At 51.1% G+C, this 57,671-nt stretch carries 57 protein-coding genes, 1 pseudogene and 1 other annotated feature (2 of these 59 cut by a window edge); of the genes and pseudogenes, 14 read left to right on the top strand and 44 right to left on the bottom strand.

The features are described 5' to 3' along the window. The 3 genes from pepF to MKX50_RS09165 form a co-directional block, all read left to right on the top strand. Window positions 1-1,297 carry the 3' portion of an oligoendopeptidase F gene (pepF, locus tag MKX50_RS09175; protein ID WP_213589456.1) on the top strand. Its footprint begins 494 nt before the window's first position, so the window shows 1,297 of its 1,791 coding nt (coding positions 495-1,791); its start codon lies beyond the left edge, outside the window; the stop codon is at window positions 1,295-1,297. A 76-nt stretch (window positions 1,298-1,373) separates the two neighbouring features. Then, entirely contained in the window at window positions 1,374-1,697 is a 324-nt protein-coding gene (locus MKX50_RS09170; protein ID WP_213588870.1) for a lipopolysaccharide assembly protein LapA domain-containing protein, read from the top strand. Beyond that, window positions 1,678-2,715, top strand: a complete 1,038-nt coding sequence (locus tag MKX50_RS09165; RefSeq protein WP_339159255.1) for a M42 family metallopeptidase — start codon at window positions 1,678-1,680, stop codon at window positions 2,713-2,715. Before MKX50_RS09170 ends, MKX50_RS09165 begins: the two co-directional genes overlap by 20 nt. Window positions 2,716-2,810: 95 nt before the next feature. Here the strand turns inward: MKX50_RS09165 and MKX50_RS09160 are convergent, their stop codons facing one another. From MKX50_RS09160 to hemE, 8 genes are all read right to left on the bottom strand, one after another. Continuing rightward, entirely contained in the window at window positions 2,811-4,787 is a 1,977-nt protein-coding gene (locus MKX50_RS09160) for an ABC-F family ATP-binding cassette domain-containing protein (RefSeq protein ID WP_339159253.1), read from the bottom strand. A gap of 40 nt (window positions 4,788-4,827) precedes the next feature. Continuing rightward, on the bottom strand, window positions 4,828-5,643 hold the full coding sequence (locus MKX50_RS09155; protein ID WP_213589458.1) for a DUF92 domain-containing protein: 816 nt from the start codon (window positions 5,641-5,643) through the stop codon (window positions 4,828-4,830). Between the two features lies 1 nt (window position 5,644). After that, on the bottom strand, window positions 5,645-6,289 hold the full coding sequence (locus tag MKX50_RS09150; protein WP_213588873.1) for a fumarylacetoacetate hydrolase family protein: 645 nt from the start codon (window positions 6,287-6,289) through the stop codon (window positions 5,645-5,647). 38 nt (window positions 6,290-6,327) lie between these two features. Next, window positions 6,328-7,053: a glycerophosphodiester phosphodiesterase family protein gene (locus MKX50_RS09145; RefSeq protein ID WP_213588874.1), complete on the bottom strand. Its 726-nt coding sequence runs from the start codon at window positions 7,051-7,053 to the stop codon at window positions 6,328-6,330. Between the two features lie 25 nt (window positions 7,054-7,078). After that, on the bottom strand, window positions 7,079-8,434 hold the full coding sequence (locus tag MKX50_RS09140; protein WP_213588875.1) for a CapA family protein: 1,356 nt from the start codon (window positions 8,432-8,434) through the stop codon (window positions 7,079-7,081). Between the two features lie 200 nt (window positions 8,435-8,634). Then, on the bottom strand, window positions 8,635-10,056 hold the full coding sequence (gene hemG, locus MKX50_RS09135; protein ID WP_339159250.1) for a protoporphyrinogen oxidase: 1,422 nt from the start codon (window positions 10,054-10,056) through the stop codon (window positions 8,635-8,637). Window positions 10,057-10,063: 7 nt separating this feature from the next. Beyond that, window positions 10,064-11,002 carry a ferrochelatase gene (hemH, locus tag MKX50_RS09130; RefSeq protein WP_213588877.1) on the bottom strand — a complete coding sequence of 313 codons (939 nt, stop codon included), beginning with the start codon at window positions 11,000-11,002 and terminating at the stop codon, window positions 10,064-10,066. A gap of 38 nt (window positions 11,003-11,040) precedes the next feature. Continuing rightward, entirely contained in the window at window positions 11,041-12,102 is a 1,062-nt protein-coding gene (gene hemE, locus MKX50_RS09125) for a uroporphyrinogen decarboxylase (RefSeq protein ID WP_213588878.1), read from the bottom strand. 289 nt (window positions 12,103-12,391) lie between these two features. Between hemE and MKX50_RS09120 the strand changes: the two genes are divergently transcribed. After that, a complete protein-coding gene (locus MKX50_RS09120) occupies window positions 12,392-13,546 on the top strand; it encodes an MFS transporter (RefSeq protein WP_244996344.1) in 1,155 nt (384 codons plus the stop codon). A gap of 158 nt (window positions 13,547-13,704) precedes the next feature. Here the strand turns inward: MKX50_RS09120 and MKX50_RS09115 are convergent, their stop codons facing one another. After that, window positions 13,705-14,334: a class I SAM-dependent methyltransferase gene (locus tag MKX50_RS09115; protein ID WP_213588880.1), complete on the bottom strand. Its 630-nt coding sequence runs from the start codon at window positions 14,332-14,334 to the stop codon at window positions 13,705-13,707. 129 nt (window positions 14,335-14,463) lie between these two features. Here MKX50_RS09115 and MKX50_RS09110 point away from each other — a divergent pair, with 129 nt between their 5' ends. Together MKX50_RS09110 and MKX50_RS09105 are read left to right on the top strand one after the other, a co-directional pair. Beyond that, the gene (locus MKX50_RS09110; protein WP_339159246.1) at window positions 14,464-15,609 is read left to right on the top strand and encodes a class I SAM-dependent RNA methyltransferase; all 1,146 of its coding nucleotides are present in this window, start codon (window positions 14,464-14,466) and stop codon (window positions 15,607-15,609) included. 41 nt (window positions 15,610-15,650) lie between these two features. Beyond that, window positions 15,651-17,645 carry an LTA synthase family protein gene (locus MKX50_RS09105; protein ID WP_339159245.1) on the top strand — a complete coding sequence of 665 codons (1,995 nt, stop codon included), beginning with the start codon at window positions 15,651-15,653 and terminating at the stop codon, window positions 17,643-17,645. A 107-nt stretch (window positions 17,646-17,752) separates the two neighbouring features. Here MKX50_RS09105 and MKX50_RS09100 read toward each other — a convergent pair whose 3' ends face one another. The 9 genes from MKX50_RS09100 to MKX50_RS09060 all read right to left on the bottom strand — a co-directional run bounded on the left by MKX50_RS09100 (window position 17,753) and on the right by MKX50_RS09060 (window position 22,826). Next, window positions 17,753-17,983 carry a DUF1450 domain-containing protein gene (locus MKX50_RS09100; RefSeq protein ID WP_155609139.1) on the bottom strand — a complete coding sequence of 77 codons (231 nt, stop codon included), beginning with the start codon at window positions 17,981-17,983 and terminating at the stop codon, window positions 17,753-17,755. A 26-nt stretch (window positions 17,984-18,009) separates the two neighbouring features. After that, window positions 18,010-18,312: an iron-sulfur cluster assembly accessory protein gene (locus tag MKX50_RS09095; protein WP_213588883.1), complete on the bottom strand. Its 303-nt coding sequence runs from the start codon at window positions 18,310-18,312 to the stop codon at window positions 18,010-18,012. Between the two features lie 89 nt (window positions 18,313-18,401). Further along, the gene (locus MKX50_RS09090) at window positions 18,402-18,641 is read right to left on the bottom strand and encodes a hypothetical protein (protein ID WP_213588884.1); all 240 of its coding nucleotides are present in this window, start codon (window positions 18,639-18,641) and stop codon (window positions 18,402-18,404) included. 109 nt (window positions 18,642-18,750) lie between these two features. Beyond that, complete coding sequence (locus MKX50_RS09085) at window positions 18,751-19,674, bottom strand: M14 family metallocarboxypeptidase (RefSeq protein ID WP_339159242.1); 924 nt, start codon at window positions 19,672-19,674, stop codon at window positions 18,751-18,753. A 41-nt stretch (window positions 19,675-19,715) separates the two neighbouring features. Then, a complete protein-coding gene (locus tag MKX50_RS09080; RefSeq protein ID WP_306422039.1) occupies window positions 19,716-20,351 on the bottom strand; it encodes a TraX family protein in 636 nt (211 codons plus the stop codon). 136 nt (window positions 20,352-20,487) lie between these two features. Then, a complete protein-coding gene (gene racE / locus MKX50_RS09075) occupies window positions 20,488-21,303 on the bottom strand; it encodes a glutamate racemase (RefSeq protein ID WP_213588886.1) in 816 nt (271 codons plus the stop codon). 186 nt (window positions 21,304-21,489) lie between these two features. Further along, the gene (locus tag MKX50_RS09070; protein WP_213588887.1) at window positions 21,490-21,939 is read right to left on the bottom strand and encodes a YtxH domain-containing protein; all 450 of its coding nucleotides are present in this window, start codon (window positions 21,937-21,939) and stop codon (window positions 21,490-21,492) included. Between the two features lie 131 nt (window positions 21,940-22,070). After that, window positions 22,071-22,511, bottom strand: a complete 441-nt coding sequence (locus tag MKX50_RS09065; protein ID WP_213588888.1) for a HepT-like ribonuclease domain-containing protein — start codon at window positions 22,509-22,511, stop codon at window positions 22,071-22,073. A gap of 27 nt (window positions 22,512-22,538) precedes the next feature. After that, window positions 22,539-22,826 carry a Dabb family protein gene (locus MKX50_RS09060; RefSeq protein ID WP_213588889.1) on the bottom strand — a complete coding sequence of 96 codons (288 nt, stop codon included), beginning with the start codon at window positions 22,824-22,826 and terminating at the stop codon, window positions 22,539-22,541. 180 nt (window positions 22,827-23,006) lie between these two features. On the opposite strand from MKX50_RS09060, the gene MKX50_RS09055 reads away from it, so the two are divergent. Beyond that, window positions 23,007-23,321 (top strand): DUF2642 domain-containing protein, encoded by a 315-nt coding sequence (locus tag MKX50_RS09055; RefSeq protein WP_213588890.1) that lies wholly within the window; start codon window positions 23,007-23,009, stop codon window positions 23,319-23,321. 76 nt (window positions 23,322-23,397) lie between these two features. Next, window positions 23,398-24,234: a patatin family protein gene (locus MKX50_RS09050; protein ID WP_213588891.1), complete on the top strand. Its 837-nt coding sequence runs from the start codon at window positions 23,398-23,400 to the stop codon at window positions 24,232-24,234. A gap of 91 nt (window positions 24,235-24,325) precedes the next feature. On the opposite strand, the gene MKX50_RS09045 is transcribed toward MKX50_RS09050, so the two are convergent. Together MKX50_RS09045 and MKX50_RS09040 are read right to left on the bottom strand one after the other, a co-directional pair. After that, a complete protein-coding gene (locus MKX50_RS09045; RefSeq protein ID WP_339159237.1) occupies window positions 24,326-24,937 on the bottom strand; it encodes a DUF1266 domain-containing protein in 612 nt (203 codons plus the stop codon). Between the two features lie 35 nt (window positions 24,938-24,972). After that, window positions 24,973-26,865, bottom strand: a complete 1,893-nt coding sequence (locus MKX50_RS09040; RefSeq protein WP_339159235.1) for a tetratricopeptide repeat protein — start codon at window positions 26,863-26,865, stop codon at window positions 24,973-24,975. Window positions 26,866-27,025: 160 nt separating this feature from the next. On the opposite strand from MKX50_RS09040, the gene MKX50_RS09035 reads away from it, so the two are divergent. After that, on the top strand, window positions 27,026-27,364 hold the full coding sequence (locus tag MKX50_RS09035; RefSeq protein WP_213589462.1) for a helix-turn-helix domain-containing protein: 339 nt from the start codon (window positions 27,026-27,028) through the stop codon (window positions 27,362-27,364). After that, on the top strand, window positions 27,361-28,278 hold the full coding sequence (locus MKX50_RS09030) for a DsbA family protein (protein WP_339159233.1): 918 nt from the start codon (window positions 27,361-27,363) through the stop codon (window positions 28,276-28,278). The genes MKX50_RS09035 and MKX50_RS09030 overlap by 4 nt, the downstream gene beginning before the upstream one ends. Before the next feature lie 98 nt (window positions 28,279-28,376). Here MKX50_RS09030 and MKX50_RS09025 read toward each other — a convergent pair whose 3' ends face one another. The 6 genes from MKX50_RS09025 to MKX50_RS09000 all read right to left on the bottom strand — a co-directional run bounded on the left by MKX50_RS09025 (window position 28,377) and on the right by MKX50_RS09000 (window position 35,538). After that, window positions 28,377-29,171: a Nif3-like dinuclear metal center hexameric protein gene (locus tag MKX50_RS09025; RefSeq protein ID WP_339159231.1), complete on the bottom strand. Its 795-nt coding sequence runs from the start codon at window positions 29,169-29,171 to the stop codon at window positions 28,377-28,379. A 46-nt stretch (window positions 29,172-29,217) separates the two neighbouring features. After that, on the bottom strand, window positions 29,218-30,237 hold the full coding sequence (locus MKX50_RS09020) for a chemotaxis response regulator protein-glutamate methylesterase (RefSeq protein ID WP_213588896.1): 1,020 nt from the start codon (window positions 30,235-30,237) through the stop codon (window positions 29,218-29,220). Between the two features lie 20 nt (window positions 30,238-30,257). Beyond that, entirely contained in the window at window positions 30,258-31,073 is an 816-nt protein-coding gene (locus MKX50_RS09015; protein ID WP_213588897.1) for a protein-glutamate O-methyltransferase CheR, read from the bottom strand. Window positions 31,074-31,088: 15 nt separating this feature from the next. After that, window positions 31,089-32,822 carry a methyl-accepting chemotaxis protein gene (locus tag MKX50_RS09010; RefSeq protein WP_339159229.1) on the bottom strand — a complete coding sequence of 578 codons (1,734 nt, stop codon included), beginning with the start codon at window positions 32,820-32,822 and terminating at the stop codon, window positions 31,089-31,091. Window positions 32,823-32,884: 62 nt separating this feature from the next. Then, complete coding sequence (locus tag MKX50_RS09005; RefSeq protein WP_213588899.1) at window positions 32,885-33,382, bottom strand: chemotaxis protein CheW; 498 nt, start codon at window positions 33,380-33,382, stop codon at window positions 32,885-32,887. A 65-nt stretch (window positions 33,383-33,447) separates the two neighbouring features. Further along, window positions 33,448-35,538, bottom strand: coding sequence for a chemotaxis protein CheA (locus tag MKX50_RS09000; protein ID WP_339159228.1), 2,091 nt, complete (start codon window positions 35,536-35,538; stop codon window positions 33,448-33,450). 272 nt (window positions 35,539-35,810) lie between these two features. On the opposite strand from MKX50_RS09000, the gene MKX50_RS08995 reads away from it, so the two are divergent. Beyond that, complete coding sequence (locus MKX50_RS08995) at window positions 35,811-36,557, top strand: VOC family protein (protein ID WP_213588902.1); 747 nt, start codon at window positions 35,811-35,813, stop codon at window positions 36,555-36,557. Window positions 36,558-36,608: 51 nt separating this feature from the next. Here MKX50_RS08995 and MKX50_RS08990 read toward each other — a convergent pair whose 3' ends face one another. From MKX50_RS08990 to MKX50_RS08970, 5 genes are all read right to left on the bottom strand, one after another. Further along, window positions 36,609-37,697: a Gfo/Idh/MocA family oxidoreductase gene (locus tag MKX50_RS08990; protein ID WP_339159226.1), complete on the bottom strand. Its 1,089-nt coding sequence runs from the start codon at window positions 37,695-37,697 to the stop codon at window positions 36,609-36,611. Window positions 37,698-37,714: 17 nt separating this feature from the next. Beyond that, complete coding sequence (locus tag MKX50_RS08985; protein WP_339160057.1) at window positions 37,715-38,833, bottom strand: Gfo/Idh/MocA family oxidoreductase; 1,119 nt, start codon at window positions 38,831-38,833, stop codon at window positions 37,715-37,717. A gap of 250 nt (window positions 38,834-39,083) precedes the next feature. Next, on the bottom strand, window positions 39,084-39,524 hold the full coding sequence (locus tag MKX50_RS08980) for a nucleoside deaminase (protein WP_213588904.1): 441 nt from the start codon (window positions 39,522-39,524) through the stop codon (window positions 39,084-39,086). 135 nt (window positions 39,525-39,659) lie between these two features. Next, on the bottom strand, window positions 39,660-40,379 hold the full coding sequence (locus MKX50_RS08975; protein WP_213588905.1) for a DUF981 family protein: 720 nt from the start codon (window positions 40,377-40,379) through the stop codon (window positions 39,660-39,662). A 114-nt stretch (window positions 40,380-40,493) separates the two neighbouring features. Next, window positions 40,494-41,828, bottom strand: coding sequence for a hypothetical protein (locus MKX50_RS08970; protein WP_339159224.1), 1,335 nt, complete (start codon window positions 41,826-41,828; stop codon window positions 40,494-40,496). A 304-nt stretch (window positions 41,829-42,132) separates the two neighbouring features. Between MKX50_RS08970 and MKX50_RS08965 the strand changes: the two genes are divergently transcribed. Then, the gene (locus MKX50_RS08965; protein WP_339159223.1) at window positions 42,133-42,780 is read left to right on the top strand and encodes a transcriptional regulator; all 648 of its coding nucleotides are present in this window, start codon (window positions 42,133-42,135) and stop codon (window positions 42,778-42,780) included. 866 nt (window positions 42,781-43,646) lie between these two features. Here the strand turns inward: MKX50_RS08965 and rbsK are convergent. The 5 genes and pseudogenes from rbsK to MKX50_RS08940 all read right to left on the bottom strand — a co-directional run bounded on the left by rbsK (window position 43,647) and on the right by MKX50_RS08940 (window position 49,193). After that, window positions 43,647-44,564 (bottom strand): ribokinase, encoded by a 918-nt coding sequence (gene rbsK / locus MKX50_RS08960; protein ID WP_339159222.1) that lies wholly within the window; start codon window positions 44,562-44,564, stop codon window positions 43,647-43,649. A gap of 421 nt (window positions 44,565-44,985) precedes the next feature. After that, the gene (locus tag MKX50_RS08955; RefSeq protein ID WP_213588909.1) at window positions 44,986-46,518 is read right to left on the bottom strand and encodes a 2-isopropylmalate synthase; all 1,533 of its coding nucleotides are present in this window, start codon (window positions 46,516-46,518) and stop codon (window positions 44,986-44,988) included. A gap of 93 nt (window positions 46,519-46,611) precedes the next feature. Further along, window positions 46,612-46,840: a binding site (T-box leader), on the bottom strand. A 105-nt stretch (window positions 46,841-46,945) separates the two neighbouring features. After that, window positions 46,946-47,461, bottom strand: coding sequence for a hypothetical protein (locus MKX50_RS08950; RefSeq protein ID WP_330163281.1), 516 nt, complete (start codon window positions 47,459-47,461; stop codon window positions 46,946-46,948). Beyond that, window positions 47,438-48,391 (bottom strand): annotated as a pseudogene (locus MKX50_RS08945) (endo-1,4-beta-xylanase); the annotation flags it as partial. The pseudogene MKX50_RS08945 and the gene MKX50_RS08950, both read right to left, overlap by 24 nt. Before the next feature lie 232 nt (window positions 48,392-48,623). Then, the gene (locus MKX50_RS08940) at window positions 48,624-49,193 is read right to left on the bottom strand and encodes a DUF1697 domain-containing protein (protein ID WP_339159221.1); all 570 of its coding nucleotides are present in this window, start codon (window positions 49,191-49,193) and stop codon (window positions 48,624-48,626) included. A gap of 159 nt (window positions 49,194-49,352) precedes the next feature. On the opposite strand from MKX50_RS08940, the gene MKX50_RS08935 reads away from it, so the two are divergent. Next, window positions 49,353-50,546 carry an oxalate decarboxylase family bicupin gene (locus MKX50_RS08935; protein WP_213588911.1) on the top strand — a complete coding sequence of 398 codons (1,194 nt, stop codon included), beginning with the start codon at window positions 49,353-49,355 and terminating at the stop codon, window positions 50,544-50,546. 100 nt (window positions 50,547-50,646) lie between these two features. Here the strand turns inward: MKX50_RS08935 and MKX50_RS08930 are convergent, their stop codons facing one another. The 7 genes from MKX50_RS08930 to MKX50_RS08900 all read right to left on the bottom strand — a co-directional run bounded on the left by MKX50_RS08930 (window position 50,647) and on the right by MKX50_RS08900 (window position 55,222). After that, window positions 50,647-51,258 carry a flavin reductase family protein gene (locus MKX50_RS08930; protein WP_213588912.1) on the bottom strand — a complete coding sequence of 204 codons (612 nt, stop codon included), beginning with the start codon at window positions 51,256-51,258 and terminating at the stop codon, window positions 50,647-50,649. Next, entirely contained in the window at window positions 51,258-51,872 is a 615-nt protein-coding gene (locus MKX50_RS08925; RefSeq protein ID WP_213589466.1) for an alpha/beta hydrolase, read from the bottom strand. Before MKX50_RS08925 ends, MKX50_RS08930 begins: the two co-directional genes overlap by 1 nt. Next, window positions 51,872-52,822: a ring-cleaving dioxygenase gene (locus tag MKX50_RS08920; protein ID WP_339159220.1), complete on the bottom strand. Its 951-nt coding sequence runs from the start codon at window positions 52,820-52,822 to the stop codon at window positions 51,872-51,874. Before MKX50_RS08920 ends, MKX50_RS08925 begins: the two co-directional genes overlap by 1 nt. Before the next feature lie 30 nt (window positions 52,823-52,852). Beyond that, the gene (locus MKX50_RS08915) at window positions 52,853-53,479 is read right to left on the bottom strand and encodes a nitroreductase family protein (protein ID WP_339159218.1); all 627 of its coding nucleotides are present in this window, start codon (window positions 53,477-53,479) and stop codon (window positions 52,853-52,855) included. A 38-nt stretch (window positions 53,480-53,517) separates the two neighbouring features. Next, window positions 53,518-53,913 (bottom strand): DoxX family protein, encoded by a 396-nt coding sequence (locus MKX50_RS08910; protein ID WP_155609170.1) that lies wholly within the window; start codon window positions 53,911-53,913, stop codon window positions 53,518-53,520. A 92-nt stretch (window positions 53,914-54,005) separates the two neighbouring features. Next, the gene (locus MKX50_RS08905) at window positions 54,006-54,446 is read right to left on the bottom strand and encodes a MarR family transcriptional regulator (RefSeq protein ID WP_339159215.1); all 441 of its coding nucleotides are present in this window, start codon (window positions 54,444-54,446) and stop codon (window positions 54,006-54,008) included. 98 nt (window positions 54,447-54,544) lie between these two features. Next, complete coding sequence (locus MKX50_RS08900; protein ID WP_213588917.1) at window positions 54,545-55,222, bottom strand: YdeI/OmpD-associated family protein; 678 nt, start codon at window positions 55,220-55,222, stop codon at window positions 54,545-54,547. A 160-nt stretch (window positions 55,223-55,382) separates the two neighbouring features. Here MKX50_RS08900 and MKX50_RS08895 point away from each other — a divergent pair, with 160 nt between their 5' ends. Next, window positions 55,383-56,039, top strand: coding sequence for an SGNH/GDSL hydrolase family protein (locus MKX50_RS08895; RefSeq protein WP_213588918.1), 657 nt, complete (start codon window positions 55,383-55,385; stop codon window positions 56,037-56,039). Between the two features lie 1,354 nt (window positions 56,040-57,393). Here MKX50_RS08895 and MKX50_RS08890 read toward each other — a convergent pair. After that, on the bottom strand, window positions 57,394-57,671 hold the 3' portion of the coding sequence (locus tag MKX50_RS08890; RefSeq protein WP_213588919.1) for a low molecular weight protein-tyrosine-phosphatase. 196 nt of this gene lie beyond the right edge of the window; the window shows 278 of its 474 coding nt (coding positions 197-474); its start codon lies beyond the right edge, outside the window — the gene reads right to left on this strand; its stop codon occupies window positions 57,394-57,396.

The raw sequence follows: 57,671 nt of genomic DNA, 5'->3' as shown, positions 1-57,671 counted from the left end.
GGCGCCGCAGCAAATTTTCGGAATGATCAACAATGCCGATATGAAGTTCCCAAAAATTAAAGACGAGCACGGCAAAGAAGTGGAATTGACCCATGGCAGCTATATTCAATTTCTCGAAAATCCGAATCGGGAGGTCAGGGAGCGGGCCTTTAAGGCCGTATACGAAACCTACGGCAAACAGAAGAATACGATTGCCGCTACGCTTAGCGCCAACATTAACAAGAACATGTTCTACTCCCGGGTTCGCAAATATCCTTCCGTCTTGGAGATGTCCCTGTACGGCGATAACATTCCAAAAGAGGTTTATACAAATCTGATCGATACGATTCACGAGAGCCTCCCGCTGCTTCACCGTTATTTGCAGCTGCGGAAGAAGCTGCTCGGCGTCGATGAGCTGCATATGTACGACCTCTTCGCGCCGCTTGTGGAGGAATACAAATGGGACATCTCGTATGAAGAAGCCAAGGATATGCTGCTCGAGGGCTTGAAGCCGCTTGGCGAGAATTATCTGAATGTGCTGCGCGAGGGCCTCGACAATCGCTGGATTGACGTGTACGAGAATGAAGGCAAACGTACGGGAGCTTACAGCTGGGGGGCCTACGGCACGCATCCATACGTGCTCCTGAACCATAAGAACAACCTGAACAGCATGTTCACGCTGGCGCATGAAATGGGCCATGCCCTGCACTCCTATTTCTCGGATGAGAATCTGAAATACCGGGATGCCCAATATACGATCTTCCTGGCTGAAGTAGCCTCAACGACAAACGAAGCGCTGCTTATGGATTATTTATTGAAAAAATCGACCGATCCAAAGCAAAAGCTGTACCTGCTCACCTACTATGCCGATCAATTCCGGACCACAGTGTTCCGTCAAACGATGTTTGCGGAATTTGAGAAACTGATTCATGAACGTGCGGAATCCGGCGAGTCCTTGACGCCGCAGGAACTGTCCAAAATCTACTATGATCTCAACGTGAAGTATCATGGCAAAGAGATGGCCGTCGATCAGGACATCGAGATGGAATGGGCGCGGATTCCGCATTTCTACACCAGCTTCTACGTGTACAAATACGCGACCGGCTTCAGCGCGGCGACGAGCTTCTCTAAACAAATTCTGGAGGAAGGCCAGCCTGCCGTTGACCGCTATCTTGGCTTCCTCAAGAGCGGGGGCAGCGACTATTCGATCAACATCCTGAAAAAGGCTGGCGTCGATATGTCTTCGCCTGAGCCGATTCGCGAAGCGATGAGCGTATTCGGTGAGTTGGTCGAGCAAATGGAGAACTTGACGAAATAACCGGTTCATTGATAAATCCCTTGCCCTTTTGGGGTAAGGGATTTTACACTGTATACAAGAAGGAAGGTGCACAAACATGAAGCTACAATGGTCTCTCATTCTTGCTCTCGTCTTCGCACTCATCACGGCGTTATTTGCCGTCATTAACGTGGAGCCGGTTCAAGTCAACCTGCTGTTCAATTCCGTACATATTCCGCTCATTCTACTTATTCTGGGTTCGACCCTGCTCGGCGGAATTATCGTAGGCTCCTTCGGGATCTACCGAGGATACCGGCTGCAGAAGGAAGTCAAAATACTCAGCGCCAAACTGGCGCAAATCCAGGAAGCTACCGGCTACGAATTTCTTGACAACGAAAAATCCGCACCAGAGGAGGCTGATCATGAACATCCACCCCAATGAAACATATATGCTGGACTTGCTGACCAAGCTTCTTAACACACCAAGCCCCAGCGGCTTCACCCATCGCATCATGAAAGTGATTGAAGCCGAAGCTAAAGCGCTTGGCTTTGCCGTTACCCAAAACGAAAAAGGCGGGGCCATCATCACGATGAAAGGAAAGGATTCCTCGCGACGCATTGCCCTCAGCGCGCATGTCGACACTCTGGGAGCTATGGTTCGTTCTATTACCTCCCAGGGAACGCTGGCGATCACCTCCGTCGGCGGGTTCATGATGCAGAGCATTGAGAACGAATACTGCACGATCCATACACGGAGCGGCAAAACGTATACCGGAACGATCCTGACTTCCCGCCCTTCCGTTCATGTCTATAGCGATGCCCGTGATTTCACGCGCGAAGAGAAGCATATGGAAGTTCGCATTGATGAGCTGGTAAACTGCAAGGAAGACGTAATGAAGCTCGGCATCATGCCCGGTGACTTCATATCGTTTGATGCCCGTCCGGTTATTACGCCAAGCGGCTACGTGAAATCCCGCCATCTCGATGATAAGGCTAGCGTTGCGGCGCTGTTCGGACTGCTGGAATCAAGCCGGCGGGAAGGATGGCAGCCGGCGCACGATGTGGTGCTGCTGATCTCCAACTACGAGGAAGTCGGTCACGGCGCCTCATGGATACCTGGCGGCATCCATGAAATGATTGCCGTGGACATGGGGACAATCGGCGATGACCTAAGCTGTAAGGAAACGGATGTGTCGATCTGCGCCAAAGATTCGACCGGGCCCTATGACTACGATATGACGGGCAAACTGATCCAGCTCGCCCAGAACCTCAACATTCCTTTTGCCGTCGACATCTATCCGCACTACGGCTCCGACGCGTCTGCGGCACTGCGCGGGGGCAGCAACATTCGCGCCGCTTTGATTGGTCCGGGAGTCCATGCTTCGCATGCCATGGAACGGACTCATAAGCAAGCGGTCTTGAACACGGCCCGGCTGCTGGCCGCTTATGTGATGAGCTGACGACGCTGAAACATCCGCTAAAAAACCTTAAAAGAGCACCCCGATCAGGAGCCGGTATCTCCTGAACGGGGTGCTCTTAAATTTTGCTTAACTTTTTAACTCTTCTGCTGCTCAATTTTCTCCGCCAGCTCGTTCAAATAAGTCCAGCGGTCCATCAGCCGCTCCAGCTCGGCCTCCGCTTCCTGCTGCTCCTTCATCAGCTCCTGCAGCCTGGAGGCATCGCTGACCGCCTGCTCCATAGCCGAGGCGATGTCGGCAAGCCGCTGCTCCGCTGCTTCAACGAGACCATCGATCGCTTCATACTCCCGCTGCTCATTATAACTGAACTTCACACGCTCGACGCGGGATTGATCTCTTTGACTTCCTGAACCTCCCGTCGTCCCGCCTTCGGAGCTTCCTGCTCCTGAAGCCGCCGTAGAGGCCCTTTTGCCTTTCCCGCCTGCAGAATCGATACCCGGATCAGCGGACTTGCCAAGCTGCTGAACCCGCTCGGCATAATCGCTGTAATCGCCGACATGAACCGCTACAACGCCTTCCCCCTCAAACGCCATAATTTTATCCACAGTACGGTCGAGGAAATAGCGGTCATGGGATACGACGAACACAGCGCCCGGAAACTCGTCCAAATAAGCTTCCAGGACGGTCAGCGTCTGAATGTCAAGATCGTTCGTCGGCTCGTCCAGCAGCAGCACATTTGGCGCGCCCATCAAGACGCGAAGCAAATACAGCCGGCGCTTCTCGCCGCCCGACAGCTTCCCGATCGGCGTCCACTGCATCGCCGGCGGGAACAGAAACCGCTCCAGCATCTGCGCCGCGGTAATCCGCGAGCCGTCTGCCGTCGTGACGACCTCGGCTTCCTCCTTAATGTATTCGATGACCCTCTGCTTGTCATCCATCTCCTGCTGCTCCTGTGTGAAGAAGCCCAGCTTCACCGTCGGCCCCAGCTCGACATAGCCCTGATCCGGCTCAATACGCCCTGCGATCATGTTGAGCAGCGTCGATTTGCCGCTGCCGTTCGGGCCAACAATGCCGACGCGGTCGCCGGGTACCGCCGTATAGGTCAGCTCCCGAATCAGAACACGTTCCCCAGCCGACTTGCTTAGTTCGAAGATTTCCACGATTTTGCGCCCCAGCCGCGTCGAGGCCACCGATATATCGAGCTGCTCGCTCTTATATTCGGTTCTCTCCTGCTGCAGTTTCTCAAATCGTTCAATTCTCGCCTTCTGCTTTGTCGTTCTTGCCTTTGCACCTCGGCGAATCCAGGCCAGCTCCGTGCGGAGCAGATTCTGCCGCTTCTGCTCCGCCGATGCTTCCCGTTCCTCCCGCTCGCTCTTTAGCTCCAGGAAACGGCTGTAGTTCGCTTCATAGCGGAACAATCGCCCGTGGTCCAGCTCCAGCATGACATTGCATACCCGATCCAGGAAATACCGGTCATGCGTAATGAGAAGCAGCGCGCCGCGCCGTCTTTGCAGGTAAGACTCCAGCCAGGCCACCGAATCATTATCGATATGGTTCGTCGGCTCGTCAAGAATCAGCAGCTCAGAGGGCACGATCAGCGCCGAAGCCAAGGCGATCCGCTTGCGCTGCCCGCCCGATAGCTCCCCAACCTTCGCGCCGAAGTCCGTGATTCCGAGCTTGGACAGCACGCTCTTCGCTTCACTTTCCAGGCTCCAGGCCTGCAGCCGGTCCATTTCCTGACTTAGCCTTGTTACCTCGGCCTGCAGCCGTTCATCCGCCGGATGCAGCTCCAGCCGCTCCACCGCTTCGATATATGCGGATACAATCTGCAGCATCGGGTCGCCGCCCTGGAATACCTGCCGCAGCACCGTCGTGTCCGGGTCGAAATCGGGATTCTGGGGCAGACAGGCGATCCGTATATCGTTGTTTACGGCCACCCGGCCAGTATCCGGCTGCTCCAGTCCGGCCACAATGCGCAGGAAGGTGGACTTCCCTGTCCCGTTGACGCCAATGACGCCGATTTTGTCATGCTCCTCCATTCCAAAAGACGCGTCCTGAAACAGCACCTTTTCCCCGTAGCTCTTTGAAATTTGTTCAACCGTTAAAATGTTCATTTCGTTCCCTACTTTGCATGAAATACGTAGCTCTAAACCTTCAATACAGCCAGCTCCCCATAACTACAGCAAGACCGCCCGCCGCAAGCGAGCTAATCATGTTCACCATATCATTATTCATCCAGCCCCAGCCCCGCTGAGGCACTGTATCCTCCCCGCAGTGCCTGGCCGTTTCGACACTGCGGCCGCAAACCGGGCAGCGGTACATGCTCTGCAGCGTCGCCCCCAAAAATGAATCAAGCATGGCTCCGGCAAAGCCCGACAAGCCGCCGATGACGATGAAACCAAGCAGCGGCGGGTGGATGTAAGCTGTCTGGCCGCTCCACAGTCCAAGCAGGCCGGCCGCCCCGCCGATAAACAGCGCCCCTGCCAACGCCGCCGAGCTGCCAAGCAGCGATACTCCTCCCGACGTGCCCGGGGCTATCGGCTGGCCGTTCATAATCGATCTTGGAGGCTTCTTGCTGAGACTGCCCCATTCTGTAGCCCAGGTATCCGCTGTTACCGAAGCCATCGTCCCGACAAAAAACAAGGCCCATCCGGGGTTGGGCCAGAGCGCATGGCCTATACAGGCAGCCATTCCCAGCCCACCGTTGGCCATCACTTGTCCAGCATCCCTTGTGCCCGTTTTGGAGTAGCTCTTCTCCGCCTCCGACTTCCGGCTCGCCTTCAGTTTGGAGAATGCGCTTGATGATATAAAGAACAAGAGCAATATTCCGAACCAGAACACATTCCCGGCCCCGAAGTACACCGTGCCCATGACGGCCGCAGCAGCCATCCCTGACAGGCTGAGCGACCGTTTCCAATAAGCCGCCGCTGACACAGCCAGCGCGCATACCGCTCCAATGATCCAGTTCATTTTATGAATTCGAGCCTGAGCCAAGCAGGACAGTGCAGTTGCCAAGAATCTGGCCGCCGTAAGCCAGCTCCAGCTTGTCCCCGCTCGCGACAGGTCCGACTCCCTCTGGAGTGCCTGTGAAGATCAGATCGCCTTCGCCGAGCCCATAATGGTTCGCGATATAATCAACGATTTGCTGCAGCGGAAAAATCATGTTGCTTATATTTCCACGCTGAACGACCTCGCCGTTCTTCCGAAGTACGAAATCCTGCCCCGCGGTGTCCTCGACTCCCGGAAAAGCCATGTAAGGCGTCATTGGCGCCGAATTCAGGAACGCTTTGGCCGCTGTCCAAGGATGCCCTTTGTCCTTCAGCTTGTTCTGAACGTCGCGCAGCGTAAAGTCGATGCCAAATGCGATGACATCAACCAGATCATCAACGGTAATGCCCGGCGTGTAATCCCGGCCGATGCGCAGGACAAGCTCAGCCTCATAATGAACCTCACCTCGTCCCTCCGGCAGTTCAATCGCGCTGCCATCCATCGGGACTGCCGCGTGCGACGGCTTCATGAAAATCATCGGTTCGGACGGAACATCATTCCCCAGTTCCTCGATATGCAGCCTGTAATTGCGTCCAACACAGTATATGTTTCTGATTAGTTGTTTCATCTAAAGAATCGCCTCCTAATGGCTCATTTCTGATTAAACTAGAGCATGGCCTCTTGCCAGATGTCAGGCCGGTTCGTACATATAAGAATGTCCTTATGCAGCGCGGCAACCCGCTGCATTGTCCGCGCATCATCGATCGTCCAAGCCATGACTGTGATTCCCAGCTTTGCCGCACGGGAAGCAAGCTCAGCGGTTAGGTGGCGCTGGCTGATCGATAGAAAGGAGCAGCGCAGCAATTGCAGCCGCAGCAGCAAATCCTTAGGCCTTCCTTCGATGATGAGTCCGGTGCGAATGCCGCGCGCGATTTCTTTGATCCTCGCCAAAATCCGCGGCTCGAAAGAAGTGAGCACCACATCATGCTCCATTTGGTGGCGCCTGATCTCCGCAACCACCTTCTCTTCAATCCCCGGGTACATATTCCCCTGGGTCTTGATTTCGATATTCGCCCGCAGCCTCCCGCATACCGCTTTCAAGAACTCTTCGAGCGTTATTAGGCGCTCCTCCCTGAACACCCTGGATTTCCAGCTGCCGGCATCCAGCTGCTTCAGCTCTGCTAGCGTCTTCTCCCTGACGGGGCCTCGTCCGTTAGTTGTCCGATTCAACGTGAAATCGTGAATGAGTACCGGAATGCCATCTTTGCTTAGCTGCACGTCAACTTCAACCCATTGCACAAAAGGAAACTGCATTGCCATTTGCATCGCAGCCATCGTATTCTCCGGCGCTTTGCCCGAGAAGCCCCGGTGTGCCACGCATAAGTTGTTCATTCCTGAGGCCTCCTTCAACCATTCGTTAACCGTCAATTAAACTGTGTACGGCGCCGCTGGCGTCAATAGCGATATTTTTAGACAGGCTCTCCACCTTTCTGAGAACCTCCGCCCCTTCCTCGCCCTGCAGCGGAACCGGCTGGCCGACTTCCGTACGGAAAGGCAGCAGCTTCATCTGGCAATCGCCCTTCTTCGAACATTTGGCTTCAAATACGGCAGTATCCCAAGTATCGGGAGCCGATGATTTTTTGGTAAAAATAAAATTACCGGTGCTGTAAACAATCCATTTGCCTTTATAACGTTCCATGCCTTGAAGCACGTGAGGGTGGCCGCCGATAATCAGATCCGCCCCGGCATCGATAAATGCGTGAGCCAGCGAGGTCTGATGCTTCTCCAGTTTCGTCGTCCGTTCCTTACCCCAGTGGGCCACGACGATCACTAGGTCAGCATTTTGCCTGGCGCTCTGCACCGCTTTAACAGCCTCCGCCGAATCATAGGCAACGGCCAGGCCGGGCTTGTTCTTGCCTGCCGCCCAATCTGAATGGGGGATGACGCGGCTAAACCCGCAGAGCGCAATTGTAATTCCTTTTCGTTCCAGATACAAAGGGGCATAAGCTTCCTGTTTATTTTTCCCTGCTCCGAAGTAATGGATGTCATGGTCATGCAAATGCTTCGTCGTATCGAGCAATCCTTCGACGCCCTGGTCCAGCGTATGGTTATTGGCCAGGTTGACGGCGTCAACCCCCGCTTCACGCATCGGGGACAGCACTTTGGGCGGCGCCTTGAACACGAAGGATTTATCCTCCGCCGGCGTTCCGCGTTCTGTAACCGGAGTCTCCAGATTCAGCACGCTTAAATCGTCGCTTTCAAATAGTTCACGAATATATTCATAAGGATAATGATAGCCTTCCTTCTCCAGCTTCGATGCAATGCTTCCCGAGAAAATCGTGTCTCCGGCGAAATGTAAATGCAGCAGCTCCTCAGGATCCTGTTCGTTTGGCGCAGGTAACCCGCCGTCATCCTCATCGGAAGGCGGTGGAGACTGGCCTGAATCCATCCCCTCACCTGCCTTGGCGCCAGCCGGATCGACGCTTTGCGCCGGATCCGTATCCGTATCATAGCCAGAATTGGTTTCATCCGCCCTGGACTGGGCGTCGCTCTCGTTCGGCGGATCCGCTGGGTGATCGGCAGGATGCTGAACAGAAGCCGGATCCTGGCTGCCCTCCGTGTTCGGAGCAATGATCTCTCCGACGTAGTAATAGGCGCCCAAAGCAATGATCGCGATGATCAGCGATACATTGATCGTAAGCCAGAAGCGGCTGTACCTGCGCTGTTTCTCCTGTTTTCGCTTGCGGTATTTATCTGATCTTGGTGGGTACATCGCAAACTCCTTTATTTCTCGCTCAGAGCCCGGGTGGCCTGAATGCTCATTCTTATCTTGCCAAAAAAAATGAGGAGCAAATTCATTGCACCATTGATTTTATTATATCAGGTAACCTTAAATAAATAGAACCCCTCGCCTATTTTCAAGCGGAGGGGTTCTTGTTCCTTGTTCCAGCGGTTATTCCTGCTCAGACATCTCTAGCGGGCAAGCCGGTCGGCCATTTGTCCGGCCAATTCTTTAGCTTGGCGGATGCAATCCGGCAGGCCGACGCCTTCAAAGGCAGCGCCCGTAGCGTAAATGCCGGGCAGCATCCTGTCCAGCCGGGACCTGAACTCGGCAATATGCCGTAAATGATTCACGGGATACTGCGGCATGGACTTCGGCAGGCGGGTAATTTCCGCGAACAGCGGCTCCGCCGTAATATTCATCAGCTCCCGCAAGTCTTTCCTGACCAGCGCGATCAGCTCCTCGTCCGGATAAGACACTTTCTCCTCATCGCCGAAGCGTCCGACATAGCAGCGGAGGAGCATCTTGTCCTCGGGGCTGGTGTGCAGCCACTTCACGCCCGTCCACGTACAGGCCGTAATATTGCGTCCCTCCTTACGCGGAACCAGGAATCCGGAACCGTCAAACGATCCGCTGACATCCTCCCGCTCGAAAGCAAGCACTACGTTCGCTACGGAAACGTAGTTAATGGCGTCCAGCTCGGTGACGTCAACGAGCGGCCGCAGCAAATCGGCGGCGGCAAACGCCGGCGTCGTCACAACCACGTCGTCGGCAGCAACCCTTTCGCCGGAAGCGAGAACGACCTCATAGCCTGCCTGCTCGCCGCTGCGCGGCTCAACCGCGATAACCGCCGATTCCAGCCGCTGCTCCACATCGTCCAAGTCATGGACAAGAGCATGCACCAGGCTTTGCAGTCCTTGACGAAAGGTCAGAAATGCGCTTTTCTTCGTTCCGGTATGCGTCTCTACAGGCTTTTTGCCCGTCATCATGCCCTTGATCAGGCTGCCGTACTTACGCTCCATTTCACCGAACTGCGGGAACGTCGATTGCAGGCTAAGACGATATGTATCCCCCGCATAAATGCCCGCGAGCAGCGGCTCCGTCATATTGCTTAACACTTCCGCTCCCAGGCGGCGTTCGATGAAATTCCCTAGCGACTCGTCTTCCGTGCTCTTCCGTGGCGCTCGCACGAGATCCGTCAGCGCCCGAAGCTTGCCGCTCCAGCTGACGAGCCCGGATCTCAGAAAGGGGCCGATCTCTGTCGGAACTCCGAGCACTAGACCGGACGGCATCGGGTGCAGCCGTCCCTGATTGACGATATACGTTTTCTTCGCTTCGGGATTTGTCGTGACCAGCTCGTGATCGATTTCAAGCTCCTTGGCCAGGTCGACCATCGCCGTCTTGCGGGCCAGGAAGGAATCCGGCCCTTTCTCGATGACGAAGCCGTCGCGATGCAAAGTTTCGATCTTGCCGCCAAGGACTTTATCCTTTTCGATGATCGTTATTTCCGGTTTGCATCCCTTTTCCTTATAAAATTTGCGGATATAGAAAGCCGCGCTAAGTCCGGTCAAGCCCCCGCCGACAATGACTACCTTGCGGGACGCATCGCTCATATACTCCTCATTCCTTTGCCTGAGTGTTAAGGATGACCTCACTTAATGTCTCCATGTATAACGGATCGGTATTTAAAGAATCAATCCGTTCCAGCCGGATGTCGAGCTCCTTGGCGATAGCCTTCGCTTCGATATCCAGATCGTACAGTATCTCGAGGTGGTCGGATACGAAACCGACCGGCGCTACGAGCACATCCTCGACCTGCTCCTGGCTAAGGGTGCGGAGCGTATCGAGAATATCCGGCCCAAGCCAAGGCACAGCGGTACGACCCGCGCTTTGCCAAGTAAACTGCCAGGAGCCTGCCCCTGCCTTCTCCGCAACGGCGGCGGAGGTCGCCAGAAGCTGATCCTGGTAAGGATCGCCCATGGCCAGGATTTTCTCCGGCAGGCTGTGCGCGCTGAACAATACCTTGACCTTGCTCCGCTCGGCTCCCGCCTCCTCGAACAAATCCAGCTTGGCGGATACGCGTTCGGCAAAGGCCTGAATCAGCTTCGGATGAAGGTGATAGCTCTCGATAAACTTCATTTTCAGGCCGCATTCCTCGGCCTTGGCCTGAGCACGCTTGATATAGCCGCCAACGCTCATCACGGAATAATGGGGGGCCAGGACGATGCCGACCGCTTCCGTAATTCCGTCTTCAGCCATTTTGGCTACACCATCCTCGATAAATGGGCGCGCATGCTTCAAGCCTTGATAGCATACGAATTGTAGCCCTTTGTCCGGATTGAGCCGATCCAGCGTCTCCTGTAGGGCTGCGACCTGGCTGTCTGTGTTGGCCCGAAGAGGAAACACGCCTCCCACGATCGCTTCGTAGCGGTCTTTAAGCTCTTTTAGCTGTTCCTCCGTAGGCGGATTCCCCCGTCGGATATGCGTGTAATAGGCCTCTACCTGGTCCAGGCTCTCCGGCGTTCCGTATGACATTACCAATACACCAATTTTGTTCATGACTCTCTTCACCTCTGTCTTTGTCTTCTAAATTGGAATTATACCGTCTGTTGTTTCTGACGGGCGATCGCTTCGGCAGAGTATTCATGAACGTACTCTGTTAGCTCGCGGAGCTTGTCCAGTGATGCTTCGGGGAACAGCCCATGACCCAGATTGAAAATGAATCCTGGCGATTCGACGCCCTGATCGATGATTTCCCGGGCATATTCCTTAATAACTTCCATAGGCGCGGTTAATACTAAAGGATCTAAATTGCCTTGGATGGCATACTTCCCGCCCGTCCGAAGGCGGCCTTCGCGAATCGGAACGCGCCAGTCCACGCCAATGACATCAGCCTCAAGACCCGGCAATGTCGGCAGCAGTTCTCCCGAGCTTACGCCTGGAAAATAAATTTTCGGAACATCCAGATCCCGAAGCTCGGTAAAAATACGTTTAATCGTCGGCAGGACATAGATTTCAAAATCCTTGGCCGACAATGCGCCTACCCAGCTGTCGAACACCTGAAATGCCTTGCCTCCATTCTTGATATGGGCGCGCAAATAGGTGATCACCATATCGCCGAGCTTCTCCATCAGATTATGCCAAAGCTGCGGCTCGCCGTACATCAGGCTTTTTGTGCGGATGTAATTTTTGGATGGACGGCCTTCGATCAAGTAGCTGGCGAGCGTAAACGGCGCTCCGGCAAACGTAATCAGCGGAACGTCCAGCTCTTTGTCCAGGATCGAGATCGTCTTCAAAATGTGGGACAAATCGTTCTCGACATCAATCGGCTTCAGCCGGTCAATATCGGCTTTCGTCCGAATCGGATTATGGATAACCGGACCAACATCCTTGACGATATCAAAATCAATACCAATAGAAGCAACTGGATTCATAATATCTGAATATAAAATGGCAGCGTCCACGCCTAGCTTTTTGACAGGCATAAGCGTTACTTCAGCGGCCAGCTCGGGCTGAAGGCAAATTTCAAGCAAGCTGTACTTTTCCTTGATCTTGCGGTACTCCGGATCGTATCTTCCCGCCTGTCGCATGTACCAAACAGGAGCACGATCAACTTCCTGTCTGAGACAGGCACGAATAAACCGGTCATTGTAACTCATGTAAGCAAGCCCCCAATATTTAAAATTTCCCTAAATTACATTATGCCCCTTTTAAAAGTAAGTAACAACTGTCACACTTCAGCATCCGATGACAATACTATGACATCCTTAATCAGGCCGATGCCGTCATTATGATATAATTGGATAAGTTTGAACACAATAATGAGGTACAAATGAGGTGCAACTAGACCGTACGGAAAGAGAAAGGATGTGAGAACAAGTGAAGGACAATACTTGGAAAGTGAACGTCCTTGTGCTTTGGTTCGGTCAGTTCCTCGTCAACGCAGGCATGACCATGATCACTCCGTTTCTGTCTCTATACCTCGCAAGGGATTTGAATGTGCAGGGCGAGCAAGCCATCGGTTTCTGGGCAGGATCGATTTTTGCCGCGAACTTTGCCACGGCATTTATTTTTCAGCCGATTTGGGGCAAGCTCGCCGATCGCTACGGCCGCAAAATCATGCTGCTGCGCTCCGGCTTCGGGATGGCCATCGTCATCACATTGATGGGCTTCGCTACGCAGCCCTGGCATTTACTGGCTCTGCGCATGCTGAACGGAACGATATCGGGATTCAATCCCGCCGCGGTCGCACTCGTCTCGGGAACCGCGCCCAAGGAGCGGATGGGCTTTGCCATGGGCGTGGTGCAGTCGGGGATCGTTGCCGGGACGATACTCGGTCCGCTGATCGGCGGCCTGCTGGCCGAATGGGTCGGATTCCGGCCAATATTCTATATTACGGGCATCCTGCTGTTCATTGCCTCTGTCCTCGCCATGCTGTTTGTTCGTGAAAGCTTCGATCGCGAGGAAGCGGCTCATGTCCCGCAAATCTCCATTTTGCAGGGGTTCATGGAGCTGAACAAAACGCCTCAGCTCACAGCGCTGTTCGCAGTAACCTTCCTGCTGCAATTCGCCATGTTAAGCCCGATGTCGCTTCTGCCGATATATGTGGAGCATTTACACGGCATCGCCGCTAACGTGCCGTTCTGGGCAGGCATGGTCACCGCCGCTACCGGCATATCGAACATGATTACCTCGCCCGTCCTGGGCAGAGTCAGCGACAAAATCGGGGCGCACCGCATTTTGACGTACTGCCTGATCGGAGCCGCCGCAACGCTGATTCCTCAGGCCTTCGTGCAAAGCGTCTGGCAGCTGATCATCGTCCGCTTCCTGCTGGGGATATTCATGGGCGGCCTTCTGCCCAGCGTTAACGCACTCATCCGGCATTATACGCCCGACGGCATGGAGAGCCGGGCTTTCGGCTTCAACAGCAGCACGCTCGCGCTGGGGAACATGCTTGGCGCTTTGATCGGAGGCTTTTTGTCCGGCTATATTGGCATTGAGGGCATCTTCATCATTTCCGGCGTGCTTCTCTTATGCAACACCGTCTGGGTCCGCCTGAAACTGTACTCGAAGCCGAAGCTGGGCTCCTTGAAACAAGGCTGAAGGCGGTGTTTCACCTGTGTGGAAGCTCCGGAAGAAGGGCTTAAGCGGCCCGTCCGGCATTCTGGCTATTCGATTAGGAATAGAAATAACCTCGCCGCTTTGGCGAGGTTATTTCTTTTTACATTACAAATTCACCATGTATGCAAAATAAACACTTGCTATTTAACCAGCGCTAGAGCTAGACCGTCAAAGGCCGGTAAAAAGGTGCTTAGGAGACGTTCGTCCCGGGCAATCATTTCATTGAACTTGCGCATGGCAAGTACGGCAGGGCCGTTTTTGTCCGGGTTCAGGGTACGGCCGCGCAGCAGCGTGTTGTCCCCGGCGATGATCGCTCCGGGTAGAGCCAATTTGATTGCATATTCCAGATATACCGGGTAATTCTCTTTGTCTGCATCGATAAAAAAGAAGTCGAACCGCTGCCCCTGCCGCTCCAGCTCGATCAGGCTGTCCAGGGCCGGGCCGACCCGGTAGTCCACGATTTCTCCATAACCAGCTGCCGACATATTGCTGCGGGCCAAAGCCGCATTCTCTTCCTTCAGCTCTAAGGACACCAGCTTGCCTCCCTCGGAAAGTCCTCTCGCCAGGCAAATCCCGCTGTATCCGCCCAGCGCGCCGATTTCCAGAGCCGACTTGGCCCCGGAGGACTTAACCAGCAAGGTCAGCAGCCTGCCGTAGCCCGGGACGACCGATACGTCCCTGATCCCGCTGTCTTCAATCGATTGCTTCACTTTATTCAACTGCTCATCCTCAGCGTATAATTCCTCGCTGTATTGTTCAGGGGTTAACATAAATTCAGATTGCTCCTCTCAGCTGAATTCTTGCCGAATCTGTTTGTATCTTCATTGACATTGTCCTATACTGAATTGTATGGTTTTTAGACGATGACTACAACTGACAAAACGGAGTGATATATTCATATGCCAGGTCCACTGCAATTAATCGCGACCTCCCCCATGGGACTCGAAGCCGTCGTGGCTAGGGAGCTCAAAGAACTGGGGTACGAAGATACGAAGGTTGAGAACGGGCGAGTGAATTTTACCGGAGATTTCATCGACATTTGCCGCTGCAACTTATGGCTGCGCACGTCAGATCGCGTGCTGATCAAAATGGGTGAATTCTCTGCGGTCACATTCGATGAGCTGTTCGAAGGAACAAAGGCGCTCCCTTGGCAGGACTGGATTCCGGCCCACGGCGAGTTCCCCGTCGAAGGCCGTTCCCACAAATCCCAGTTAAGCAGCGTTCCCGCGTGCCAGGGAATTGTCAAAAAAGCGATTGTCGAGAAGCTCAAGGAATCCTACCGCACCGAATGGTTCGAGGAAACTGGACCGCGCTACGTCATTGAAATCAATCTGCTGAATGACATAGCGCTGCTGACGCTCGATACGACCGGACCGGCATTGCATAAACGCGGCTACCGCAAACTGGCGACCGAAGCTCCTCTGAAGGAGACCATGGCTGCCGCCATGATTTTGCTCAGCCGCTGGAATCAAAATCCGTCGCGCCCATTCTATGACCCTTGCTGCGGATCAGGGACGCTGCCGATTGAAGCCGCGATGATCGGCTGGAATATCGCCCCTGGGCTGCGCCGTTCCTTCAATGCCGAGGGGTGGCCAATCCTTCCCGAGGAACTGTGGCAGCAGGCGCGCGAAGAAGCGTTCGACGCGGTACAGGATGATATCCCGCTGAATATCGCCGGCAGCGACATTGATCCGAAAGCGATCGAGATAGCCACGGCTGCCGCCAAGAGCGCCGGGCTCGGCAAGGAGATCACTTTTGAGGTTCTGCCAGCAGCCAGAATACAGCCTCAGGGAGACTACGGCTGCCTGATCACGAACCCGCCGTACGGCGAGCGGATCGGTGAGGAGAAGGAAGTCCGCAAGCTGATTTCCCAGCTTGGCCGGGTGGCAGCCGGGCTTCCGACCTGGTCGTTCTTTGCGCTCACGCCTACCAAGCAATTCGAGCATGATTTTCAGCGCAAGGCAGACAAACGCCGCAAGCTGTTCAACGGCCGAATCGAGTGCCAATATCTGCAATTTCTGGGTCCCCTTCCTCCGCGGCATTAATGCCCGGGAAGGGGTTTCCCTTTGAAAGGAGTTGAAGATCTGTGCCGAAGCATCCAGGCCATTCATCGAAATTCGGCTGCAAGCGTCTATGGCGGCTGATTCCGGGCATTTTGCGCTATCGCCATCTCGAATATCCTTTATTCGTCTTCGCCTTGTTCTGGAAGCTCCGCTATCTGCATCACAACTTAAATGCGAACAATATTGATATGAACCGGCTGGATAACCTCATCGCGATCGGGTCGCTGATCCTTGCCTCCTTCTGGACGCTATGGCTGAGCACCCGTGCCCGTACGGCAGCCCTCGCGCTGCTGAATGTCCTGCTTACGGGCGTTATTTTCGCCGATCTTGTGTATTATCGGTACTTCCGTGACTTTATCACGGTCCCCGTCCTGCTTCAGGCGGGCCAGGTCGGTGAACTTGGCGAGAGCATCTCCTCTCTGCTCCTCCCAAGCGACCTGTGGCTTGCCGCCGACTGGCTCATTGCAGTCGTCATACTAGGTGCCTGGCTGCTTCTCCGGCGGCTCAAATCTGAGCGTCTACCGCAGGACGGTGAACGCGAAACCGGCGCTTCCGCTGCACAAGGCAAAGAGCGTCCAATGAGCCGTCTGCTTACGGGACTGTTGGCCTTTGTGCTTGGATATGTCCTGACGATCGGGCCGATCCAACATTACAAGAACACCTGGGCCGGCGAGTTGTTTACGGGCAACTGGTGGAATTTGTCGTTATATAATATCACCGGGCTGCTCGGGTTCCATTATTACGATGCGTACCGCTACGCCAAGGAGCATCTGAGCAGCAAGCCTGCGCTAACCGCAGAAGAACACAAGGAAATCCAGCGCTGGTTCCGCGAAGCCGCAGAGAAGCGCAAGGCACATAACGATACTTTTGCTGCTTATAAGAACAGCAATGTCATCGTCGTTCAGGTGGAAGCCCTGATGAATTTCGTGATTGGGAAACAGATCGGCGGAGAGGAAATCACGCCTCATCTCAACCAGCTCATAAAGGACAGCATGTACTTTGCTAGCTATTATCATCAGACAGGACAAGGGCGTACCTCGGATGCTGATTTTTCCTCGAACAGCTCCCTGCACCCGCTGCCTACGGGTTCAGTCTTCGTCCGCTTTCCGAATCACAATTACGATATGCTCCCGCAAATACTAGGCGAACACGGCTATGAGACAGGGGCTTACCATGCGTACGAAGGCAGCTTCTGGAACCGCAATGCCATGTACAAGGCGATGGGCTATGATCATTTCTATAACAAACAGCATTACATGATGGATGAACCGCTCGGCTGGTCGCTTGGCGACAAATCCTTCTTCCGCCAGTCGCTCGATTTCATGACGCGGGAGAGCCGGCAGCCATTCTATGCCTTTCTAGTAACTCTGACAAGCCATCACCCCTATCAGCTGCCGGCCTCAGAACGCAAGCTAGATGTCGGAGAATTCCAGGGAACCCTTTTCGGCAGCTATCTAGAATCCGTTCACTATGCCGATGAAGCCTTAGGACAGCTCATCGAAGGAATGAAGCAGAAAGGAATATGGGATCATACGATTCTGTATGTATACGGGGATCATGATAATTCGCTTAAGGATAAAGAGCCTTATGAGCAGTTCCTGGGCAGATCATTGTCAGAGTTCGACATGCATCAGATCATGAATCAGGTGCCCCTTGTTATTCATCTGCCGGACAACGGACAAGCCGGCGTCTACCAGGAGCCAGCAGGACAGCTGGATATGGCGCCCTCCCTTCTTCATCTGCTCGGAATTGAGACCGGTTCGTATTACATGATGGGCAACGATTTATTTGGAAGCGGAGAACGCTTCGTCGCGCTGCGCTCGGGGGCATTTACCGACGGGCGCGTGTACTACACTCCTTCCGCCGATGGCCTGTTCGAGCACGGGGAATGCTACAGCCTCGACACTAGAGAGCTGACGGATCTAGAGCAGTGCCGCCGGGGCTATGAAGAAGCGAAACTGCGCCTGTCCATATCAGACCGGGTCATCCAGTACAATCTGCTCCGGGAGTATCGCTAAGTTGATCCTCGTTGATCCTTGCATCCTGCTCCCTGCCGCAACGCAAAGAAGAGCTGCTTATCTCGCAAGAGAAATAAGCAGCTCTTCTTTGTTCGGTTTCAAACGCTTTATTTGGGCTTCTTCACGAAAGGAGCCGCCTTGGTCAATACCTCGTCTTCGGTCGGAGCGCTGATGTAGCGTCCGTTAATGTATACGAACGCCCGCTTCCCGCATGGGCCGCAATAAGATTTGCAGCCAACCTTAATCTCCGCGTCCGGAGCCAGCTTCTGCAGCTTGGGCACAAACGTCTTCATCCGTATATGATTGCATTTATCGCATATGCGAATGTCATTAGCCATGCTGAATCCCTTCTTCTTTCAAAGTGCTAGTGATCACCGTGATTTCCTTTGGATGGATTCGTAATCACGAAGCCTTCCTCCGGAAAATATAGATAGTCGATCTTCACGCCTTCAAGAAGCGGTTCGTTCAGATCAATAACGACGTCGATTTCTTTGTCCGTAGCCACGATTTGGTCCGTCTCGGCAGGCTTGACCAAATCGAGTCCGTAATGGGCGTGATCCCCATGAGCATGAGTGATGAACACTTTCAGCGCAAGACCCTTGTTCTCTTCTTTATCCAATTCCCTCTTTATCACCTTCGCCGCATTGCGGGTAATTTTTACGCTCATATGATCGCTCCTATCTTCTTATGACTATCTAACATTCCTATTGTAAAGAATGTCAACGGTTCACGCAAGCATGTATCCCCTCTGCCTGTTTAAGTCAGCGGATGCTTGCGTTCGGCTCTCCCGACGAACCAGTCCATCAGCAGCATCGTCACGGCCATATCGTCTATCGGAATAAACGGCAATACATCCGGCAGCACCCAATAGGCCAGGGCTGGAACGATCAGCAGCAGCTTGTCCAATACAGGAACCCGCGATGACGCAAGCAGCCTTGGAACACGGCGGAATATATGCGACCAATGCCGGAGCGACCACAATCTTCTCCATTTCACAGCTGCTTCCCCTCCTCTTTGCACTATCGCCTTATCATTCATTATGGCCGGTATGGCTTATTCATTACAATACCCTAATTTACGCCATTTAAAAAAGCAAATCCGGGGATTACCCCCGGATAAACTCGGTCAACAGCGGCTTGATTTCTCCATAAATCGCCTCAAATTGCCCTGCCGGCAGCGGGTTGACGCCAACCCCCGCTTCGATCGTAAATCCGGGACGGCGAAATTCGCTAATGAACCAGTCTTTATAACCTGCATCGCTGCCTGTAAGCTTCACCGCCCTATATCCGCTGGCTTCGGCTAACCTGCTGGCTAAAGCTTCGGAGCCATCCGGCTCCAGATCCCGGTAATTCCAATAGATTTCACGCCCCTGGGTATGCAGCGACGCTACTCTGCTGAACCGCAGCCTTCGCGTCAGGCTGGCGAGCGCGGCGGCTTCCGGCTCGCTTAGCGGCGCGCTTCCCCCGTAGTCCTGGGAGGCTGGGCCGCCTGTACTGCGCCGGGCTCGTTCCTCCTCCCAGCCCGCGGGAAATTGATCGTTAAGATCGACGCCGCGGATATTCGCCTTCCAGCGGCTGAAGTCTTCCACACCGCTGTTCCACGATAACAGGTGCTCCCTATAGGGACATTCCGGCCATAAACCATCCTGCGACAAATTTATGCCGTCTGGATTGACCATCGGCACCGCCCATAGCGTTATCCGGCCCAGCAGATCCTCGGTCAGGCTGCCGGCATCTCCCCTGCCGGATGAAGATTCCAGCTCAGCCGCCAGCTCTTCGATGAAGCGGAGCAGCAGCGGCGTCGTAATCCACTCATTGGCATGAACCGAGGCATTCACATGAACGCACTCCTCCCCGCTTCCTAGCACGAGTGCATCGATGGATTTGCCGAGCACGCTTTTGCCAACCTCCACGCGCCTCAGGCAGCCGTAACGTCCTTGCAGCTGTCTAATGTGGGCTATCCCGTCCTCATAGCGGTATCCTTTATGGATGCGCACGATAGGCTCCTGGCCATTGCTTACTGACGCCAACACCTCTATTCCTCCTTTATTGAGCGCTGAGTGGGCAACAGCTACTCGCCAATAAGATGAACGATCACGGCAAGCACGGCCAAGTGCGCCGGGTAGAACGTTCTCCAGAGCCAGCGAGGCATCCGCCACGACTCAAGCCTTCTCCATAAATTCGGCCCGTACGCAATGATCATCGTCGGAATGATGCTAAAGAGCTGGATGACCCAGCCGTAAGCAAACAGCGCAGCCAAGTTCAATAATAAATGCATTCCGACGAGCATCGGACCGGGCTTCATATAATTGAATATAAGCATGAGAAGCAGTCCATATGCCCCATATTCGAAAGGGAACACCTCGAACAGCGCGCAAACCAGGGCAATCAGCGCGTAGGATATCCAGCCTGGAGACAGCCCGTCGAGCACACGAAGCAGGATCGCCGCTGCGCAAAGCGAGAAAACGACATTCAATTCATTCGTTTCGAAAGCCAGTTGATACGGAATTTGCGACAACGCCGCGATACCGAGCAGCCGGAGCACGTATTTGCCGCGCGAGGATGTATGGCGATGCCCTAGCGCCAAAGCGTAAGCATATAGGGGAAATGCGATTCGGCCTATAATTCTCCAGAGGGGCTGATCGGGAAAAAAGAGCAGTCCTACATGATCGATCAGCATCGTCAACATGGCGAGCAGCTGCATCATAATCCTCCTTCATCCATTTTAGTGATGGTCTATTGTTTCAATATGGCTCACATTAGGCTTGGCTTATGAGCGGGCTACACAAAAACAACCTTTGCCGGATAACTCCTGCCGGCAAAGGTTGTTCGCATTTTCCAGCTTAGGAAGGCGTGGAAACCTGCCATACGATGGGGGTAAGCTCGATCTGCTCCCCCAGCCACTGGCGGGCGATTTTATTGAACATTTCAGAATCCCCGCTGCAAAAAAACTGATGAATCGGAATTTCATTGCCCCGGGCCAGCTGCCCTTTCTGATACAGCACGGTGCTGATCTCGCGCGCGGTTTCGTCTGCGGAACTGATCAGCTTCACCTTCGGCCCCATGACCGCCTGAATCGAACGCTTCAGGAACGGATAGTGCGTGCATCCAAGGATCAGGCAATCGATCGGATGCTGCTTCATTTCCTGCAGTGAATGCTCCACGACCAGCTGTGCCTCCGGCGTCTCGAACTGCCCCTTCTCCACAAGGGGAGCGAAATCCGGGCACGCTTCACTCTCCACGTCGATCACGGGATTGAGCTCCTTCAAAGCCGTGATATACGCCCCGCTATTAATCGTGCCGACCGTACCGATGACCCCGACCCGGCCCGTCTTCGTGGCGCTGATCGCAGCCCTTGCCCCAGGATGTATTACCCCGATGACCGGGATGCTCACCTTTTTCTTAATGTGCTCTAGTGCAGCTGCTGTTGCAGTGTTGCACGCGATGACAATCATTTTCGGATTGAATTGAATCAAATAGTCCACGATCTGCTCGGTAAACAAAGTGACCTCTTCCGGAGACCGGGGCCCGTATGGAGACCGGGCGGTATCCCCGAAATAGATGATTTTCTCTCTGGGGAGCTGTCTCATGACTTCTTTGGCCACGGTAAGACCGCCCACTCCCGAGTCTAATATTGCGATGGCTTGCTGCACGAACATACCGCTTCCTTTTATTATAGTTTAGATGCTTTACGTTACTTTATGACCGTTCATCCTAAAGTGTACTAATTAATATTACCTCATGCCACGAGAACGTGACAAGGAACGAACACGGGAGCCTGTCCTGCTAAATGCGAGAAAAAAGACCCTGCAGGGTCCTTTTCTTCATCATATTCGGCGATTCGATTATGCTTGGATTTTATCCTTATCCTCATTCTCAACCACGGCCGTCTGCTCGGTAGCTTCGATCATTTCAGCAGCTTCGCTTGCTTCGGCTTCGATGGCTGCAGCTGCGAACGCTTCCGCTTCTTCGGTTTCGTTCTCCCCAGGTAATGCGGAAATCTGCACTTCCTTGCCTTCGTCCGTGCTTTCTTCCTCGCCCTTGCTCTCACGCCAGGCCTGAATGTCATGAATGAGATTTCCGGCGGTTTCCTTTACAATCTCGGCCAAATGAACGCTCTGTTCAGTAACCTTGCCGGCAATCTCGCCTGTTTTCTCTCCGACCTGACGCGCCCCGTCGGCAATATCCTTGCGGAGCTCTTTCCCCGGCTTGGGAGCAAGCAGCAGCGCCGTAACCGAACCGACAATCGTACCGATGGCTGCGCCCCATATCCATCCTTTGTTTCCTTTGCTCACGATACATCTCTCCTTATGCGGCACGCCCGTACATCAGGGCTAATGCCTATATAGTTAATTCATTATAAGCAGCAGATGCTTGTTTCGACACAACGTGAAGAGGACATTTTGGATAATTTCCTGCAAGCCGATCAGCTCTCGATTCCTTCCTGATCCAAATATGCACGAACGCGTTCAGCAAAGACAGTAAGCGCTTCTGCTTCCTTCAATTGCTTCAAGAGCCCTGTAACTGCAACGCGGTCGACGGCAAAATACTCCTGCACCAGCGGCTTGCGCAGACGCACCAGCTCGATCAAAACAGCATGCAAGCCCGCGTCCACCACTTTCTCGTCCAGCATAATATCGATGATGTCCTCATAACTGCTTGCATCCCGCATAATAAAGCCATCGATTAAATAGCTCCCTACGTCCGTAACGATTTCCAGCGCCAGATGAAGCGCTCTCTCTATGGCGTAACGTTCCAAAAGCCCTGAATTCTGAGCCTCTAACATATCCGATGAATTCAGAACCTGTACAATTTCCGGCAGCATATGTAATCTGCGCTCGATTTGTTCCCGATTAACGTAATACACGAAAGTCTCCTCCTTCCACGTGCCGTTCTAGAATTCAAAATCAACAGCAACCTGGCTCTCTCTGGCTTCCGCCATATGCTCGATCACTTTCTTATGCACAGGGTGTACCTGATAGCCCTGCAGATCCTCAAGGGAATCAAATGTGGTAACCAGCGCTATATCGTAAGAACGCGGAGACTTGACGACGTCGATCCCTACCTCAATGCTGCGAAGCTGCTCGATCTTTCCTTCCATATCGCGAAGAACGCCAGCCGTTCTCTCAATGCTCTCCGGCGAAGAATCCTTTAGCTTGAACAATACAATATGTTTAATCATAGCCTGCTCTCTCCTTAAAAATTAATAACGATCAGTATATCTATCATACCGCATTTTTACACGTACTAATATCTTAAAATAACTTTACCCTGCTGGCAGCACACTTGTCCAAACTCTATGAATCTATCGAGCATACGATATATTGCGATTCACATCATATTCAGCAAGGAGGAATCCGTGATGGGCATCTTCGGCCGCTTGTTCAAACGGCGCAAGCTGGAGCTCCGCCTGCTGCATGCTGGGCTAGAGCTGTTGAAGCAGCGGGTTGAGCATTTGGAAAGCCTGCTCGCCGCAGCTACATTCCCCGATTCCGAGACGGTGGAACGGCTCAGCAAATTCGCCGGTGAGTCTCTTGCCATTCAGACTATGAGCTTAACCATTCCTGGAACGCTGGTTGCTGTTCATAGCGACAATTTTGAAATCCGCGATACAAACAGAAGGCTTGTCTTCATTCCCGCCGCAAAAATCATATCCGTTACGTTTGATAATAAATAGCTCCGACATTAAACTATAAATAGAAGTGTTTATTCCTGTGATTTCATCCTATATGTCCCTAATGAGGTGAGTTGAAGTGCCAAGCTTAATATTGGAAGGGGGAACTCTGCGCCCGATTTTCAGCGCGGGCGTCATGGATGCGCTGCTGGACGAGGAAATGATGTTCCCTTATTGCATTGGAGTATCCGCCGGAATCAGCAATGGATTTTCCTATATATCCAAGCAGAAACGAAGGAACCTGGAAATCGTGGAGCAGTACCGCAACGATCCCCGCTACATTGGATACCGTAATTTTCTGCGCCATCGCAGCTTATTCGGGCTGGATTTCATCTTTGGCGAAATTCCAGGCCAGCTGATCCCTTTCGATATGGAAACGTTCAACAGCTATGAGGGCAAGCTGCTTGTCGGAGTTACCAACGCGCTAACCGGCCGGCCGGAATATATGGATGGTCTGCAAATTGACGAAGCAATGACCATGCTCAGGGCTACCTGTGCCATTCCCATGTTTTTTCCGGCAATTGAAATGAACGGCGCCAAATACTATGACGGCGGGTTAACCGACCCGATTCCGATCCGCAAGGCCGTCGAGGACGGAAATGAGAAGCATTTAATCATTCTGACTCAGCCGAAGGGATATGTTAAAACATTCAGCAAGCAAAATGCAGCGGTCGCCAGATTATTAAGACGGAAATACCCGCTGCTGGAGGAAATATTGCTGACGAGGCATGAACGTTATAATGAGACGGTCGCCTATTGCGAGCGATTGGAGCAAGAGGGCCAAGCGATCATTATCCGTCCGAAGGTGCCGCTGGACAGCTTCGAGAAGAACGTCGGCAAGCTGCGCGATACATGCCAGCATGGCTATGACCTGGCGATGGAGCATATGAAAGACATCCGCAAGCTGTTCCATTAAGCAAGCGGGAATAGGTTCCGAAGCATAATTTGGAAGAAGGCTTGATCTAGTGATCAAGCCTTCTCTAATGGCCTTTTGTTCATGCTGAGCTCTACAATTTGGCTCGCCAACTGATCCGCTTGCTGGGACTGAGCCTTCGGGACAGCATTCGCACGTGCATATACGTACTGTAATCCTTTTTTTGAGATTTATCGTTGCCGCTAAGATAATGCATACCGGCGATGCAGGCCAGATGATATTCGTCCCAGCTCTCATACTGGCTCTGAGCCAGCTTGGCAATTTCTCGGGAAAAGATCCGCGCTTCATTGAAAGCCAAATAACCCAATCTGACGCCGGATTGAGCGACGGCCAGATATAATGCATAATCATAAGCCGCAATCCCCGGCCGGACCAGATAAGGCATGAGCTGGCTAACCCGCCTCAATTTGCTCTTCCACTCATCGGAGTCTGGAAGACTGGCAATGTACAGGTCGCGCTCCGTCATTGGCAGGACAGCCAGACTATCCCTCAACTGCCTGAACTCTGATCTGTATCCCTCGTACAGCAGCCATTTCAGTTTTCTGTCGCAAGTTATTGAACTCTTTATTCCATAGTGATGATACATCCAATTGTCTAGCAATTGGCTGGACAGCACGCTGAGCCGATTCAACCCCCCGACGCTGTGATCGTTCAGCGGGTCATTCAAAAACAGTGCTTCAGTCATCGCACAATAAAAAATCCGACTTCTCAATGCTCTAATCATAGGCTTGTCCTTTCCGAATAAGCAGCTTTCGACGCTTTTTTCTTTTTCATATGTAAACGAAGACCCCAAGTTACAAAACATAGGAATAAATAAAAAGCCAACGAATTGCCCCGGCCAACCATAGACTTGTTCTGAAGCTGCGGACCTTCTTCGATATATTTCGGATAAAGCTTTAAAGGCTTCTCGGTTTCGGCGGGCAGACTAAGAAGTGAAAAAGAGACGGCAGACTCAACATCCGTGGACTTCAGCATACGGGCATATCCGGTGATGGTCACGGGGCGCATCAGCAGCGATGCGCTGTCCCCAAGCCATTTTTCCGATAGAAATACGATGTGCTGCCCTTCAAAGCTTCCAATGTAAATATAGCGCTTGGCAAAGCCGTAATACTGCAAATTCTTCTCAGATGCGGATCTCCCCTGAATCATTGTAGTTCCCTTCATTTCGCCCATTTGCAGTTCATACAGGCCTAAACCAACGTCCAATACGTCCGTAAGAGTTATGGCTACATGGCTGTTTTTTGGTGTATTCTCCAGTTGATCAAGGCTGGTAACCGAAGCGGTCTTCATAACGTTTGCCTCCATCATCAGGGATTGCACATACCAGCCTAAGCTGAGCAGCGTCAATACAAACACACAGATCTGCAGCCAGGAAAATTTCTGTTTGAACTTCTCCCGCCGGGCTGCTTTCCGTTCATTGTACAGCTTTCTTACATGTTCAGGGTGAGCATGAGCCAATCCTTGCAGCGCCTGTACCGCCTCCAGAGAAGCGGGATCTGCCTGCTCTGCCACCTCCAGATAATATGTTCTGGCCCTGTCTTCTTGGCCTAGCTTCAACCAGCAATGGCCCAGCGACAGCTTGGCTTCCATCAGGTGGGGTACACGAGACAGCACCCATTGATAGTCCTCTACAGCTTGGGCATACTGTCCTTGCCGGAAGAGGATGCGAGCCCGGGCAAGGTAACCCTCCATCTCATCCGGCACGACTCTGATCTGCCTCCCGTAAGCCTGCAGCGCTTGTTCCTCGTTCCCCTTTCGCAAATAATATTCGCCCAGCAGACGGAGCAGATCGGGATCATCGGCAAAGAGACCGTAGGCTTCTTCAAGAAATCTACCTGCTTCCTTCAAATCATTGACGAATAGTGCTTGAAAGCCCTTATACCGGCAGCTTAAAAATCGGTCATAATCGATATTGCCCGCACCTAACAAAAACTCATAACTTAGCCCAGGTTCGGCCAGCTGCTTGTCATAGTACTCCAGGAAGGGATCGGCTCCAGCGTATTCTTGCTCTTTCCAATGTGCCGTAAACTCGTGTCTCCATCCAAAGAAGCCCTCCAGCAGCTGCCACACTTCTTGAGGCAAATAGCAGCGGTCTTTTAGTACCTCGAACATTCGCCTGTTAATTTCATCTTTACTAAAGATGTCCCAAGCTATCTTGGAATTGAGCAGCTCAATCCATGCGTCTCTTGAAATCCGGGTTGGAAAATGGTCATATATGGCGATTGCTTGTGCTATGAACTCATCGACACTTTCAGAGGAATCCCCAAATTCATAAAGCTCCGGTTCCGAAAAAACAAACCCAGCATCACGCGAGAGCCTAGAAATGAAAACGGCCGCGTTCTCATCGCCTTCCTGTTCTTCTTGATCTTCTTGATCTTCTGGCTCGTCTCGCTCTATGGTTTGAACAGGCATGTGATCATCTGAACGATCCATCCGTTGATTAACTAGCTTTATTGCCCGGTCATATGCCTCACGGAGCGCCTGATACCCCTCGGCGTCTTCCTCTGGATGATAAATCTGAAGCTGCTTGCCATACGCCCGCTTAATTTCCTTGATATCATTTGTAGGCTCAATGCCAAGCCGCTGCCAAATCGTCATAAAAAATCCCGTCATAAACGCTCTCCCTAAGAAAATGTAAATTTTTCGGACATCCCCCTTATTTTATCGGAGCGAGCACAAGTCTCGATTAATTTATGTATATTTTTTATACTTGCTTTATTTTTTACAGTAGATATAATTAATATATCTCACATCACATAGGGAGGCGATAATTATTCAAGTTTGCCCGTACCTAGAGTATTCCTTCCGCATCCTTGGGAAGAAGTGGAATGGATTGATCCTTCATTATCTGTCGCTATGCGCAAACGGTTCCGCTCATTTCTCGGATATCAAGCGGGATTTAGCGGACATCACGTCAAGGGCTTTGTCCTTGAAGCTGGCCGAGCTGATCGAATACGGTTTAATCGAGAAAAAGATTACGGCAAACCCCGCGGTTACCATTTCATATGATTTGACGGAGAAGGGCCGGGCTTTAACGGCAGCGTTAACGCCTATCCAGAAATGGGCTCAGCAATATGAGAATCTACACGGAAAAGAGGAAGAAAACAAATGACAAACCAGAATATGATGTGTGATTTACAGACAGGAGTATGCGGTGAAGCCGGCGACGATACGGTGGAGCTTATCGATCTGAATGAGCCTGAGAAGAAAGTGAAGCTGTATTATGTCACCGATCCCATCTGCTCCCACTGCTGGGCGCTTGAGCCCGTACTAAGACGCTTTCAGGAGCAATACGGACATTATTTCCTGTTTCACACGGTAATGGGCGGATTGCTGGAGAGCTGGAACGGCTTTGCCGATGTCAGCAACGGCATTCAAAGTCCGGCGGATGTAGCCGGCCACTGGCGCGAAGTGGGCGAGCATTCCCGCATGCCGATCGACGGCTCGCTGTGGCTGGACAATCCTGTACAATCCTCTTACATTCCCTCTCGCATATACAAAATCATTCAGCAGCAGAATGTGCAGCTGGCGGATACGTTTTTGCGGCGGGCGAGGGAAGCGGTATTTGCCTTCAATCGAAACATCGGAACCGACGAAGTGCTTGCCGATATCGTCAGCCAAATGGGCTTGAATGGAGCCGATATTGTAGACCAAGCCGCCGTGCCGGCTGCACAGAGTTTGCTGGAGGAGGATTTCGAGCTGTCCAGGTCGCTTGGAGTACGAGGCTTCCCGACGATCATTATGGTCAATAGTGACAATAAGGGCGTGAAAATCGTCGGGGCCAGATCATTAGCAGACTATGTGAAGGCCCTGTCCCAAGTACTGGAAGCAGAATCCCTGCAAGTACGCGCCGTTCCGGAAGTAGCAGCCCTTCTAATGAGAGAGCTGCGCTTATTCTCCAAAGAAATTGAAATCATGTACGATCTTGAGCAGCATGAAGTGGCAACGTTTCTAGAAAAGTCCCTCCCTGCGGACAAGTATTCACTTTCGCAAATCGTCGGAGAAACTTACGTAGAATCCAAATAATTCAACTCATGCGGATTCATTTTTGCGCAAACAAAAACAAAGACGGCTGCCGTGAGGAAACCTCGGGCGCCGTCTTTGCTATTAAGGCGTATGGATGATCACACAATTTGATATAGCGGCTGTTCCGCCAGGAAATGAACCGGAACTGCTGGAAACCACGTTTCCAGCCGCTTCGCTAAAGCTTTCATGCCAGGCGCCTCGCTCTCGGCATGGCCGAGCATAATTAAGGCACGAGACCGTCCCTGCTGCCAGCTGTCTCGCACGTATTCGGGGGTCTCCCACTCCGGCCCCTCCCCGGCAATAATCAAATCCAGATTCTCTTGGACAAATAAAGGAATCGCATTGGCGCCGCCGCCGCGATACCCGACCAGCAACCCTGTCCGTCTGCAGCGCATCGTCATATCCCCGACAACACGGACATATGGGACATTCAGCTTCAGCTTCAAATGATCCGCAATCTCGGCTACAGTCATATCCGGCAGATCAAGGATCGTTGAGGCCGGGTGAATGCGATCAATACAATCCTCCCAGTCCAATGCCTGCACTAAGCCAGCCGTAATTCCGTCCGGCTCATATTTGTGAATATAGTCATGGAGCCTGAACATCGCGAGCCCCGAAGCTTCGATCAATCCCTGCTTCTCTGCGTAGACCGAATCCCCCTGCAGCCAATCCGTCTGGCTATGATGGCTGTAATAAGGGCCTTCATGAGTAATCAATAAATTGATGCCCAAATCGGCGGCTTGCTGAATCACCTGCTGCGTTGGAATAAATGTAATGCCAATTCCAGTTACGGAGGTGCCCGGATCTCCCGTTAGCAGCCTGTCCACCGTATTCTCCAGAGCGGGCGCAGGCGCCGTCAATTGATCCAAAACCTGCTGTATCGTAATCGCCAAGTGGATGCCTCCTTCCATACATTGCTCGATCCTTCATTCCAACCGATTATAGCATGGCGTTGATCAGGCGGGGAATGTTCTGCAGCGCAGCCTGCTTCTCCACGGCGCCCAGTTCATAGGCAGCCCTGGGCATTCCGTACACAACTGACGATTCCTCATTCTGCCCGATCGTCCTCGCTCCTTTTCTGCGCATGGCGAGCATGCCTCTTGCTCCGTCATAACCCATACCAGTCAGAATCACACCAAGCGCCTCTTTGCCGGCTTCCTTGGCGACGGATTCGAACAATACGTCAACTGAGGGACAATGCCCGCTTACCTTTTCCCCTTGAGAACAAACGACTTTATAACCGCTGCCAAATTTCCTGATCCTGATATGGCGGTCGCCAGGCGCCATCAATACCTTGCCAGGCTCGATGATATCGCCCGTTTCCGCCTCCTTGACCATCCATGCAGTGAACCGGTTCAACCGCTCCGCAAACATCGTGGAGAACACCGGCGGAATATGCTGGACAATGACAAGCCCGGGGTACCGCTGCGGGTCCATCAGCTTCAACAGATTATAGATGGCCTCCGTGCCTCCTGTAGAGGCGCCTATGGCAATCAGCTTCTTGTCCGTGCTCATTCTCTCTGAATGAGGAACAGGTTCGATGACCGTTATGGCAGAACTGACAACCGTGGCCTTGGCAGCGATATGTATTTTCTGAATCAATTCCTCCACGAACGGCTCAATCCTGCCGAGGGCGCTCATGTCGGGCTTGGTCATGAAATCCACCGCCCCCACGCTCATCGCCTCAAACACCGCTTGGCTCACCGCGCTGACAATAACGACCGGCAGCGGATGCTGAGGCAGGAGGCGGCGCAGAAATTCAATGCCGTTCATCCTCGGCATTTCCACATCGCAGACCATCACATCCGGATTATACCTGATGATTTTATCCCTAGCGTCAAAGGGATCGTTTGCGGTCGCCACCACTTCCAGCGCGGGGTCAGTGGATATTCCTTTGCTTATAAAAGTCCGAAACAACAAAGAATCATCGACGACCAGTACTTTTATCCTGCTTTTCATACGCCTCCTACTGCCTTCCCTCAATTCTTGCGGAACACCGCAGGCATAACATAATGGAATCGGCTCTGCGACTTGTCAATCGTCTCCGAATGCCCGATAAACAGGTACCCGCCCGGCTCGAGCCAATCATAGAAACGCTGAATAAGCTCCGCTTTTGTGCGGTTATCGAAATAGATCATAACATTTCTACAAAATATAACGTGAAACTTCCTGCGGAATGGAAATCTCAGCGACATCAGATTAAACCGCCTGAAAATAATCTCTCTGCGGATGCCCTCGGCAATTTGAACCCGGTCCTCGTCCAGCTTTGTAAAATATGTGCTCCTCCAATGCTTAGGGAGATTCCCGATCGTTCCCTTCTCGTAAATTCCCTGACTCGCCAGACTAAGCACCTTGTCCGATATATCTGTGGCCAGCAGCTTTGTATCCCACTCCTTCTTGCTTATGCCGAAGTATTCGTCCATCAGCATAGCGAGGCAGTAAGGCTCCTCCCCCGTTGAGCATCCGGCGCTCCATATGCGTAAATCCCTGCTTGCCACAGTCTGCTTTAAATACGGAAGTACATGGTTTTTAAAATAGTGGAAATGATTCGCTTCCCGCATGAAAAACGTGTGGTTGGTCGTGATTTTATTGATCAGTGTACCCATCGCGGCTCCGCTCTGATCCGAGACCAGATACTCGTAATAATCGGTAAAATTATCAAGGCCGAGCTGCAGGAGAACCTGATGCAGCCTGCCGAGCACCAGCATTTTTTTCTCCGGCTTCAGATAAATGCCGCTGTTCGAATGAATATAGGAGGCGAGCTGCGCAAATTCTCTATCCGTTATAGTAAACATCGGTTGTCATGATCCTCAATATTTGCCAAAGTCGTGATCCGACAGCATAATTTTACGCGGTGAGGTTCCAGCGGCTGCAGGTTCGCCGTCCTCGGCGAAGGCCTGCATTCTTTTCTTCTCCGACATCGAATCCAGCAGCCTCATCACTTCCGGATTCAGCTGCCCATGCTCCCTGTAAGCTGGCGGGGATTGGCTTTTGATCTTGAATCTGCCAACCTGCTCTCTCAACAGCTCTGCCTGGTCCGACAGCTCTTCGCTAGCTGCCGCGCTCTCTTCCGAGGTCGCCGAGTTTGCCTGCACCACCTGCGATACCTGCATGAGCCCTAGATTAATCTGGTTTACGCCAGAGGCCTGCTCGTTAGAGGCTATAGCAATCTCGTTCACCAGCTCGGCTACCTTTGCCACGTCCTCCACGATATGCTGCAGGGCCGATGCCGTTTCGTTAGCGATTTTCGTGCCGTCCTGCACTTTACGGATGGAGCCCTCGATCATTTCCGTTGTCTCCTTCGCTGCGTTTGCCGAGCGGGCCGCCAAATTCCGTACCTCCTCAGCAACCACGGCAAAACCTTTGCCGTGTTGTCCTGCTCTTGCTGCCTCTACCGCGGCATTGAGCGCCAGAATGTTCGTTTGGAAGGCAATCTCATCGATGACCTTAATGATTTTGGAAATGCTCTCCGAAGCTTTGTTGATATCGTCCATGGCGCCCAGCATTTCCTTCATCTGCGTATTGCCTTGGACAGCATTCTCTCTGGCAGTCTCAACTAATGCATTGGCCTCTGTCGCATTATCGGCATTCTGCTTCGTCTGCGCGGCAATTTCCTCTAGCGAGGCGGTCAGCTGTTCCACAGAGCTCGCCTGCTCGGTAGCCCCTTGAGACAGAGACATGCTCGTCTCAGATACCTGGCGCGAACCGGAGGAAACTTGCTCTGCCGCCGTATTAATATTCGCCAGCACGTCGTTCATGTTATGCACCATAATTCTGAACGCTTCGGACAGCGCTCCGATCTCATCCTTCGAATGCACCTGTACCATAACATCCAGGTTGCCGTCCGCCACCTGTTCAGCTGCCTGCTTCACTTCGTAGATCGGGCGAGTAATCAATCTTGTAATGATGAAAGCAATCAAGAGCGACAGCAATACAGCTGCGGCAGAACCTGCGATAATCGATGTTTTGGTGATCGACTCAACTCTCTCGGCTTCCAAGCTGCGTTCTAGCAAAAGTTTGGACTCTATGCCCGAGCTTTCCGCAATAATAGCCCTGAATTCATCAAAGGCGGCTTTGCCCTTCGCGGCCTGCTCTTCTTTAACGACATCGTCCATGGAGCCAATGCCTTTAGAAACGTTCCGTCTTAGCTGAATGTTATTCTCGGCGATTTGCAACCATTCCTGGTGCACATTTTGGATTTTGTTCATCAGCTCCTGCTGATAAGGGTTGTCCGAAGTCAGTTCCTTAACGTGATTGAAGCTCTGTTCAAAGCTGGCTTTGCCGCTTACATAAGGTTCAAGAGAACTTTCATTTCCCGTCAGCGCAAAACCGCGCTGCCCGGTCTCCATATTGACCATGCTGTCCAGGACAGTTTGCAATCCCATCAGCACTTCATATGTATGTTTGTTCCAATCCATTGCTTTGCTAGTTTTGCTGAAATTCTGGTAGCTGATGACTGATAATGTCACCAAAACAGCCAACACAGCCATGAATCCGATATTCAATTTTTTGCCAATGCTTAAATTGCGAAATGCTCTAACCAAAGGAAACACTTCCTCTCAATTGACTTATCATAGCATCCTTTTATTGCCGATCTACGGACGAACTATTGCCGGACGATCTCGCCCAAATCCTCAACCTCTTGCTCGTGAAGCAGCTTCTCGCAGTCTAGTATTAATTTAACATCCTGCCCGACCTTGCCGATGGCCTTAATGAATTTAGACGTCGATTTATGAAACTCAGGCGGCGGAATCATTTCCGCCTCCGGAATGAACAGCACCTCAGACACACTGTCCACGATAAGACCGATGGAGATTTCCTTAATGTCGACCACAATGACGCAGGTACGGTCCGTGTATTCCCGGAAGCTCTTCTTGAAGCGAAGCCTCACGTCCATGACCGGAATGATCTTGCCCCGCAAATTAATAATCCCCCGTAAGTATTCAGGCATTTCCGGGACTTCGGTAATCTTCTGAATTCCGATAATCTCCGTGACAAACCTGATTTCGATGCCGTAGAACTCCTCCTCCAATTGAAAGGTCAGGAATTTACCTGTCTGCGTGTCCTCGATTTCAATATCATCTTGCTGTATCTGACTCGACATGCTATGCCTTCCTCCTTCCTTGGATAACTTGCTTAGTCATAACACACAATGCTTTGCTGCTTAAGCTACTTGCCATTCAACAGACCCTGAACGTCAAGGATCAAGCTGATGCTCCCGTCGCCCAAGAGCGTGCATCCGGAGACACCTTCAATGCTGGCCAAATTATGGACATATGGCGGCAGCGCCTTTACCACCACCTGCTGCTGGCCAATCAGTTCGTCCGCAAATATGCAGATCTGCCGGTCATTCTGCTCGACCATGATGAGTATCCCCTGCGTCAATCCGATAACATCGGTCTGAACTCCGAACCGCCGGTGCAGCCTTACGATAGAATAGCATTGCCCGCGCACCATGATCATTTCGCCACCGTCCGGATCGGTGATAATATCGCCGGCCGCTGGACGGAAGGATTCTTTGATTGCCGTTGTCGGCAGTGTATACCTTGACTCTCCTACCCTAACGTTCATGCCATCAATAATCGCCAGTGTTAGCGGGATTCTGATTGTGATCGCTGTGCCTTCATACATGGCGCTGTCAACGGTTACGACACCGCCAACGGATTCGATATTTTTGGTGACCACGTCCATCCCGACTCCGCGGCCGCTAAACTCGGTAATTTGGTCTTTCGTCGAGAATCCGGGCAAGAAAATGAGGCTGTAAATTTCTTTATCCGTCATTTCGCTTTCGTTCTTCACGAGTAAATCATTCTGCCTGGCCCGCTGCAGCAGCTTCTCTTTATCCAAGCCCCGCCCGTCATCCCTGATCCGGATCAGCACCTCGCCGCCAGCTTGGCTCGCTTCCAGCGTCAGCGTTCCATACGCCGGCTTCCCTCTCCGTATCCGTTCATCACCGCTCTCTAACCCATGATCGATGGCATTCCGCACCATGTGCATAATCGGGTCGGCAATATGGTCAATAATGTTCTTGTCTACTTCGGTGTCCTCTCCTACCAGCTGCAGCCGCACATCCTTCCCCAGCTTCTTGCCCATGTCACGGACGATGCGGTGCATGCGCTGAAACGTGCCGGATAAAGGGATCATGCGAATCGACATCACCATATCCTGCATTTCTGTCGTTATTTTGCGAAGATGGCGCGAAGCCTTCTGGAATTGCTCCAGCTCCAGGCCGAGTCCCTGCAAATCGGGATTTTGCGTGACCATCGCTTCGGCGATGACAAGCTCGCCAACTAAATCCATAAGCTCATCGAGCTTGGCTATATGTACGCTTATAAAGTTGGACTGCTGGGATGAGGCGCCCCGCTTCGTTTCCTCCTGCGCCCTTGGCGTTGCTTCTCTCAGCGGAATCACAGGAGCATCTAGCTTATGCTGCTCCTTGACCAGTTCGGGCGTGAATTCGCCTACGGACGGAACACCCGTATCCGATTGTTTCTCAAGCACGATGCTCCGTACATAGCTGATCTGATGAAGAAGCTGGTTAATTTGGTCATACGTCTTGTCCGTCTGGAACGACAAACGCAGACCTTCGCGGCGGATTTCCGCCACCGCCTTCTCATCTTCCAGCAAATCCTCTGGAACATGGGCGATCGATTGCAGCTCACTCTGCAAGTTCATTACAGCTTGATAGGCGCGAAGGTTCTCCATCTCGCAGCCTTCATCGTAGCGTAGAACGGCCATATATCTGCAGTGCCCGCTTTCAAGCGATGTCCCTGATTTCTTAGACTCCATAGGAGACTGCCTGTCAGGAACACTTATTGCCGTACCGCTTGCTGCATTGCCTGTCCCGTGCGACTGCTTCATTTCCGCCAGCAGCGACCTTAACTGTTCAATTAAAAAGGAGGCATCACCGTCCGCCGGATCGCCGTTTTTGATTTTCAGCATCTCCACCTTCATGAAATCGATGCTGCCCAGCATCAGCTCAGAAACAGCCGAATCATCGGCAAGCTGAAGCTGCCTTTCCCGAATAAACGAAAAAAGATCCTCCGTTACATGCGCCAAGGTTGAAATGTTGTGAAACTCCATCATGGTGGATGAGCCTTTAATCGTGTGCATGATCCGGAAAATCTCATTAACTACGCCCAAGCCGTAATCCTTTGTTTGCTCGCAATCGAGAATGGTCTGCTCCAGCTGCTCCAGCAAAGTCGATGTTTCGAAGATGAACATCTCCAGAAGCGTATCGATTGACGAATAGTCTGTCATGCGGAACGATCACCTCCTATCTCATATGTATGGAATAATGGGCATTTAGTCCTCTATTATTAGGTATTTTATCATGATGCGTGTAAAAACGGAACGAGATAATGTCGAATTATGAAATATTTAAATTTATTTTGTCGAATTTTGTCTGATTGTCCAGTTTAGCCTAAATGTTCGAATATGAAGCTGCAGGTTTTATGTTATTCTAAAAAAAGATTGACCTTCCGGTAACTGGAAGCTTTGTTTATCAAGATATTTGGAAAGGATGATTCTGAATGCCCAAGCCTAACCGCATCTCTGCCCTGCATATTACCGGATTGCATGAATTTTATTTTCCCGTCACCAACGCTTCAGCTTCTTCCCGCTGGTACCAGCAGCACTTCGGTTTGCAGCTTCAGGAGCTAAATTCAGATCGGGCAAAACTGCGCCTGGCCGAAGGAACCACTTTGACGCTCGTAGAGTGCGGCAAACTGAACAAATACGATACGGTACCTATTAACTTCAAAGCTCATGATGCGCGAAAAGCTTACGACATGCTGGACAAGTCGCAGGTACGGGCCAATCGGCCGGAGGACTGGCTCCACTATGTCGACTTTGACGTTCATGATCCGGACGGCAATCCGTTTAACATCATCAGCGATCCCTCCTGGCCTGATACGCCAAACAATTATTTTCGGATTGATGGCATTTTTATCAGTCTGACCGATTTTGACCGCTCCTTTGAGTGGTATAAGGACATATTTGACGCTGAAATCGAATATTCGTTTGATCACCCCACCGACTCGCTGGAGAACGCCCGCTTCCGCTGCTTCAAGGAAATCCCGGTAAATGTGGTGGAGTCGCCTGTCAGCGTCATTCAGCACAGAGTATGCGAATTTCGCACAAGCAGCGCGGCGGAGGATCATCGCTACCTGCAAAGCAAAGGCGTGAGCGTCACTGCTCTAACAGAACAGGAAGACGGCTTGAAGGCCTTTGCTTTCTGCGACCCGGAGGGCAGGGAGTTCGGGATGCTCGAGTTCTAAGAAAAAAAACAGCCCGAACACCTTCAATCCATGGCGTCGGGCTGTATTTTGTTATGGCCGATCCAGCGCCCAGCGCTGTCTTGTTGATGCAACGGTCTCCCCGGTCAGGATCGCCTTCTCGATCAGCATCCCCAAATAATGATCCTGCGACGCTTCCGCAAGACTATAAAACTCAAGCCCGCCGCGGACATACTCAGCCATGCGCTGCAGGCAGCGGGCAATGGCGATTTCATCATCGTACAACCTCGCCGGAGCAAACGGATTGTCATAGAGCCATTGGTCGCCGCACAAAATGCCCTGCAGGAAGTAACCCTCCTGATTTTCGAGCTCCCCTTTGTTTATCCGTTTTAGCTCCATTTGCAGCGGTATCGTCGACTCTTGCTGGATTAAAATGCGGCTGTCGAATATTTCTCCGCGTTCCCCGCGAACGGAAAGATGGTTCGAGCGCACCCAGGAACGATGCTGATCCTTCGTAAAATCATAAATTCCGAGCCGGTCTCCAAAATCTAGCCAAGCTAAATCCCGCTGCAAAGGAATCATCGCATCTTCGGTTGGCGGGCCTTGGCGCGTCGGTCCCTGCACCCATTCGGATTGGAAACGCATGCCTCGGATTTTAACTTCCTCGAAGGTGATGCCCAGCATTTTGCGGATCAAGCTGACACCATGATAAAGATGGGAGATAGAAACGGTCGTTTCCGTAATTCTTCCCAGTCTTCCCGAGCGAATGAGAGCGAGACGCGCTTCTTGGATAGGGTGAAAATGATATTGCTCCGCGACTTGAACGCGAGCGCCTATAGCCGTTAGCCGATCATGCAGCAGCTCCAGGCCTTCCAAATCCGGTGCCGGCGGCGTCTCCATCAGTGCCGGTATGCCCGCCTCAGCCAGCTGGAACAAATATTCCATCCCTGCTGCTCCGCTGACCGAAACGACGATAAAATCGGGACTTTCGCTCTTCAGAAGCTGTTTAAGCGAACGATAAGTCGTTACACCCCACCGTTCCTCCATTGCTCTTGCTTTGGACTCGTTCCTGACGACTATACCGCTGACCTGGAAAGTCTCCGGCAGAGCCTCCGCAATACGCAAAAAATATTGGGCCCGAAAGCCTGCCCCGCCGATAATGCTGAATTTTACTGGCTTCATCTCGTCTTCCTCCCGACCTATTGCTGTTCACTCGCCTTTAATGCTGGCCTCGTTTTGGCGTTAAAACGGGGAGCATGGGCCAATAAGCCTTCTCGCGTATAAAAGGGATTGTCTTTCGCCAATGGAAGGCTGACGGGCTGCTTCGTTATGGATGCCTCGTAAACGGCCGTAATCAGCTCCAGCACATTTCTTCCGTCCTGACCGTCGATAAGTACCTGATGCGATCCATTCTCGATAGCTGTCAAAACATTATCAACCTGCCCTTCGAACCCGCTATACAGCAGCGGTTCAATCCCATCCCTGTAAGCTTCGATTTCCGTCTCCAAAGCAGGGTTCCGCTCAGGAAACCCATTGTCTTTCGCCGTCGAGGCATACACTTTCCAGGGAGAAGAAATACGGGCGTGCTCGCCTTGAAATACCATCTGCCGCTCCTCCCCATGATGGATGACGGAACTCGTAATTTGCGCCAGGCTCCCATCCGCATAGGAAAGAATCGCAATGGAGATATCTTCGACCTCCGAATTCGGGTGCGAGGTGTTGCTCATGACAGCCTGTACACTTTGCGGCATCCCCATCATCCACAACAGCATGTCCATGTGGTGAACGCCATGGTTGAGCGTGCAGCCGCCCCCTTCCTGCTCCCAGGTTCCGCGCCACCATAAATCGTAATAACTCTCGCCGCGCCAATGATATGAATCGACCTGGGCGTGGACGATTTTCCCTGGTAATCCGGAATCTAGGATATGCTTCAAATTCCAATTGGGTTCATGGAAGCGGTTCTGGCCCACGACGGACAGAATGCATCCAGATTCAGCGGCAGCAGCCAGCATTTGATCGCATTCCTCAAGCGACATCGCCATCGGCTTCTCGACAAGCACATGTTTCCCTGCGCTCAGTAAATCACTAGCAATCTCGGCATGCATTTGAGGCGGAGTACAAATGGACACCAAGTCGATATCCTCCTCATGAAGCAGCTCTTTATAATCCTGCATGACTTTGCAGTCGAATTGAAATTTGTCCCGAAGCAAAATGGCTTTATCTTCATGACGATTAATTAAAGCAACCACCTTACAGCGCTCTGAAAAAGAGGCATAAGCAGCCGCATGAGAATGTGCAATGGACCCTGTACCGATAATAGCTACGCGTATTATGACGGTTCACTCCCCGATGACAATAAGATAGCGCTTCCAAGGTAATTGCTGGCGAGCACTTCGAAAATTCTCCTATTATATTAGCAATTCAAATAGCTGATTTGTATAAGAACAATGCACAATTTACTTTAATTTCTCCAAATTAAAAGTAAAGACCATCCCAACTGCTGCTGGGAATGGCCTGTTCTTGCTGCCCGCGCAGCGTTATGACGAAGCGCATGGCGTTCCGTTTGCCCTATTCCGTATTTTCCTTGCGCTTGGTCCATAATTCAAAAGGCTCAGATCCGTTCGCCATCTCGACGTATTGAAAAGGAATATTCAGGTTGCTCCCCGCCGGAACGACCTTTGCCTCCATGGCAACCTCCTTGGGGGATGCGTAGTAGACGGCCTTCAGATCAGCCCGCTGGATCGCGCCCTGGCACATGGGACACGGCTCCCCGCTAGCGTAAATCTCGCAGTCGGACAGCAGCTCGCTTCCCAATACGCGGCTGGCCTCCCGAATCGCTCTCATCTCGGCGTGATCCGTTGGATCCTTCGTTTCCAACACAGTATTGACGCCGGTCGCCACGACCTCTCCATTCCTCACAATGACGGCCCCGAACGGCCGGCCGCCCTTCTCCTTCACGTTGCTGCGGGCTAAATCGATCGCCAGCTGCAGAAATTGTTGAGTATTCATCTGTACAACCCTCCCGACTCTGCAATTATATCATCCGCCTTGTCCTGGCGTTAAGCCCGAGGCACTAACTAAGGCTGCAGCCTTAGTCGGTTGCAGCCTCTCCGTCATTCGCTTTGGTCGGCAGTACAGCTTCTCTCACATCGTGTTAATGATAAGCCCGATATGCGTAAAGTAATTCATCGCCCCGAACAGGACGAAGAGTATCCCCGTGACTCTCCAGCATAACCCCATAATGCGGGTGACTATTGGATTTCTTGTGGCCAGGGAAAATGGCAGGAGAATCGCCCCGATGCCGGTAACGGCATAGAGACCAGATATAAAAGAGGCCTCCAGCAGCGGATAATCCGCAAACCGTCCTGATATCGGCTCTTCGGGCGGCGCTGCGAATAACTGATAATATACGCCAGCGATAGCAATGGATATCAGCGCCAGCCCCATGGCGGCAGCAAAATAGGACAGAGGCCGAATCATGTCGATGAGCTGTGAAGTCAGCACTCCAGATTGCTGCTTGGCTTCCTTGTCGCTTAGCTCCGCCTTATGATGGAGGTTCGATCTGCGCCAAATCAGAATAGCTCCGCCCAGCAGCATGACGCCAAAAGCCAGTGTAGGCTCGCCAAATATGATGTCATCGAACGGAAACCCGATTTTTGACAAAGGCCAGGTAAGCGTCATCGCTCCACCCGTCAAGGTTAGAATAAAACCGGGAACGGCAAAGCCAATAGACCAGCCTTCGAGGCTGATTTTATCTCCGCGGGTGACATGCTGGCTGAAGCGGACCAGCATCAGCAGCGCGATCCCTGTTGCGACGGACATGATGGTATTGTAGACCTGGGTTTGTGACCAATCAATATGCATGCGTTGCCCCCCGTATACGTGAAATTCATGCGTTACGTCCATTTATTCCCATTAACTAATACGGCATACTATACGGGTGAGAACAATCTTTTTTATGTATGTAGCTAAGCAAAATTATCTTGTGAAGATGAATTTCAATATGAACAAGACAGCAAATATAAGTAGCCCATAATTGACTGAACTTCTCTGATCGCGGCTTCCTTCCGGACTTTGACTGTGTTCGATTAACTCACGCTCCGAATAAATTGATTTAGATTGGATACTGTCTCTTTCTTCAATTTCAAAAATACCTTGTAAAGCTTGTTTACGGATCATATAATCTCCTATGTCACTTGCATCGGTCACATTGAGGACATATCTATAGCTGGCCAGAGCCTGCTCTCGCTGTTCCCGCGCACTAAAGCAATGCCCCAGTAGAATTCTTGTCTCAAGATGTGCGGGCCACATCTTTAAGATGATTTCGCAGTCCAGCAGAGCCAGTTCTATTTGTCTGCCGTAGTAATAACACTTAGCCCGTAAGTAATGACTTTCGAATTCACCTGGCCGCATCTGCAATTCTTTTGTTAATACATTTACCGCTAGGCCATATTGCGATGTTCTAAAGTAATACTCACCAAGCAGACGAAACAAATCAGGATCATCGTTAAATAATTGAAGAGCGAGCTTCAGAGCTTGTCCCGCTTCCTCCAGCTTGTTCTCCTTAAGCGACCGGTAACCATGCTCGCGATACTGCAAAAACTCATCTATATTGATATTTTCCGCTCGAAGCAGGTATTCATAATTTAATCCGTCTTCGTTGAGCTGTTCCAGATAATATTTTTTAAAAGAAGCTGGAATCTCCACGATATGAGGCTCCAGCGATTCCCTCATTTCCTCTTTCCAATGGAAAAATCCATCCAGCAGTCTCCATATCGCTGAAGGAAAAAACCTATGGCTTTGTACAAAATCGAGCATTGCCGTGTTTAAACTCCGTCTATTTGTGGTGTCCCAGGCAACATCCGAGTTCAACAGCTGCATCCACAGCTCGGGGTTAATTCGTGAGGGAAAATGTTGATATAGATCTGCCGCTTTTTCTATAAACTGCTGAACGGTGCTGATTTTTAACTCATCATCATATGTGTCGACTTCCGGGTTGCCCCAGTTATCGGCATGATCGGAGCTGTCTTCATATGGTGCCGCTGCTTGCCCTGTTGAAGCTAACGAAACATCTATAGACACTTCTGCCCCTAACACTGATGCTGATGCTGACGCTGACGCTTCCGCCCCAGCGTCTCTCCTTACCTGCTGCTCCTTGACGAATTTCAGCGCCCTGTCATAAGCCTCGCGTAGAGCTTGATAGCCTTCGGCATCCTCTTCCGGATGGTAAACTTGCAGCATTTTCGCATAGGCGCGTTTTATGGTTTTCAGGTCATGGGTCGGCTCAATGTCCAGTCTCTCCCAGATTGTCATGATGAAGTAGATCCGCCTCTCAAATAGACTTTTGAAATTCACGTCGTGAACTCGTATATTCCTTTTATCGGATAAAAAGTTAATTTTTCAAATCCAGATGAGGACACTTGAAGCTTGCTGACTAATACAGTTTCATTCTATACTTACCTTAGATGTCATTCATTTCAACATGTAATCGGTCATGGAGCACATGCCGCTTTGATACAAGCATCCCTTTCTTAATTAAGGAAGGCGATGCTGAATCGGAGCGGCTTTTTTGGTTCCAGTTGATGCCGATTCATAATAATGAAAGGGTGTGCAGCCAATGCAGCGTTTTAAAGAAGAATATGACAACTGGATGCAGAGACATATATCGGAGGAAAAGAACCATCGGCGACTGGAGCTGCTTGAAAAGGGACTCGGACATGGGACAGTGGCGTTTTTGCGGTCAGTTTGGTTTCCTGCGGTCGGTAATTTTAACAACCTGTATCCCGAGTGGGAGGTACGCGATTTCCATAGCGGATATCGTTATTTGGATTTGGCCTACATGCCTGGGGATGCGAAAGGCGGAATTGAAATTCAGGGATACGGGCCTCACGCGAGGGATTTGGATGTTAGAAGATTCAAGGATCTATGCCGGAGGCATTGTTTGCTTGCTCTGGACGGATGGGTTTTTCTGCCGATCGCCTATTTGTCCATCCAAGACGAACCCGAGGAATGCCAGCAGCTTGTTCTATCCTTCATAGGCAGGTTTATTTCCATGGATACCCCTTCCCAATTGTCCTGGCTTGAAGCTGAAACGATACGTTTTGCCCGCCGTGTGCTGCGCCCTTTTACTCCTTCCGAACTTGCCCATCATTTGCGAATTAGCGACCGGCACGCCAGACGGATTCTGCATCGTCTACTTGACATGAGTATCCTGTGCATTGCTAGTGGAAAGCAGCGGAGACGGAGCTATAAACTGAGGTTATAAGTGTTAGTTCGGAACTAGGAAGCTAGGGAGGATAAAGTAAAAATGAGCTTGGGTGAAATTTTGGTGAGGTTTGATGAGTTGATGAGGTTTGATGGGGTTTCATGGGGTTTGGTGGGTCATCAAGTAACTGTAGTTTGAGATGCTGCTCTAGGATAGATGTAGGGAGTTATAAGGATTATAGAGAGTAGGGTTGGTGCATCTGATGTATGGGGTGTGGGGTGTGGGGTGTGGGGTGTGCCTAAGCTATGTGCATAGGGCGTTGATGAAGTGCATAGTAGATAGAGTGTGCCGGGTTCGGTGGGTGAGGATATATGTGATGGGTTGGGTGAGAAAGCTATACGTAGAGCGTTTAGTGAAGAAGTGCATGATGTGGTGGTAGCCCGGGGAACTGACGAGTGTGGGGAACTTGCGCAATGTTGAAGTGATTCTAGTTAAAGCCAACGGACAACAGATCCTCTATTTCACATTTTTAACCGTTTTTTGAGATTAACGGACACAGGATCAGCTATTGGCTTAATTGTGAGGTAATTCTCGCCGAAACACGCTTAATAGCGGAACCACGGTCCGATAGCTTCAGTTATTACAGCTTTTTGCCGAAATAGAGGAACTAGGGTCCGGTAAAGTTGAGCTTCACTTCACTCCACATCGCATCATCACAACACCTACTCTGCTTAACACCCCCATGCTCACTGCATTTCAGCCCCTTTTCCTGCATAAAAACCCAAACACGGCCCCTTAAGTTACACGCTCACCGCAATCTCCACATGTAGAAAGCCTAAACCCCGCTCCTACGAGCAGGGCTGCACAACAACAACAACAACAACAACAACATATATATGGCTCTAAATAAGCTTACCTGCTTCAAGTTACTGTAAAAGGTCAACCTCGCTCCGCTCTGGAATCGATGTCTGCGCGCCGGCCTTGGTTACGACGATCGACGATACTTTCGTAGCGAAGGAAATGGCCGCCTGCACGCTCTTCCCCTCAGACAAGCTGACGGCAAAGGCTGCCACAAACGAGTCGCCGGCCGCCGTTGTATCCACAGCTTTCACCACTCTTGCCGGGACATGAAACGTCTCATTCGCATCCACGTACAGGGATCCGTTGCTGCCAAGCGTAACGATAAGGCTGCTCACTCCTTTGGCTAGCAGCACTTTAGCCGCGTTCTCTGCGGAAGCTATAGAATTGACGGTCTGTCCGCTAAGCTTCTCCAGTTCAGTCTCGTTGGGAATCAAATAATCCAATTTGCCAAGCACCTCATCAGGAATGGAGTCTGGTGCAGGGGCCGGATTTACTATGATCGTTTTACTATGCTTGCTTGCCAGATCTACAGCCTCGTAGACCGCCTCATAGGGAATTTCCATTTGTAAAATAACGATGTCGGCTTCCTTGATTAAGCTCTCATGCGCCGCCACGTAATCTCGATGGCAAAGGTCATTGGCGCCCGGCATCACAACGATGCTGTTATCTCCCTCATCATTGACTTGAATGACAGCGAGCCCCGAGGATGCCGCAGTTACAAGATCGATATGATCTGTGTTTACGCCTGCCTGTCTCAGATTGTCCATAAGCGGGCCGCCGAATTCATCCCCACCGACCTTGCCCAACATGGAGACGTCAGCCCCTAATTTTGCTGCGGTTACCGCCTGGTTGGCCCCCTTTCCGCCGGGCACCCGTTCGACAGAGCTGCCAAGCAAGGTTTCGCCCACCTGCGGAATATATGGCACTCGTAACACCAAGTCCATATTAATACTGCCTATAACTAAAATTTTGCTTGCTGCCATAGCTTACACCCCTCAAATTGCATTCCCTTAGTACCAATGCCGGAATAGCTGGATACCACGATATTTTGATGTTTCTATGCTTTGATAGATCCCCGATAACTTGATATCAGATCGCTTGATACCAGATCGCTTGATACCAGATACATTAATACTATATACTTCATTTCTGATTCTACACGCTCATTCCATCAAAATTCCAATCCCTTTCACTTTGCATGCAAGAGCTGTATTGCAGAGTAAACCCTTATGTATTGATCACACAACTAAATCCTACTTTATCCTAATATTCGCTGTAATACCAGTTGTTTGAACTGTATATTCCGCTGCGGCCACGATGCTGATTTCGGAGGCATGACGCGAATGACAAAGAGGCGGAAGCCATCATAGGCTTCCACCTTTATTCATTTTCAGCGATTTAGTTTCACGGAATTGCCTGCTCGAGCAGAACGGCGTTGATGCCATTCAGGAAAGCAAGTGCACTGGCTTTTATGATATCGGTATCCATCGCACGGCCCGAGTATACTTTGCCTTCATATTGAATTCGAATATTCACCCGGCCGACGGCTTCCTTGCCGCGAGACAAGCTGTTGATCTTGTAATCCTCAAGCTGGACATCCAGGCCGGCCAGAGATCGGATGACGCTATACAGCGCGTCGATCGGACCGTCTCCAACAGCGCTGCCTTTTAGCGTTTCCGAGCCTCTCTTCAGCTCTACGATAGCCGTGGGATACACATCATTCGTGATCACCTGAAATGAGACGAGCTCATAAAGCTGCTTGCTATGACCGTCAACTGCCCGGTGATTTGTGACCAGGTAAAATACGTCGTGATCATATACCTCCTTTTTGGCATCGGCCAACTGTAAAAACTCCTCGAACAGCTGTTCGAAATCCATCTCATCTCCCGTGTCGAAACCTAGCTTCTCTACCGTATTCTTAAAGGCATGCCTGCCGGAACGGGCCGTCAAAATCAGCTCCATACTATCCGCTCCGACCTCCTCCGGTGACATAATCTCGTAGACCTGCTTATCCTTCAGCAAGCCGTCCTGATGAATTCCGGAGGAATGGGCAAATGCATTTTCACCCGTAATGGCCTTATTCACCTGTACATCCAGTCCCGTCAAATGGCTGACCAGCCTGGAGGTGCGAAGCAGCTCCTTCGTTTGGACATGGGTATGACACTGATAGTAGTTCTCTCTTACCTTAAGTGCCATAACCACTTCCTCCAGCGAAGCATTTCCCGCGCGCTCTCCAAGCCCATTTATCGTACATTCGATTTTTTCGGCTCCATTCTTAATGGCGCTGAGGGTATTGGCCGTGGCCAGTCCGAGATCGTTATGACAGTGCACGCTTAAGATGACTCGGTCATCCAGATTTTTAAGCCGCTCATGAATTCGGCGAATGAGTTCGCCAAATTCCTCGGGTACGGCGTAGCCAACCGTATCAGGCACATTGATCATGGTGGCGCCTGCCTTTACAACCGCTTCGATCGTCTTCCATAAGTACTCGAAATCCGATCTCGACGCATCCTCGGTGGAATACTGTACGTGGGGAAGCAGGGTTTTGGCATATTTCACCGCATCAACTCCCATTTGCAGAACCGCTTCCTTCGAACGGCTGAATTTCTTCTCCACATGAATGTTCGACGTACCCAGCACAATGTGGATCAGCGGGTCTTGCGCCAATTTTATACTTTCATATACGGCGTCTATATCGCTCTTAACCGCCCGAGCCAGTGCTGTGATTGATACGCTATCGCCAACGCTTTTGGCAATTTCCTGTACGGCGCGAAAATCTCCCTCTGACGATGCTGGAAAACCGGCTTCGATAATATCGACATTCAGCCGCCTTAGCTGCTGCGCCGTCTCTATTTTTTGCTGCATATTGAGCTTTGCGCCTGGAACCTGCTCCCCGTCCCGCAGAGTCGTGTCCAGCACGATGATTTTTCGATTCATGCCCGTTACCTCCCAGACCATAATAAAAATATATATGTGAAGCGGGGTTGGTTAAACCCGGAATTTAACCAACAAAAAAACCCCGTCTCTACGTATAGAGACGAGGTTTAACCCGCGGTACCACTCTAATTCATTTCCCGTGAAATGAGCTCATTCGATGGCTAACACCATCTATCCCTGTAACGGTGGAATTCCGGCTGGCCCTACATGTCAGGCAGCTGTTCATAGACGAGTTCGAATTGAAAGACACTGCCGTTTCCCACCACCCAACGGCTCTCTGAAAGGTCATTTCACTTCTACTATTTCTATTCATCACATTTAAGTTTGAAGTTATTGGATATTATATGCCCGGACTTGCTCATTGTCAACCAGCTCTAACGTGAAAAACTTGCTTCACAAATTGCTCGGATTATAATAACTCGAACCATTAATTCCACAAATATACGTTATCCACATATACGGAGGTTTGGCCGGACGCATTGCTTGCGCCGATGAATTGAACGCCATATTCCTTAATATTGGCCTTGTCTACGCCGGATAAATTCAAGGTCAGATCGGTTTGGCCGCCGGCGCTGATTGTCTTCCAGCCGCTGTCTGCCCAGGCATAGTTGTTGCCATATTTCACATACAGCTTCACGCCTAATCCGGAGCCGTAATTACCAGAATTAGCGCCCTTTACTGTTGCTCTAAGCTGGTTGTAGCCGGTGAAATCTGCGTTTCCGCTCTTGAACATGTAATGCCCGCTGCCGCTGGACATGTTAATCGTCGACTTCAGCGATCTTGTATCCTTCGAGCTCCAATCGGCTGAGGAAGATGGTCCGGATACGACGTTGCTGGCGGACCATCCATCCGTACCCGATTCAAAGTTTGCATAGGCGCCCGAACCCGTGCCTGTTCCTGGCTGGCCTCCTCCTCCGCCTAAATACTGCTTCAGCCATTGCATGGCTGGCCGCTCGGCACCGGAGCTGGTCACCAGATGCGTATTCGACGCCCAGGTCTGTCCTTGAATATATCCCCACAAGGTGATGCCTTTAACGGATGGGTGCTCCCACAGTACAGGAAACTTCTGTTGGTACCGCTGCAATTGGGTGTTGTCATCACCCGTTATATCCAGCTCGGATACATAAATCGGAAGTCCTGTCGCCGCCAGCGTATTCAGAACGCTGTTCATCGTACTTATCGATACATTATCCATATTAAAATAGTGACACTGGATCCCAATGCCGTCAACCAGCCCTCTGGCCTTGAGCAGATTGATGATCTGTACATATTGAGCCGCTGCGTTGGGGTCGCTGATAATTCCGTAATCATTGATCAGCAATTTAGAGTTAGGAAAGGCTTGTCTTGCCTGCTGAAAGGACCAGATAACCCAATCCCAGCCTGTAGCTCCATCCCCGCCGATGGCGTTTCTATATGAGGGCTTCGCATGCAGCGGTTCATTAACGACATCGACAAATTCTGAATTTCCATATCTCTGGCCGGCGGCTTGAATCCACTGGGTCACCTCTGCCTTTTGCTCGGAGGCGGAGAGGCCGCTAATCCAGGAGGGCTCTTGGCTGCCCCAGACCAGGGTATGGAATTTGAAAGGCATTCCTCGGCTTTTCGCATAGTTGTACGCTGTATCCGCCGCACTCCAGTTCATACTGTTGCGGGTCGATTCCACCGCACCCCATTTGGTTGAATTCTCAGGTGTAACCTGGTCCCAATACGTAGCAAAGTTGGAAGGAACGTTGTTTGCAATGATGTTGCCCAAAAACTTGCTGCCGTTAGCTATCCCCGCATGAGCGTCCTTAACCAAGGCTGAGGAAAACAAGGAAGCCATAATTGCAACTGTAGTCAGCCAAACCGCCAATTTCGATTTTGACTTTAACATGAGTTTACCTCCTTCAATATTCAGCTTTCTTTTGCGCGATTCCATTCGTCTCAAGAAACTGCATCACCTCCAGCTGCAGAAGAGCAGATATATTAAGCGCTTACAATTTCCATATTATAGTAATTAATTGGAAATGATATGATAGAAATTAAAGGATATATCTTCAAAACCATAGTATTTTTCCAAATAAAAACAGGCCTTGTTGGCCTGCTCTTCATTAACTTAACCGTATTCATGGTATATTCTGCTCCATTTCAGCAGCTAGATCAATGAGTTTGTTCAGCGTTTTGAAGTTGCGGACCGTTGCAGGAACGCCTAGTTTATCCAGTCTGCCGGACAGCTTTGAATTACGCGAACTATTGCTGTACAGCAGATAGATTTCCTTGCCTAGTATGACGTATTTATCTTCCCCAAAATCAGCAGAGTGCAGCTTCTCTACCTGCTCGCCAGGCAATTCCTCCTGCAAAATAGAGACGTACAGGCTCTCCCCAACTGATGATTCGGCTGCTTTGGCAAGCTCCTCTTCCGTGAAGGGGCATCGGTCTGCAATGCTGCGCAGTTCTGAAGCCGTTCTCACGATGACGCTAACTGACATTCCGAAGGCAGACTCGATCACCTGCTCGATCCGTTTGCGTAGTACGGATTTCTCTTCGCTCGATTCAAACAGGACATTTCCGCTCTGGATATACGTTTGTACTCGGGCGAGGCCTGCTTCCTCTTTCAATACGCGCCTGAGCTCCGCCATTTTTAAGATATTTTTGCCTCCTACATTGATCCCCCGCAGCAGAGCAATATAAACCATGTTCGATCACCGCCTTGTCCCCTTTTAGGCGAAATTATATCATAGAGAATCTCCACTAATAAACCTGGAAGCTATCTTTTGGTTTCATAATAGTCAAGTATTCTCCCATATAAATAGTTTGAGGACTTGTAAAATCCGAACAATTGGAGGGACAACTGCATGAAGGAGACTAATTCTGGGCATGCCAAGCCCCTTATCGTGCCTCAGCCAATCCGAAGCGACGGCGCGGGAGGGCCGGACTATGGCCCGCGGGACATATGGAGAGATCTTGAAAACCCGGATCTCCTCGTTCCCCCTCCTACAGACGCCGGCTTGGTGCCTAATCTGAAAATGTCATTTTCCGATACCCATATGCAGTTAAACCACGGAGGCTGGTCTCGTGAAATTACCGTCCGCGATTTACCGGTCGCCACGACGCTGGCTGGCGTGAACATGAGCCTGACTCCGGGCGGAGTAAGGGAACTGCACTGGCATCAGCAGGCGGAGTGGGCGTATATGATATGGGGCAAAGCACGGATTACCGCAGTCGATCAGAACGGACGAAATTTCATCGCTGACGTCGGCGATGGAGATTTATGGTATTTTCCTGCCGGAATTCCGCATTCCATCCAGGGCCTGGAGACGGGCTGCGAGTTTTTGCTCGTGTTCGATGATGGTAAATTCTCTGACCTGAACACGCTGTCCATTTCAGACTGGTTTGCCCACACGCCCAGGGATGTACTGGCCGCCAACTTCGGCGTTTCGGAAAACGCCTTTGCCTCGATTCCTTCCGGACAGGTATATATTTATCAGGACAAAGTCCCGGGTTCCCTAGAAAGCCAGAAGGCCGAGTCCCCTTACGGCTCCGTACCGCTCAGCTTCAAGCACCGTCTTCTGGCCCAGCAGCCAGTCATAACTCCAGGCGGAAGCGTGAGAATCGTGGACTCCTCGAATTTTCCTATTTCGAAGACCGTCGCTGCCGCCTTGGTTGAGATCAATCCCGGAGCCATGCGGGAGCTCCACTGGCATCCCAATAATGACGAGTGGCAATATTACCTCACGGGTCAGGGACGCATGACTGTGTTTGCCGGAAGCGGAATTGCCCGCACCTTCGATTACAGGGCGGGCGATGTCGGCTACGTTCCGTTTGCATATGGCCACTATATTCAAAATACCGGTACAGAGTCGCTATGGTTTCTGGAAATATTCAAGAGCGACCGCTTCGCCGATATTTCCTTAAACCAATGGATGGCCCTCACGCCCCGGAGCCTTGTCGCCAGCAACCTGCAGGTCGGACCTGAGCTGCTGGATGCCCTGCGCGCAGAGAAGTGGCCTGTCGTGAAATACCCTGCTGGCTCTGAGGATCTGAAATAACGGAACGGGCACCGTTCCTGTACCTGTACATTATTTCAAAGGGTATCATTCATAACAATGTGAATAACCCCTGGCATCAGATGCCAGGGGTAGCTTCCTGTTATTGCGGCCGTTCTATCTCGAACAGCTTGCCAAGGCCGGCATAGGCGCTGCCGGCGAGCCGACTGACCGGATTCAGCTTCACAGGATCGATGCGACCCTGATCATAAATTTCCTCATCCACAATAAATCGCACGACGCGGGCAATAAGCAGATCCGTAGTCGGCGCATCCTCCGTTCCGCCCAGCGTCACAAGCTTTTCAAGCACGCATTCCATCCGAACCTTCGCTTCCCGGATGCCTGGTACAGCAATGACCTCGCTTGCGACCTTCGTCAGACTTGTTAAGGCAATCTCGCTTTCCTCCGGCGGCAGATTCGCTGCGGTCTCATTGACGGCTGCGGCCATGCTTTCATCGACGATGTGTACGACAAGTTCCCCGCGTGCGGCCGCATTTCTGGCCGTATCCTTCGCCACTCCGTTTTTGCGCTGAACAGCTATGGACAGCATCGGAGGCGAACTCGAGACGATCGAGAAATAACTGAAGGGCGCCGCGTTGAGCACTCCGCTCTCGGACAAGGTCGTCACGAAAGCGATAGGTCTTGGAATGATGCTGCCGATGAGCAGCTTGTAATTGTCCCGCTCGCTCTGCAATGATGGATCAATCGATATCATCAGACATTCCCCGTTTTTTCACGAAACCAGGCTGCCGCGGCGTTGACTTCGCTGCTGGTGAGCTGGTGCCCGAAATTCTCCCAATGCACGGTTACGTCGGCCCCCGCTCCGCTTAACAGCTTCTCAAGCTCTTCCGTCTCGCCAGGAGAACAAATCGGATCATTGGTCCCCGCCCCGATAAAGACGGGAACCCCGGCTAGATTCGGAAGCTGGATGCCTCGCAGAGGAACCATCGGATGATGGAGAATCGCCCCTTTGAAGGCATGTTCATAATGGAACAGCAGGCTGCCGGCAATGTTCGCTCCATTCGAGTAACCAATCGCCACCAGGTTCCCCCGGTCGAATTCGTATTCCTTGGCAGATTGATCCAGAAAATCATGAAGTTCCTTTGTGCGGAAGATCAAATCCTCTTCGTCAAAGACCCCTTCCGCGAGCCGTCTGAAGAACCGCGGCATTCCGTTCTCTAGCACGTTCCCTCTTACTGAAAGAACAGAGGAGTTCGGCGATACCAGCTTGGCCAGCGGCAGCAAATCCCGCTCCGTTCCGCCCGTCCCGTGGAACAGCACCAGCGTTGGCGCCTTCGTATCTATCCCTTTTTCAAAAAGATGTCTCATCACTTCTGCCCCTCCTTTAACACCCTAACTTCAATTGGCTCAAGATTAGCCTCGATCTGCGCCCGCACGGGTTCGAACCATGATGGAAGCATCAGCTGCTCGCCCAGCGCCTCCGGCTCCTCATCACGGGCAAAACCCGGAGGATCGGTAGCTATTTCAAAGAGTATCCCGCCTGCTTCCCGGAAGTAGATGGCATTGAAGTACTGACGGTCGATGATTTGCGTCGGGTTAAAGCCGCTTTGGCCGACCTTTTGCTGCCACTCTTCGTGTTCGTCGAAGTCCTTTGCCCGCCAGGCGATATGGTGAACGGTGCCGGCTCCGCCGCTGCCCCATTCCATATCCTTCAATGGCACATCGATGATGTTGCCGATCTCTCCCGAGGCTTGGAACCGGGCGTAGGAATCGTTCTCTGCCACTTTGCTAAATCCGAGAACTTCCTCGAGAACCCGCATCGTTTGCTTAGCATGCACGCTAAATAAAACGGCCCCGCCAAAACCTTTGATCGCCTTGTCTACAGGAATTCCTCCGAATGACCAGGTGCTGTTGGCACCTGACTCGCGTTCTACGAGTTCAATCCACAATCCTTCGTTATCCCGGAAATGCAAGTAGTCTTCACCAAATCGCGATGTTTTCGTCAAAGAAATCCCGAAACCTTTCAGCCGTTCTTCCCAGAAACCGAGCGCTCCCGGAGGAACGACATATGTCGTGATTCCTACCTGGCCGCCTCCGACCTTTCCGCGCCGGGAATCCGGCCAAGGAAAGAAGGTAATGATCGTTCCCGGACTGCCGTTCTCATCACCGAAATACAGATGGTATACTTCAGGAGCATCAAAATTGATCGTTCTTTTTACTAATCTTAATCCGAGAATACCGGCGTAGAAATCGACGTTCTCCTGCGGACTCCGCGCGAATGCTGTAATATGATGAATGCCTGCTGTTTGTAATTTCATAGTTATATACTCCTTTTTATGAATTCGAAATTAGAAGCCGTTATACGTAACGAACTCGCCTACTGGCTTGCGATACCCGCGCAGCCGCTGTCCGGATAAATCCTCTTTGCCCAGCGCGATCAGCATGACAGGGACGTATTGATCCGGAATGTTCAGTTCCTTCCGCATTTGCTCAGGATCAAAGCCGATCATCGGGCAAGTATCCCAGCCTTTGTCCTTGGCAATCAGCATAAATAGCATTGCCGACAGGCTCGCATTGCGAATGGCCTCATCCCGTTTAAATGAATCGCCCCGCTCCTCATAGAACTGAGTTACCGATTCCACCGTCATATCGAGCTCCTGCTTATTTATAATACCCAAATGCAGCATTCCCTCGTTAAGCTGTCTCACATTTTCGTAAGCATTCAAATCGCCAAGAACGAGAATGGCAGCCGAGGCGGTCTTAATCTTGTATTGCTTGTTCGCGGCCTCGTACACTTTGTTTTTCTTCTCCGGATCATGCACGACAACGTAGTGGGCATGCTGCAAATTAAATGCAGACGGCGCATACTTCACAAGACTGAATATTTCCTCCAGCTCTTGCCCGGAGATTTTTGCCTCCGGGTGAAACTTCGTTGCAGACCTTCTCTCTTTTAACACATTCGTAAGTTCGCTCATGGTAAAAAGCCTCCGTCCATTTCACGTATTATGTTCTATTACAACAAAGCATCCAGCGAAATATGACCTGCGCCCGTCAATGCCATGGCAATCGCAACAACGAGCAGAACCAGCGGGTATTCATAGCCGTTTGCCGTCGACCACAAACCGTTCTTGAAGTGCACCTTGACGATCGCTCCCAGCATAGCCAGTGCAATAAGGGCGGCTGCCAGCGGCATAAGAAACCCTAACGTGAAGAGCAGTCCTCCAACAAATTCCATGAGCCCTGCCAGCACCGCCATCAGTACCCCCGGTTTGATGCCGATTGATTCCATCCAACCGCCGGTGCCCTTCGGCCCGTAGCCTCCGAACATCCCGAACAATTTCTGTGCACCATGACCAATGAACAATAGCCCAACAACTAAACGAATCAACAATAGCCCTACATCCAACATGCTTTCTCATCCTCCAAATTTATTTTGAACTTCATTATCTTTAATTAAAGATATTTGTGAAAAAAAAGAAGAAGCGGCTGCAAACCCGTTTGCTAAGAGCTCTCCGCCCCTTTACCTAGACGTTTGAGGAGTTCGATCGCCTGCAGCTTCTCTTCGTAGTTAAGTCCGCCCAGCTTCGAATGAACAAATTCGGCATGATCCGGGAAAATCCGCTCGAACAACTCGTTTCCTTCCGCCGTAATTTCGGCGTAGATCACTCTTCGGTCCTGCTCGCAGGGTACCCGCCGAATGAGTCCTTTCTGAACAAGCTTGTCGATATTGTAGGTCACGCTTCCGCTGGTGATCAGAATTTTATCCCCAATTTGCTGCAAAGGAATCCGCCCTTTGTTATACAGCACCTCCAGAATTGTAAATTCCGAAGGGGACAAGCCCCGCTGCTTCATATCCTTGATCGCTTGATCCATGATCGTCTTGTAAGCTTTGGAGAGCACAACAAACAATTTCAGCGAAGCAGTATGTTCTTGATCCGGCATATCGGTCACCCCCTCATTTATCTTGTGTTCAAATATCTTGAATTAAAGATAAATGATTTCTTGCCGATTGTCAAATCTTTTTATTAAAATTAAATTTCTTACTGCTCTCTTCTTCTATATAGATCCAGCGACTTATAGCCCTGAGCCAAAATATCCTTCATCTGCTGCAAACGTTTCTCCTGGGTCTCGCTTTTTTTTGCGCTGTATACATAACGTGCCCAGTCTTTCTGATAACCAGCCGTTAAATGATCATATAGTTCCAGCAGCTCCTTATCGCTGCTCAAATACTCGCGAATGCTGGAGATATAATCCACGTAATCGTCAACCCGCTGGCTGCTCTTTGCGTTAGTCGGTTTACTCTTCCTTGAAGCTTGCGATTTCAAGCCTATAACAGTAAAGACATCATCCATGCTGACCATCCGTGAAAACTTCAACGTACTGCCGGATACATATCCTTCCTCATTCACTGCGTTTTGTTCAAAAAAGCTGTCCCGGTCGATATACTCCTTGTATTTGCGGTTGTTTTTCTTCGGATAGGCAAAAAATAAATATCCATTCTCATGAATGGCCTGCTTACGAATAACGAGATCCAAATACTCCTTAAACTGATCCATATTAAATATGAATACAAAAATAAGATCATACTTCTCCTTCGTCATTTCGGAGTCGTATTGCAGCTCATTAAAGTACGCTATATCTTCTGGCTGATTTAGAATCAGCTTCGATTCGTATTTGTTCAGATTTAATTTGGCCACCACATTAGTTGGCGAATTCATTATTATCCTCGACCTTTCTAATTATGAAGTCATGCTGCCTAATCTAAATGATAACATAAAGGATAAGCAGGAAATAAAGAAGTCCAGGTAGAAATGTGATGTTAGTAGCGTTTTCATTATTTGATTATCAGTCACAACCCGAAGGGAGATTGAAACAGGAATGCTGTTGGAAAAAGGACAAAAACTGCTGTTCATTGGAGATTCGATTACGGATTGCGAGCGTCAACGGCCAAATGGAGAAGGATTGTTTTTCGCTTTAGGCAAAGGATATGTTGCTCTGGTTGACGCCCTGCTGCAGTCGGTCTATCCGGAGCTGGGAATACGTGTAGTGAATAAAGGGAACAGTGGCAACACCGTGCGTGACCTGCAGGAGAGATGGCAGGAGGATGTCCTCGACCAGAAGCCGGACTGGTTGTCTATCATGATTGGCATTAACGATGTATGGCGCCAATATGATACGCCGCTAATTACCGAGTATCATGTCTATGCCGAAGAATATGAAAAAACGCTGCGCAATCTCGTAGCCAAGACAAAACCGCATCTGCAAGGGCTTGTACTGATGACGCCTTTTTATTTGGAGCCCAATCCCGAGGATAAAATGCGCAAGACGATGGATGAATACGGGGCGATCGTAAAGAAGGTCGCTGCTGATACTGGTGCGGTATTCATCGATACCCAAGCGGCGTTTAATGTAGTGCTTGAGGAGCTGTACCCGGCAACGCTAGCCTGGGATCGCGTCCATCCTTCCTATGCAGGGCATATGGTACTGGCCCGGGCATTTTTGAAGGAAGTCGGGTTTGAGTGGAACCGGGGTTAGGATAGCTATATTGGGTTTAGCTGAGACTAATTTTTATGCGGTAACAACAAATGACCTCTGGATGATATTCGATCCGGGGTCATTTTATTTTTAATTTCGCAGATAAAATATACCTTGAACCTAGGTGTGCCGTTAGTTTCAAGGGGGGAAGGTGAACAGCTTGATGAGATGTGATTTAGACAAGGAACTATCCTCGTTAATACGGACGCATGTAGACCAACGGGCAACAGTTCAGTTCAAGCTTGGATTGGGCTGATGCACGAGGGCCTCTGGATGATTTATCATACACAATCGCTGAATCGGGCTGATGCACGTGGGCTTCTGTATGATTTATCATACACAATCGCAGCATCGGGCTGGTGCACGTGGGCCCCTGGATGATTTATCATACACAATTGCAGCATCAAGCTGATGCACGTGGGCCTCTGGATGATTTTTCATACACAATCGCTGCATCAAGCTGATGCACGAGGGCTTCTGCATGATTTTTCATACACAATCGCTGCATCAAGCTGATGCACGTGGGCTGCTGGATGATTTTTCATACACAATCGCTGCATCAAGCTGATGCACGTGGGCTTCTGCATGATTTTTCATACACAATCGCAGCATCGGGCTGATGCACGTGGGCTGCTGGATGATTTATCATACACAATCGCAGCATCAAGCTGATGCACGTGGGCCTCTGGATGATTTATCATACACAATCGCAGCATCGGGCTGGTGCACGTGGGCCCCTGGATGATTTATCATACACAATCGCAGCATCAAGCTGGTGCACGTGGGCCTCTGGATGATTTTTCATACACAATCGCTGCATCAAGCTGATGCACGAGGGCTTCTGCATGATTTTTCATACACAATCGCAGCATCGAGCTGATGCACGTGGGCTGCTGGATGATTTTTCATACACAATCGCAGCATCGAGCTGATGCACGTGGGCTTCTGCATGATTTTTCATACACAATCGCAGCAACGGACCGTTCCCCGCTACACCCGTGCTAAACAGTAACTGCTCAGTCAGATGAACGAAATCCTCACAACAAAAGTCAGGTATTCAGCCCACGACACGCTTACATCGTCAGCTCCATCTGCATATCTCAACTCTACCCAGTTACATTAGGGCTTGCTTACAGATTGCATGCTGCGAAAGTTAAGTACTTAAGTGTTCAACCGCCCTTGCGGAATGACAGTAACTTTGGTGTGTTTTGACCTAATTTATGAATGCCTTAAACCTTTAAGATGAACTGTATATTTCCCCTCCCCTGCATAAGACGAACCCCAATCAGCAGCAGCAATAAAACGGCATATCCTTCCTGACAGAAAGACATGCCGTTTTATGTTATAGCGGATATTAATTCAATCCCTGCTCTTCCCGAATAACCTGCAGCAGACGCTGGCAGCCTTCGTCTATCATCTCGTATACCTCTTGGAAATTGCCTGTATAGTAAGGATCGGGAACATTTCCTCCAGCATGCTTCGGCACAAAATCAAGCATCTTCTTGACTTCCACCTTGCGGTCTTCCGGAAACCACTGCGCCAAATCCTTAACGTTCATGTCGTCCATAGCAATGATGTATTGGAAATCTTGGAAGTCATTTTTGCTGACCTGTCTGGCGAACATCCCGGCAT

This window comes from Paenibacillus sp. FSL W8-0186, from assembly GCF_037969765.1.
In the GTDB taxonomy this organism is placed as follows: Bacteria; Bacillota; Bacilli; order Paenibacillales; family Paenibacillaceae; genus Fontibacillus; species Fontibacillus woosongensis.
This window is presented reverse-complemented; position numbering and strand designations above follow the sequence as displayed.

Coding starts and splice junctions, on each gene's coding strand:
- racE (WP_213588886.1), bottom strand. CDS start 21,303: ATGTTCGTGCAGCAAGCCATCGCAATATTAGACTCGGGAGTGGGCGGT.
- MKX50_RS08925 (WP_213589466.1), bottom strand. CDS start 51,872: ATGAGACATCTTTTTGAAAAAGGGATAGATACGAAGGCGCCAACGCTG.
- MKX50_RS09140 (WP_213588875.1), bottom strand. CDS start 8,434: ATGTACCCACCAAGATCAGATAAATACCGCAAGCGAAAACAGGAGAAA.
- MKX50_RS08990 (WP_339159226.1), bottom strand. CDS start 37,697: ATGAAGCCAGTAAAATTCAGCATTATCGGCGGGGCAGGCTTTCGGGCC.
- MKX50_RS08935 (WP_213588911.1), top strand. CDS start 49,353: ATGAAGGAGACTAATTCTGGGCATGCCAAGCCCCTTATCGTGCCTCAG.
- MKX50_RS09100 (WP_155609139.1), bottom strand. CDS start 17,983: ATGGCTAATGACATTCGCATATGCGATAAATGCAATCATATACGGATG.
- MKX50_RS08930 (WP_213588912.1), bottom strand. CDS start 51,258: ATGATATCGATTGATCCATCATTGCAGAGCGAGCGGGACAATTACAAG.
- MKX50_RS09055 (WP_213588890.1), top strand. CDS start 23,007: ATGGGCATCTTCGGCCGCTTGTTCAAACGGCGCAAGCTGGAGCTCCGC.
- MKX50_RS08900 (WP_213588917.1), bottom strand. CDS start 55,222: ATGAATTCGCCAACTAATGTGGTGGCCAAATTAAATCTGAACAAATAC.
- MKX50_RS09005 (WP_213588899.1), bottom strand. CDS start 33,382: ATGTCGAGTCAGATACAGCAAGATGATATTGAAATCGAGGACACGCAG.
- MKX50_RS08975 (WP_213588905.1), bottom strand. CDS start 40,379: ATGCATATTGATTGGTCACAAACCCAGGTCTACAATACCATCATGTCC.
- MKX50_RS09030 (WP_339159233.1), top strand. CDS start 27,361: ATGACAAACCAGAATATGATGTGTGATTTACAGACAGGAGTATGCGGT.
- MKX50_RS08905 (WP_339159215.1), bottom strand. CDS start 54,446: ATGCCGGATCAAGAACATACTGCTTCGCTGAAATTGTTTGTTGTGCTC.
- MKX50_RS09060 (WP_213588889.1), bottom strand. CDS start 22,826: ATGATTAAACATATTGTATTGTTCAAGCTAAAGGATTCTTCGCCGGAG.
- MKX50_RS08895 (WP_213588918.1), top strand. CDS start 55,383: ATGCTGTTGGAAAAAGGACAAAAACTGCTGTTCATTGGAGATTCGATT.
- MKX50_RS09115 (WP_213588880.1), bottom strand. CDS start 14,334: ATGTTAACCCCTGAACAATACAGCGAGGAATTATACGCTGAGGATGAG.
- MKX50_RS08920 (WP_339159220.1), bottom strand. CDS start 52,822: ATGAAATTACAAACAGCAGGCATTCATCATATTACAGCATTCGCGCGG.
- MKX50_RS09155 (WP_213589458.1), bottom strand. CDS start 5,643: ATGAACTGGATCATTGGAGCGGTATGCGCGCTGGCTGTGTCAGCGGCG.
- rbsK (WP_339159222.1), bottom strand. CDS start 44,564: ATGGCAGCAAGCAAAATTTTAGTTATAGGCAGTATTAATATGGACTTG.
- MKX50_RS09165 (WP_339159255.1), top strand. CDS start 1,678: ATGAACATCCACCCCAATGAAACATATATGCTGGACTTGCTGACCAAG.
- MKX50_RS08955 (WP_213588909.1), bottom strand. CDS start 46,518: ATGAATCGAAAAATCATCGTGCTGGACACGACTCTGCGGGACGGGGAG.
- MKX50_RS09040 (WP_339159235.1), bottom strand. CDS start 26,865: ATGACGGGATTTTTTATGACGATTTGGCAGCGGCTTGGCATTGAGCCT.
- MKX50_RS09150 (WP_213588873.1), bottom strand. CDS start 6,289: ATGAAACAACTAATCAGAAACATATACTGTGTTGGACGCAATTACAGG.
- MKX50_RS08995 (WP_213588902.1), top strand. CDS start 35,811: ATGCCCAAGCCTAACCGCATCTCTGCCCTGCATATTACCGGATTGCAT.
- MKX50_RS08950 (WP_330163281.1), bottom strand. CDS start 47,461: ATGCAATGGCTGAAGCAGTATTTAGGCGGAGGAGGAGGCCAGCCAGGA.
- MKX50_RS08965 (WP_339159223.1), top strand. CDS start 42,133: ATGCAGCGTTTTAAAGAAGAATATGACAACTGGATGCAGAGACATATA.
- MKX50_RS08940 (WP_339159221.1), bottom strand. CDS start 49,193: ATGGTTTATATTGCTCTGCTGCGGGGGATCAATGTAGGAGGCAAAAAT.
- MKX50_RS09110 (WP_339159246.1), top strand. CDS start 14,464: ATGCCAGGTCCACTGCAATTAATCGCGACCTCCCCCATGGGACTCGAA.
- MKX50_RS09170 (WP_213588870.1), top strand. CDS start 1,374: ATGAAGCTACAATGGTCTCTCATTCTTGCTCTCGTCTTCGCACTCATC.
- MKX50_RS09120 (WP_244996344.1), top strand. CDS start 12,392: ATGACCATGATCACTCCGTTTCTGTCTCTATACCTCGCAAGGGATTTG.
- MKX50_RS09045 (WP_339159237.1), bottom strand. CDS start 24,937: ATGACTGAAGCACTGTTTTTGAATGACCCGCTGAACGATCACAGCGTC.
- hemH (WP_213588877.1), bottom strand. CDS start 11,002: ATGAACAAAATTGGTGTATTGGTAATGTCATACGGAACGCCGGAGAGC.
- MKX50_RS08970 (WP_339159224.1), bottom strand. CDS start 41,828: ATGACAATCTGGGAGAGACTGGACATTGAGCCGACCCATGACCTGAAA.
- MKX50_RS09000 (WP_339159228.1), bottom strand. CDS start 35,538: ATGACAGACTATTCGTCAATCGATACGCTTCTGGAGATGTTCATCTTC.
- MKX50_RS09020 (WP_213588896.1), bottom strand. CDS start 30,237: ATGAAAAGCAGGATAAAAGTACTGGTCGTCGATGATTCTTTGTTGTTT.
- hemG (WP_339159250.1), bottom strand. CDS start 10,056: ATGAGCGATGCGTCCCGCAAGGTAGTCATTGTCGGCGGGGGCTTGACC.
- MKX50_RS08910 (WP_155609170.1), bottom strand. CDS start 53,913: ATGTTGGATGTAGGGCTATTGTTGATTCGTTTAGTTGTTGGGCTATTG.
- MKX50_RS09145 (WP_213588874.1), bottom strand. CDS start 7,053: ATGAACAACTTATGCGTGGCACACCGGGGCTTCTCGGGCAAAGCGCCG.
- hemE (WP_213588878.1), bottom strand. CDS start 12,102: ATGAGTTACAATGACCGGTTTATTCGTGCCTGTCTCAGACAGGAAGTT.
- MKX50_RS09160 (WP_339159253.1), bottom strand. CDS start 4,787: ATGAACATTTTAACGGTTGAACAAATTTCAAAGAGCTACGGGGAAAAG.
- MKX50_RS08980 (WP_213588904.1), bottom strand. CDS start 39,524: ATGAATACTCAACAATTTCTGCAGCTGGCGATCGATTTAGCCCGCAGC.
- MKX50_RS08915 (WP_339159218.1), bottom strand. CDS start 53,479: ATGAGCGAACTTACGAATGTGTTAAAAGAGAGAAGGTCTGCAACGAAG.
- MKX50_RS09015 (WP_213588897.1), bottom strand. CDS start 31,073: ATGTTTACTATAACGGATAGAGAATTTGCGCAGCTCGCCTCCTATATT.
- MKX50_RS09095 (WP_213588883.1), bottom strand. CDS start 18,312: ATGAGCGTAAAAATTACCCGCAATGCGGCGAAGGTGATAAAGAGGGAA.
- MKX50_RS09080 (WP_306422039.1), bottom strand. CDS start 20,351: ATGATGCAGCTGCTCGCCATGTTGACGATGCTGATCGATCATGTAGGA.